Origin of the sequence: Kitasatospora sp. NPDC056531 (genome assembly GCF_042794375.1) — a bacterium.
In the GTDB taxonomy this organism is placed as follows: domain Bacteria; phylum Actinomycetota; class Actinomycetes; order Streptomycetales; family Streptomycetaceae; genus Kitasatospora.
Window position 1 is genome coordinate 1 of record NZ_JBHTTU010000044.1, and the last position, 57,671, is coordinate 57,671.

Below are 57,671 nucleotides of genomic sequence, written 5' to 3' on the forward strand. Positions count from 1 at the left end.
GCCGGCCTGGCCGTAGGTGGAGAAGGCGCCCGCGTCGTTGTCCCCGACCATCACGATCAGGCCCGGGCCGACGATCGCGAGCAGCGTCTTGAGTCTCGCCGACAGACCCTGGCGCGGTGCGTCGTCATCGAGCCGGATGGTGCCGAGCGCGCCCTTGATGTCGCCGACGTGGGCGTCGTCCAGTACCGCTGAACGCGGCGGCGGGACCTTGGAGTTGAGCGTGGCGTTGGTGGTCATGACGTTCCTCCCGTGAACCCCTGGCAGGTGTGGGGCGGTTGGGGGCGCGCAGCAGCGATTCCCCCTGCGTGCGGGCACGGCGTACCGACGCACGGCGGTGCGCGCCCGTACGGGCACGGCGAAGCCGCGTGCGTGGAACCGGTGGTGCCGGTGCGTGCTACTGGCGCACCATCAGGTGAGCGCGCAGGGAAGGTCGTTACCGTGTGCCGGAGGTGTGCGAGGGCAAGCGGGGGCAGGGGCTACTGTGGCCCGGACTACTGCAATCCATGTCTCTCGCCTCCTCCCGGTCGACGCACCCCGTGGTGCGTGTCATCGACGCGGCAAGGAGTTCGCCGGCGCGCGAAGCGACCGCCGGTTCACCCCAACTCGTCAGAGCTTTGGCACTCCACGGCGTGTCCAACCCCTTCGGGCCGGAAGCCACTTCGGATCAACCCTTAGGTCGGGAGGATCTGTCCTAACCCTGGGCGTCTCTCGACGTCGTCGGATCAGTGGCCTGTGTCCGTGAAGAAGCCTCACCGAACGAGGTGCCTTCTTCAAACCTCCAGAAGCATAGAACGCGTGGAGCCCGATACTTGCGCACTTGGTAGAATCTTTACCTTTGCTGAGGTGTGCCGGCGGTGTGCCACCCGCCCGGGTGGCGCGGGTTTGACCGCCCGGCCGCCACGGAACGACTTCCCGCCGTACCCGCAGCGGCACCAGGCAGTGCCCACAACCCGAGGGGTGGCATGGCGACCACAGGCTCCCAGGGGGCTCCCCGGCAGGTGAGGGCGCTGGCGCTCGCCCGGAAGCCGAAACTGTGGCTCTTCCCGAGCGTCCTGTGCGGCCTGCTGGCCGTGATGCTCTCCCTGCTCTACATGGGCGGCATCGTCAACCCGAACGGGAACCTGCACCGGCTGCCGATCGCCCTGGTGAACGCCGATCAGGGCGCGCCGCCGCCCGGCCAGCCGGTGAACTTCGGCACCCAGCTGACCCGGGCGGTGGTGGCCGGCACGCCCGGCGACACCGTCGACTGGCGGCAGACGGACCAGGTCGGGGCCCGCGACCTGCTCGCCTCCGGCAAGGTCTACGGCGCGCTGCTCGTCCCCGAGGACTTCACCGCGGCCATCACCAAGCTGGCCACCGGCGGGGCCACCGAGCGGCCCACCCTGACCGTCCTCACCAACCCCGGCCTGGGCAGCCTCGGTGCCTCGATGGCCGCGCAGATCGCCCAGAGCGCCGCCCATCAGGCCTCGCTCGCGGCCGGCAAGCAGCTGCTGGCCGCCGTACCGCGCTCCAACGACAAGGGGCCGGACACCGGCGCCACCGCCCGGCTGCTGCTCGCCGACCCGTTCGCCATCACCACCCGGACCGGCCCGATCGGCAGCCACAGCGGACTCGGCCTGAGTGCCTTCTACTACACCCTGCTGGCCGTCCTGAGCGGCTTCATCGGCGGCAACATCATCCACAACGGCGTCGACGGCGCGCTCGGCTACAGCGACAGCGAGATCGGCCCCTGGCACACCCGCCGCCCGACCGTCCCGATCAGCCGCACCCAGACCCTGCTGCTCAAGATGCTGATGACCGCCGGGATCATGCTGCTCACCACCTCGCTGGTGATGCTCTGCGCGGTCGGTGTCCTCGGCATGGACGCCCCGCACCGGGCGATGCTCTGGCTGTTCGCCTACTGCGCGAGCCTGGCCGTGGGCCTCGGGGTGCAGGCGATCAACGCCGCGTTCGGCGGGATCGGGCAGCTGGTGTCCATGTTCGTCTTCATCGCGCTGGCCCTGCCCTCCTCCGGCGCGACCGTCCCGCTCCAGGCGGTGCCCGACTTCTACCGCTTCCTCGGCGTCTTCGAGCCGATGCGCCAGCTGAGCGACGGCATCCGGGCGATCCTCTTCTTCGACGCCCGGGCCGACGCCGGGCTGGCCCGCGGCTGGACCATGATCGCCGTCGGCGTGCTGCTCGCCCTGGCCTTCGGCTTCGCGATGACCCGCTACTACGACCGAAAGGGCCTGCACCGCTGGACGCCCCAGCCCTCCGATTAGGCCTTCATCACGTTAGGCCTTCGTCACGGTCACCTTCAGGTGCTTCATGATCGGCTGGTCGCTCTGGGCGCTGTAGTCGCCGATCGCGCACAGCACGTTCAGCTCCGGCATGTACCCGGCCGCGCAGCCGCGCGGGATGTCGTACGGGACCGCCAGGTAGCCGTGCACCGAGCGGGTGCTGCCGTCCCTCGCCGTACTGGTGATGTCCACCGGGTCGAACCCGGCGATGCCCCGCTCGCGCATGTCGTCCTTGTTCATGAAGACGAGGGTGCGCAGGTTCTTCACGCCCCGGTAGCGGTCGTTGTCCGATTGAAGCGCTCTCCCGTGTGAACGCGGGAGATTCGGCCCGTGTCCACGCGGGAGATTCCTCCCTACCTCGGGGCGGGTGGCTTGACGCGACGTGCGCGCCTGACGACTGCCCTTCCGGCAGCCGGGATCGCCACGGTGTGGCCGATCCGGTACAGGTGCAGGATGTTCCTGGCGGCGTTGAGGTCGGCGTTGCCGCTCCAGCCGCAGCCGGGGCTCTTGCACACGAACAAGGCCTGTGTCGCCCGGCTGCCGCCGGTGGTGAAACCGCAGGCGTGGCAACGCCGGGAGGTTCCGGGAGCGGGGACCTTGGCGAGGCTGCCGCCGCGCTGGGCGAGCTTGTAGGCCAGCATCGTGACCGTGCGGCCCCAGGCCTCAGCGTGGATCGACCGGTTCAGGCCGCACTTCTGTGCGACGTTCCTGCCCGGCTGCTCGATGGTTCCCCTGGCGGTCTTGACCATGTTCGTGATCTGCAACTGCTCCACCACGACCGTGCCGTACTGCTTGGCGATGGCGGTGGTGGTCTGGTGCTGCCAGTCCTGGTGGCGTCGCTTGGCTTTCGCGCGCAACCGTGCGGTCTGGTCGTAGGTGCGGTGCAGGCGACGCGAGGTGCGTTCGCCGGGTCCGCGGTGGGCCTCGCGGCGGGCGGCCCGCTGCTGGAGGCGCAGGAGCTTGGCCTGTTCCTTGCTGGTCAGCCATTCGTCGTGGTGCTGGTGGTTGCCGTCGACAGGGCGAGGGGGATGTTCACCCCGGCGTCGATACCGACTTCCGGCCCCTGGTGCGGGGCCGGTGCGGTTTCCGTGGTCTGGACGCGGAAGGCGATGTGCCAGCCCAAAGCGTCCTTGACCAGGCGTGCCCCGGTGATCCGGTTGTCGGTATCGGCGCGCTTGCCGACGGGAAGGTCTTTGGTCCAGCGGAACCGGACCCGGCCGATCTTCGGCAGCTGGACCATGCCCCAGCGGCGGTGGACCCGCACGACGTTCAGGTCACGGCCCTGCGGGATGTCGACCGACATGGCCGACCGGAAGCGGGCCTTGAAGTTCGGGGCGTCGGCCCGACCCTCCCAGCAGTTCCGCCACGCCTGGACGTACGTCTTCAGCACCGCCTGGGCGGCCTGCGCCGGAAGGACGGCAAGGAAGTCGATCTCCTTGCGGGCCTGCCGGATCGCCGCGTCCGCGCCCGCAAGGGTGCGCTTGTCCTTGGGCATCATCTGCCACCAGGCGTGCAGCAGGTTCCACATCAGCCGCGCCGCGTGGGCCTGCTCATCGGCCTTGGACACCCCGGAAGGACACAGCGCAAGCCGGGAACGATGCCCCAAATTCCGCCTCACCATGGCCTTCTGACCCATAGTCACCACGATAGCACGTTGGTTCGTGTCACCACGATGGAACCAAAACGAGCAGTCGGGCAGGTTGTTGGTGCCCAGCTCGCGGGTCAGCAGCTGGTAGAGGAAGGTCGCCTCGTTGCCGAGCCGGCCGGAGGTGTAGAAGGTGGCCCGGTTGGGATCGTCCAGCCCGCGCAGAGTACGGCCGACCAGCTCGAAGGCGTCCTTCCAGCTGATCGGGACGTAGTGGTCGATGTCCGGGTCGTAGACCATCGGCTCGGTGAGCCGGCCCTGGTCCTCCAGCGCGAAGTCGCTCCACCCGGACAGCTCGGTCACCGAGTGGGTGGCGAAGAACTCCCGGCCGACCCGCTTGCAGGTCATCTCCCAGGTGACGTACTTGATGCCGTTCTCGCAGATGTCCAGGTGCAGGCCCTTGGTGTCGTCCGGCCAGGCGCACCCGGGGCAGTCGAAGCCGGTCCGCTCGTGGTTCATCCGCATCACCGCCCGCGGCCCGTCCACGTACGCGCCCTCGCGCGTCAGGAAGCGGGTGACGCTCTTGGCGGCGCCCCAGCCGGCGGCCGGGTGGTGGTACGGCGCGAACTGCGGCGGGCCGGCGGGGGAGGGGCCCACGGCCTCCTGCTCCGGTCGGGGAGCGGTCACGGCGTCGTCGGAGGTGGTCACGGTGGCCGGGCCCCGCCCGTCGAGCGGTCACACCCCCGGCAGGCTGCCGAGGACGGCCGCCACGTCGGTGCGCCGGGCCACCTCCAGCAGCGCCCGGGCCATCACCGAACCCGGCTCCCGGGCGGCGATCACCAACCCGATCGGCGCGCTGTGCACCGGCTCCACCAGCGGGACGGCCTGCATCCCGGGCGGCACGCCGAACACGTGCAGCCAGGCGTACGGCACCACGCTGGCCCAGTGGCCGGTGCGCACGTGCGCGAACAGCGAGGCCACCGAGTCGGTCTCCACCCGGGGCGTCGGCTCCAGCCCGAGGCCCGCGAACACCTCGTCCAGCACCCGGCGGCCCTGCATGCCCGGGTGCAGCAGGCACAGCGGCAGCCGGGAGGCCTCCGCCCAGGTGGCACGCGGATGCCGGGCCAACCCGTCCGCCAGGCTGGTCAGCAGGACGTACCGTTCCTCGTACAGGGGCAGGGCGCGCAGGTCCGCCGAGCCCGGCTCGGGCAGGTAGGTGATGCCCGCGTCGATCTCGAAGTTCCGTACCTGGCGCAGCAGTTCCTCGGAGCGCAGGTCGGTGGACAGCTCCACGGCGGCCAGCGGGTGGGCGGCGCAGAGCGGCCCGGTGAGCAGCGAGACGGCGCCCGAGGCGGTCGGCACGGCGCCGATCCGCAGCCGTCCGCTCAGCCCGGTGCGCAGCGCGTCCACCTCGTCCCGCAGGGCGTCCCGGTCGGCCAGGATGCGCTGCGCCCACAGCACGATCCGCTCGCCCTCGGGGGTGAGGCCCTCGTAGGCCCGGCCGCGCCGCACCAGCAGCACCTTCAGCTCGTCCTCCAGCTTGCGGACGGCCTCGGACAGGGCCGGCTGGGAGACGTGGCAGGCCTGGGCGGCGCGGGCGAAGTGGCGCTCGCGGGCGAGGGCGACCAGGTACTCGAGCTGGCGGAAGAGCATCTACTCGGCCCCCGGGGCGGGGTCGGTGCGGGCGGCGCCGCTGTGCGCGCGGTCGACGCGGGCAGGGGCGGCGCGGTCGGTGTCGAGGTGGTCGGTGTCGATGCGGTCGTTGCCGAGGAGGTCGGTGTCGATGCGGTCCGGGCGGGTGTAGACGTTCATCGACTCGCCGCGCAGGAAGCCGACCAGGGTCAGCCCGCTCTCCTCGGCCAGGTCCACCGCCAGCGAGGAGGGCGCGGAGACGGCGGCGAGCATCGGGACGCCCGCCATCACGGCCTTCTGCACCAGCTCGAAGGAGGCCCGGCCGCTGACCATCAGCACCGTGCCGCGCGCCGGGAGCAGGCCCTCGCGCAGTGCGTGGCCGACCACCTTGTCCACCGCGTTGTGCCGGCCCACGTCCTCGCGCAGGCAGAGCAGCCGCCCGTCGGCGTCGAACAGGCCGGCCGCGTGCAGGCCGCCGGTGCTGTCGAAGACCTTCTGGGCGGCCCGCAGCCGCTCGGGCAGTGCCGACAGCAGCGCGGGGGTCACGCGCAGCTCGTCCTCGGCGACGCTCCACGGCGCGGTGGTGCGCACCGCGTCCAGGCTGGCCTTGCCGCACAGGCCGCAGGAGGAGGTGGTGTAGAAGTTGCGCTCCAGCGAGGCGTCCGGGGCGGGCACGCCGTGGGCGAGCACGACGTCCACCACGTTGTAGGTGTTGCCGCCGTCGGCGGTGGCCCCTGCGCAGTAGCGGATCCCGGCCAGATGGTCGGCGGCGTGCAGCACGCCCTCGCTGACCAGGAAACCGGCAGCCAGGTCGAAGTCGCTGCCGGGGGTGCGCATGGTCACCGTCAGCGGGCGCCCGCCGACCCGGATCTCCATCGGCTCCTCGGCGGCCAGGGTGTCGGGGCGGTGCGAGGGCACGCCCTGGCGCAGCCGCAGCACCCTGCGCGGTACGGTCACTCGGCCCATCGTCGTCGGCTCCTCGGTGGTGTCAGTCCGGACTGTACGAATGAATCCTCGCTCTTTCCGCGGCCCCCGGGCGCCGGGTGGCGGTGGTGCGGTCCGGGCAGGTGGCGGCGGCTGTGCGCGGCGGTCACCGCCAGGCAGAGCAGGCCCACGGCCGCCATGCCCGCCAGCAGCGCCGGGTAGGAGGCGTGGCCGGAGGTCCCGGCGAGCAGCAGCGGGGTGAGGAAGCCGCTGGAGGTGGTGCTCTGGTAGAGCGAGGCGGAGGTCGGGCCGCTGTGGCGTGCGGTCCTTCCCGGGGCGAGCCGTTCCACCTCGTGCAGCCCCGCGCCGAGCGTCAGCCCGTACCCGGTGCCCAGCACCAGGGCCGCGGCCACCACCAGGCCCACCGAGTCGCGGGCGGCGGCGAGTGCGCCGAGCAGCAGCCCGGCGATCACGGTGGCCATCGCGGTCAGGGTGGCCCGGGCGCTGTGCGCGTCGTCCAGCCGGGCGGCGAAGGGCTGGGCGACCACGCCCGTGGTCAGGGTCAGCGCCGCGACCAGGCCGCTGAACAGCGGCGCGTAGCCGGGCACCCGGTCGGCGACCAGCGGCGGCAGCACCACGTACGCCACCGTGGCGGCGCCGAGGACGGCGGGGCTCGCGGGGAGCACGACGTAGCGGAACCGGGGGTGGCGGACGGCAGCCGTGCGGAGCTGGGGCGTACAGCGGCTGGGGGTGGTCTCCGTCTCCGTCGTCTCGGGGAGGCGACGGGTGGCCCGCAGCACCAGCAGACAGCCCAGCGCGTGCGCCAGGCCCGGCAGCGCCGTCGGACCGGGCAGCCACTCGGCGATCACCCCGGAGACCAGCGCGCCCGCCGCGAAGCCGGTGCCGGTGGCGTACATCGCGCGGCGGGCCCCGTCCCCGGGCGTGACCTCGGGCCCGGAGAGCTCCCGCAGCCAGGTCGTCCCGGCCAGGAACACCAGTCCGGCCGCGAAACCGGTGCCCAGCCGGGCCGCGTACACCGACGGCTCGTCCCCCAGCGCCAGCAGGACGCTGGCGGCGGCGGACAGGCCCAGCGCGCCGCGCACCGTCCGCCGCCGCCCGTATCGGTCGGCGGCGGGACCGCCCAGCAGCAGGCCGGGCACCAGGCCGACCAGGTACACCGAGAACATCGCCGCCAACGACATTGCCGACCAGTCGGTGCGCGCCCGGTACACGGTGGCGAGGGCGGTGAACTGGTTCGCACCCCAGGCGGCGACGGCCACGGCGGCCGCGGCTGGGATCCAGCGGGCGGTGCGCACGTGCGGGTTCTCCTCGGACGGTTCGCTCAGACGGGGGCGTCGGCGGCGGAAGGCCGCCCGTCCAGTGTGTTGTCCGGCATCGCCGCAGGTCAAAGAGGCAGTTCCGCTGTCCTGATAGGCGGGACTTATCGAGAACTGTGATCGCTACCCGCCGTCCCCCACCGCCAGCACGACCGCGCTTGCCGCGCCGCCCGGCGTCTCGTAGCTCACCGTCTCCCCGGCGTGGTGGCCCAACAGCGCCTTCCCGAGCGGGCTGTCGTACGTCACCAAGGTCAACTCCCGCTCCTCGGCCAGCTCGGAGATCTCGACGGTCTCCTCCTCGCCGTCCGCGAACCGCACCTTGACGGTCGAGCCCACCCCGATCACATCCGTCGACGGCGCCCCGGCCAGCTCGGCCTCCCGCAACCGGCCCTCCAGCTCGGCGATCCGCCGGTCCAGCCGCGTCACGTCGGAGGCACGCTGCAATTCGTCCGCCGCATCCGCAGGATCACCCACCGGATCGTCCCCCCGCAGCGTCGCGGCCACCTCCCCCCGCTCCACCCGCAGCTGCGCCAGCTCCTCCTGCACCGCACGCAGGCCCTCGGCACTGATCGGTTCCGGCCCACCGCTCATGGCAAGCTCCCGGGTCTCTCACGGAACACTCGAACACCGGCCGCTTCCCATTACCCCACCCCGCCGCACCCCCGGCAAATTCTCCGCGAAGTCGCCCCGATTTCACCGAACTGGTTCGGGTGGACACGGCCGTCCGGCACAATGACGCCCATGACCAGCGCCGACGACCCGAGTTCGAGGCTGCGGGTCGGCGTCCAGGGCCGAGCCGACGAGCGATACCAGCCGTTCGCGCATCTCACCACCGACAACTGTGAGCTCTACCGGCAGGTGATGGGGGTCTTCGTCCGGGCCAAGCAGGAGTTCACCGTTCACCTGCGCCCGGAGGACGTCCACCTCGGCCTGGTACCGGAGGAGCGGCCCTCCCTGGAGTCGGTCGCTACCGCGCTGGAACGGCTTGCCAAGTGGGGGAACCTCCGTGCCGATCCGGACACGGGCCGGGTCACGGCGCTGGAGGACTTCTACCGGTCCCGGTACATCTACCAGCTCACGCGTGCCGGAGAGGCCGCCGAGGAGGCGTTGGGCGCCTACGACGCGGCGCTCGGCCGGCGCGGCGAACTGCAGGCGGTCGCACTCGCCGACATCGCCGTTCACCTGCGGGCGCTGCTGGCCCTGGCGGATCGTAACGAACCGGACGCGGCGGCGTCGCACCTCACGCTGCTCGCCTTGGTGGACCGCTTCTCAGGGCTTGCCGAGAACGCCCGAGCATTCATGAACTCGCTCCAGCGGACGGTCGATCTGCACGAGGCCGATGTCGAGCTCTTCCTGGCCTACAAGCAGCGGTTGATCGACTACCTGGAGCGGTTCATCGAGGACCTGGTGACTCGCGGTGCCGAGATCGCGACGCTGCTGGAGGACCTCGGGACTCCGCAGCGGGGGCAGGTCGCCACACTGCTGCGCCTCGCCGTCGAACGGGAGGCCGCGGACGCCGCGCCCGACGTGGCGGCCGAGGCCCTGGCCGCGGCGGAGCGGCGCTGGAGCGGGCGCTGGGACGGGCTGCGGGCCTGGTTCCTCAGTGTGCCCGGTCGAAGCTCCCAGGCCAAGCTGCTGCGTTCGGCTGCCCGTCAGGCGATTCCCCAACTGCTCAATGTGGTCCAAGCGTTGAACGAGCGTCGGGCAGGCCGTTCGGACCGTTCGGCGGATTTCCGCGAACTCGCCCGATGGTTCGCGGAGGCGCCCGACGACGACAACCGGCACCGGCTGTGGCGCTCGGCGTTCGGACTCCATTCAGCCAGGCACCTCACGATCGATCATGATGCTCTCGCCGAGCGTGAGGCCGATCCGGTGTCCGCTTCCGCGTCCTGGCGTGATGCTCCGGGCGTGCGGATCAGTCCGCAGCTGCGCCGTACCGGCTCGTACGAGCGCCGTGGCCGCCGCGCGGCGGTGCAGGATCGCGGCGAAGCCAAGGCGTACCTGGCTGAGTTGGCCCGCAAGCAGGCCGAGCAGACGGAGGCGGTCCGGGCCCGGCTGGCTACCCGCGGAGAGGTGCGGCTCAGCGACCTGGACGTGCTCGACCGGGAGGCGTTCCGGCTGTTCCTGCTGTTGCTCGGGGACGCGCTGTCGGCCTGGCGCCCGGGTGTGGAGTCCGTCTCGACCACCACCAACGACGGGACGATGGAGATCAGGCTGACCAGGGTGCGCGGCGGCGGGATTGCCGAGATCAGCACCCTCGACGGTGTGTTGTGGGGCCCGGAGCACCTGGTCGAGATCGTCGACCTGGCAAGCCGCCGCGAGCCGGTAGGGGCCGACCATGAGTGACGACCGTCTGGGGGACGCCCTCGCCGCGCAGCGTGCGGCAGAGGTGCGGCGCGCCGCGCGGGCGCTGTTGCGCCGCCCGCTGCTGCGCGCAGGTGGTTCCCACGCCGATGACTTCCGGCTGGTACGGCAACACGCGACAGAACTGCGCACCTGGTTCGAGCGGAACACCGGTTGGGGGCTCCTGGTGGACTCCGAGGTGGCCCGGCTCCGCCGCATTCCGGGGCGAGCCGACGATTCGACTCACCCGGCCAGGGACCAGCGCACCGGCCTGCCGTTCTCGCGGCGCCGCTACGTCCTGGTGTGCTTGTGCCTGGCGGTGCTGGAGCGGGCCGAGCAGCAGGTCGCGCTGGGGCGGTTGGCCGAGCATGTCGTGCTGGCGGCTGCCGATCCGGCGCTGGACGCCGCCGGCGTCCAGTTCACCCTGGCCGACCGGGAACAGCGCACCGACCTGGTGGCCGTGGTCCGGCTGCTCCTGGAATGGGGTGTGCTGACCAAGGTCGCGGGTGACGAGGAGGCCTTCCTGAAGTCGGCCGGCGACGCCCTGTACGACGTGGACCGCCGAGTGCTCGCCGTCCTGCTCGTCGCCCGGCGTGGACCGAGCACCGTGCGGGCGTACGGCTTCGAGGAGCGGCTCGCCGAACTCAACGCCGAGGCGCTGCCGGACAGCGACGAGCTGCGGAACCGGGCGCTGAGACACAGTCTGACCCGCCGGTTGCTGGACGACCCGGTGGTGTACCTGGAAGGGCTGACCGAGAACGAGAGCGCGTACCTCACCTCGCAGCGTGGCGCGCTGACCCGGCGCATCAGCGAACTCACCGGTCTGGTCCCGGAGGTGAGAGCGGAAGGCCTGGCGATGGTCGACCCCGATGACGACCTGACGGACCTGCGGATGCCGGAGTCGGGCACCGACGGCCACGTGGCGTTGCTGGTGGCCGAGTACCTCGCCGACCGGGGCGGTACGGTCCCGCTGACCGACCTGCACCAGCGGGTGGCGGGCTGGGCCGTGGAGCACGCAGGCTTCTGGCGGCGCAGCGCGACCGCCCCCGGCGCCGAGGCCGAGTTGGCCGAACAGGCCGTGGAACGGCTGGTCGCGCTCGGGCTGCTGGAACGCGTGGCGGGCCCGGACGGTGCCGCTCTGGTGCGGCCCAGACCCGCCCTGGACCGCTACCGGGTCGGCGAGGCCGTTCTGCTGGAACCCGGCCAGAGCGCTCCCCGGAAGAACGCGAAGACGACGGCAGGCCGTACGAAGGGCACGAGGAACCGATGAACACCACCGCCGAGTCGCGGCTGCCGCTGCCTGGTCGCCCTCGCTGGCAGCCGCTTCGGGTCGGGTTGGTCGACCTGTTCTACTACGACCAGGAGGAATTCCACTTCCGCGACGGTCGGCTGCTCCTGCGCGGCAACAACGGCACCGGCAAGTCCAAGGTGCTCGCCCTGACCCTGCCCTTCCTGCTGGACGGCGATCTCTCCTCGCACAGGGTGGAGCCGGACGCCGACCCGAAGAAGCGGATGGAGTGGAACCTGCTGCTGGGCGGCGAGCATCCGCACTCCGAGCGGCTCGGCTACACCTGGATCGAGTTCGGTCGCCTGGACCAGGACGGTACCGCGCACTACACCACGCTCGGCTGCGGTCTGAAGGCGGTCAGCGGTCGGGGTATCGCCCGGCACTGGTACTTCCTGACCGACCAGCGAATCGGCCCGGAGTTGCGGTTGGTGGACTCCACCGGCGCCGCTGTCGGCCGGGACCGGCTGGCCGAGGCCCTGGACGGCCGGGGCCTGCTGTACGACTCGGCGCGGGCGTACCGGCGCGCGGTGGACGAGGCCCTGTTCGGCCTGGGCGAGCAGCGGTACGCGGCCCTGGTCGATCTGCTGATCCAGCTGCGCCAGCCCCAGTTGTCCAAGCGGCCCAGCGAGAAGGCCCTCTCCCAGGCCCTGACCGAATCGCTGCCGCCGATGGACCAGGCCGTGGTCGCCGATGTCGCGGAGGCGTTCCGCTCACTGGACGAGGAGAAGGAACAACTCGCCGTCATGGCAGCCGCCGAGCGTGCCGCGGGAGCCTTCCTCCAGCACTACCGCCGCTACGCCCGGGTCGCCGCCCGGCGGAAGGCCCGTGCCCCCCGCGCCCAGCACTCCCGGTACGAGGCGCTTCGCGCCGAACTCAACACCGCTGAGCAGGACTTCGAGGTCGCCGGCACCGCGCTCGCGGAAGCAGAGACGCGACTGGAGGAGCTAAATCGGCAGCGAACCGGACTTCGGGCCAGGGACGAAGCCCTGCGGGCCGGCCCGGAGATGCGCAGTGCCCGCGAGCTGGAGCAGGCCGCCGCCTTGGCCGAGCGTACGGCGAAGGACGCCGACCGTGCCGAGGTGGACCGACTCCGGGCCGAGGGCGAACTGACACGGTTCGCAGCCAAGCTGGGGGCGGCGCGATCACGTGCAGATGCCGCGGAGCGCTCCCAGGACAGCGCGTTGGAGCGCTCGGATGCCTCCGCGTGCGCGGCCGGCCTGGGTCGGGAGCACGCCGACCGGGTTGCCCTTCCGTTGGCGGCGGGTGAGGTGCCCGAAGCCGTGCAGCGCGGTGCTGCCCAACTCACCGACCGCCGTCAGCGCTCGATCGCCCTGGTCGAGGAGCACCTCGCGACCGCGCAGGACGCGGTCCGGGAGCTGGACCGGGCCCGTCGCCGGCTGGAGGACGCGGACGGCGACCTGGCCCATCGGGCCGAGCTGAGGGCCGAGGCCGAGGAGGGCACCGTGCAGGCGGGACGGGACTACGTCACTGCCGTCCGCTCGCACTTCGATGCATGCGCTCTGCTTCGCCCCGCCGGCATCGAAGGCGTACTCGATGAACTCGGCCAGTGGAGTGGGACATTGGCCGGTGCCGACCCGTCCCGGGTGGCGGCGCAGGAGGTGGCGTCCACGGTCGGGGGTGATCTGGCCCGCCGTCGGGCCGTGCTGGAGACCGAGCAACGGGACGCGAACGAGCAACGTGACCGGCTGCAAACCGAGCTGGCTGAGCTGCGGGCAGGTGGCCGGCGTGGGCCGCGGGTGCCGTACACCCGCTCACCCGAAGCCAGGGATGGCCGCCCCGGCGCACCGCTGTGGCATCTGGTCGATTTCACGGACGGTCTGACGCAGCAGCAGGCAGCGGGCCTGGAAGCCGCCCTGGAGGTGTCGGGCCTGCTGGACGCCTGGGTCGCCCCGGACGGGACGGTGGCAGCCGCTGGCTCCTGGGACACCCTGGCAACTGCTGGTGCACGGGTGGACGGCGCGTCGCTGGCTGCGGTGCTGCGTCCCGCGGTGGACCGCGCAGACCCGGCCGCAGCCGTGCTGTCCGACGAGCTGGTCTCCCGGCTGCTCGCCGGCATCGGACTGCTGCACCAGGACGAGGACGTGCCCGGCAGCGGCAGCTGGATCGGTCTGGACGGGCGCTACCGTCTCGGCTCGCTGACCGGGGCCTGGTCCAAGCCCGCTGCCGAGTATCTCGGTGAGGGCGCCCGAGAGCAGGCCAGGCGCGCCCGGATGGCCGTTATCGAGACGGAACTTGCGCAGCTTGCACAGCAGTTGGCGGATGTGTCGGCCCGATCGGAGCAGCTGGAGGAGGAGGTTCGCATCTTGGCGGCCGAGCACGCCGCCCTTCCGGACGACGCCGCCCTGCGCGGTGCACACGCCATCGCGGTGGCGGCACACCGCGAGCATGCCCGGGCCGTCGAACGCCGCGGAGAGGCCGAGCGGGAGGCCGCCGGGGCAGCGGCCGTCGCCGAGCACTCCGCCGCCGAACTGCACGGCCTGGCCGAGGAACTCGGCCTGCCGGCCACAGGTGCCGGCCTGCGGGAGGCCCGGGACGATCTCGGTTCCTACCGTGAGGCCCTGGCTGCTCTGTGGCCCGCCGTGCGGGAGACCCGCGCCGCCTGCACCGCACTGGCGGCCGAGGAGGCCGATCACGGCCGTGCCGCTGAACACGCCGCCGAGTTGGCCGAGCGTGCGCGCGACGCGGCGCGCGAGGCCGTCACGGCAGGCGAGCGCCACAAGACGCTCGCCGCCACCGTCGGCGCTGCCGTTGCCGAACTGCAATGCCAACTTGCCGAAGTGAAGGCCGCGTTGCGGGGCTGTGAGGAGTTTGAGCGGGCCACCCGCCGGGCACAGAACGACGCGACCGGTCGCCGGGCCGCTGCGGATGCCCTGCGTGACCGGGTCCGTACCGAGATCGAGGACACCACCCGTACCCGTGCCGAGGCGATCGACGCGCTGCGTCGGTTCGCCGCCACCGGCTTGCTCGCCGTCGCCCTGCCCGACCTGGCCGCAGAACACGCCGCCGACTCCTGGGCTCCCGAGCCCGCCGTCCGCCTCGCCCGGGCCGTCGAGCGCGAGCTGGAGTCCGTCGACGACGCCGACCCGGCGTGGGGACGAGTCCAGCGCCGGATCACCGAAGAGCTCAAGGACCTCTCCGACGCCCTCGCCCGCCACGGCCACACGGCGGCGGCCCGGATGCTGGAGGAAGGGCTGGTCGTCGACATCGTCTTCCAGGGGCGTGAGCGCTCGGTCCCCGAGCTGGCCGCCGCCTTGACCACCGAGGTCGCCGACCGGCAGCAGCTGCTCTCCGCCCGGGAGCAGGAGATCCTGGAGAACCACCTGATCACCGAGGTTGCCGGGACCCTCCAGGAGCTGGTCAGTGCCGCCGAGCAACAGGTCCTGCGCATGAACGGGGAACTCACGGACCGCCCGACCAGCACCGGCATGCTGCTACGGCTCGTCTGGCGGCTCGCCCGAAACGCGCCCGGCGGACTGGCAGCCGCCCGCGAACGCCTCCTGCGTCAGTCCTCCGACGCCTGGACGGCCACTGACCGGGCCGCACTCGGCGAGTTCCTCCAGGCACAGATCGAGCGCGCTCGCACCGACAACCCGTCCGGGACCTGGCTGGAGCATCTCACCGCGGCCCTGGACTACCGGTCCTGGCACGAGTTCGGCATCGAACGCCACCAGCACGGCAAGTGGCAGTCCGCGACCGGCCCGGCCTCCGGCGGCGAACGGGTGCTCTCCGTCTCGCTCCCGCTGTTCGCCGCGGCCTCCTCGCACTACGCCTCGGCCGGGAACCCGCACGCGCCACGTCTGGTCACTTTGGACGAGGCGTTCGCCGGCGTGGACGACGACTCCCGGGCCAAGTCGCTCGGTCTGCTCGCCGCCTTCGACCTGGACGTGGTGATGACCTCTGAACGCGAATGGGGCTGCTACCCGCAGGTGCCGGGCCTGGCCATCGCCCAGCTCTCCCGGGTCGACGAGATCGCCGCCGTCCTGGTCACCCGCTGGGAGTGGGACGGCCACCGGCGTGCGCGGGTGGCCGACGGTGAGGTGCCGGGTCCGCGGCAGGGGAGCGTGTTCTCCTGATCATGGACGTTCCCCGGCTTCAACGCCTGATCGGCTCGCCCGAACTCACCTGGCTGCTCGACCGAGCCCGCCGGCGGATGGAGGCGGGGCAGCCACTTGAGGGCACGGTCACCCTCAATGGTGCCGCCGACGCCGAACGAGCCGCCGTGGCCCGGCTCTTGGGTCGCGCCCCTCGGCCAGGTCGGTCGCTGTCCGTGTCGCTGGAGGCAATCGACCAGGTGCTGCGCGCCAGTGGCGCCAGCCCGGACGGCCTGGCGGCGGCGATCGTCGCGCTCACTGGACCGGTCGTCCCCCGGCAGGAGGCGGCCGACCGGTTGGCCCGGGCCTGGGACAGCGCCTTCGCCCCGCTGGCCTCCATGGTGGCCGACCGGCCCGAACTCGCCGACTGGTACGCCTCACTCAACACCACCGGTCTCGTCCGGCGACTGGCCCGCAGCCCCGAGGAGGCGACGCCACTGCTCGCCGGCCTCGCTCGCCTGCTGCCGCACCTGCCCGTTTCACCACCGCGCTCGCTCAGCACCTTCGCCGCCGAACACGCCGGTGGCGCCCATGCCCTGGACCACGGGCCACTGGCGACCCTCACCCTGGACGCCGTCCGGGCCCTGACCGGCATCCCGCCCGGCGACGGGGCCCAGGCGCGGCGTGATACCTGGGCGGCAGCGGGGCTCCTGCTCGACGAGCTCTCCTCGCAGGTTCTCGTCCTCAACCTCCCCGGCGATCCCGCCACCGCCACGGGCCGGGCTCTCGATGCCCTCGGGGCGGTCGGACAGCCGGCTGTTCTGACCCTCCGGCAACTCGTCCGCGACACCCCCCGCGTACTCCGGGGCGGCACGGCGTACGTGTGCGAGAACCCCGCGGTCGTCCTGGCTGCCGCCGATCGCCTCGGCCCCGACTGCGCCCCGCTGGTCTGCCTCCAGGGCCAGCCCAGCACGGCCGCTCTGCGCCTTCTGAAGCTCTACGCTGACGCCGGCTGGAACCTTCGCTACCACGGTGACTTCGACTGGGGCGGCATCCGGATCGCCAGCCGCCTGCTCGCCCACGTCCCGTGGACGCCGTGGCGATACACGACCGCCGACTACCGCGCGGCCCAGGACGCGCACGGCGACACCGCGCCCCTTACCGGCACCCCGACCGAGGCAGCCTGGGACCCCGAGCTGAGTGCGGCACTGCGCACGGCCGGCCGGCGCATCGAGGAGGAACTCGTCCTGGACGACCTCCTCGCCGACTTGGCGCGGTGACCAGTCACGGGGTGAGGACCCGGGCCGATCGGGGTTGTGCTGCCTGCGCCGGGATGGCCGGTCCGAGGAAGGCACTCGGTGTGCCGTGCCAGGAGACACGCAGGGCTTCCCGCGCGCGCGTGCATGCCACGAAGAGCAGGCTCAGCTCGCCGTTGTGAAGGTGGTGAGCAGTACGCACCCGTCCGGGGCGTCCGCCGGCAGCCGGCGCGCCAGGTGGTACGCCCGGTGCAGGGCCACCACGGTCTTTCCGGTCCCGGGGCCGCCCGTCACCCGGGCCGGGCCGTTGTACGAGTCCCGGTAGGCCACCCGGTACTGGGCCGGGTGGAGGAAGATCCGCCAGGTGTCGAACGGCCGGTCCAGGATCTCCAGCAGCTCCTCCGGTCCGGACACCAGGGCGACCCGGCCGCGCGCGTGGGCCATCGCCGAGACCAGCCCGTCCTCGGATTGACCGGTGCTCGTGGGAGCCGCCGTCCGTGCGTACGCCTGGACGATCTCGCGGTCGACGTCCTCCGGTTCCATCCCGCTCGCGAGGCCGAGCAGAACGTCGAACTGCTGCTCCGGCAGGACGCGGTGAAGAGCCTCCAGGTGAGCCTCGTCGGGCAGCAGCCGGATGATCGGCAGGATCTCCTCGTCGATGCCCAGGCTGCGCAGCACCTTGTCGGAGCGATTGGCAAAGAGCCGCCGGGGTTCGTCGGCGGCAACGGCCTTCAGGGACGCGGTGGCGCGTTCCAGCGCGACGTCGTTGCGGATCTCGATGCCCTGGGTGGCGGCGTTGACCGAGCCCCGATGCTTGCACGCCCAGTCATTGGCCTTGTCGTGCGGGAGGACCTTCAGCAGGAGGTAGCTGTCGCCCTCGTCCTCCTTGAGGAGCACCCCGCGCCAGAAGTCGGTGATCCGGATGGTCCGGATGCGCGGATCCCGCTGATTGGTGAGCTTCTCCAGGTGTGCGCCGGTGTGCGTAGCCACGGTGAATTTCTCGAAGGCCTCGAAGACCCGCCGTTGCACCGACTTCTCCAGCGCCGCGAACTCCAGCAGAAAGTCCCGGTGCATACCCAGCGTCGCCACCCAGGCCCCCTTGCGCCTCTGTCCGGTCGGGTAGTGCGCTCACTGTACTGGCCTCGGTGATCACTCGGGGCGCGTACGGACAACTGCCGTACACTCCCCGAGGCGGGAGGAGACGCATGGAGCGCATCGGCTGCGGCACCGTGCTCGGGGGGCGCTACGGGCTGGAACGCCCCCTGGGCCGTGGGTCCATGGGCCACGTGTGGCAGGGCCGGGACCGGCATCTGGGCCGGGCGGTTGCCGTGAAGATCGTCGCTGCCGAGCTGTTGGCCGATCCGGCGGGACGGGCGGGTGCGCTGCGCCGTTTCGAACGGGAGGCGAAGGCGGCGGCGGCACTTGACCACGCCAACATCGCGACGGTTCACGACGCCGCCATCACGGACGAGGTCTGCTGGCTGGTCATGCAGCTCGTCGAAGGGGCGACGCTCGGCCAACTGCTGGACGAACAGGAGCGGCTGGAGGTCGAGTCCGCCGTCGCGGTGGCGGCGCAGATGTGCTCGGGCCTGGCCGCAGCGCACGCCGCGGGCCTGGTGCACCGGGACCTCAAGGCCGAGAACGTCATGATCGGCCGGGACGGCGTGGTCAAGATCCTCGACTTCGGGCTGGTCAAGGTGGTCGCGGACAACGGGCCCCGCCTCACCTCGACCGGCGAGCGGCTGGGCAACCTCCAGTGCGCCTCACCGGAGTTGCTCACCGGCGTCCCGGCGTTGGACGCCCGCAGCGACCTCTACAGCGTGGGCTGCCTGCTGCACCAGATGCTCGCCGGCAGCTCGCCTGGTGAGCGTTGATTTCCTGCAGTTCGGCTGATGGGTAGCAGGAGAAGCTTCTACTCGCTCATGTTCGCCGGCGTTCAGCTGAAAGATGCTGGGTGCCTTCGCGTAGCGGTACCGGTCTAGCCTTCAAGTGGCAGGCGCTCGGACAGGCGCTGGGGGTAGGGTTTTGCCTTGTCATCAGCGCGGCCCGCCGGGCTTCCCTTCCGGGACATGCCCCCACCCGCACGAGTCACTTCGTGCTGCCTGGGAGCATGTCTTGCTGTTCCGCGACTCCGCGTCTGCGGTCGCCGCCGAGAGTCTGGCTGGATCACTGTTCGTGCGCCTCATCGATCAGTTCGTCCACCAGCACGGCCACAAGCCCAGCCCGTCCGAGGTGCGTTCCTGGGAGCGGAGCATCCCCGCCCTGACCAACGCGCTGCTGGACGCTGGGCTCGGCATGGTGGAGGTACTCCTCGAGTACTCGCTTCCACTCAACAGTAAGCGAGCTGATGTCATACTCGCCGGCGTTCACCCGAGCACCGGCGAGCCGTCCTACGTGGTGGTCGAGCTCAAACAGTGGAGCAGTGCGGTCCCGGAGGACGGTGAGCCCCTGCTCTGCCGCGTAGATGCGTACACCCGACCGGTGCTGAATCCCATCGAGCAGGTCCGCGGCTACTGCGACTACCTCCTCTCCTTCAATGGTGCGCTCGCTGCCCATCCGGAGCGGATCGCCGGAGTGGTTTTCCTCCACAACGCGACAGAGTTCGGCGTCCAGGGCCTCTATGAGGTGCAGCAGGACGAGCGCGGCCGGCTCTTCACCGGTGACCGCCGTGGAGAGTTCGTCCAGTACCTCCGCACGAAGCTGAAGCCAGCCTCCGGCGCGGAGGTGGCGGACCAGCTGCTCGCGGGCAAGGTGGGTCCGTCCAAGCAGCTGATGGCGGTTGCTGCCGAGGAGGTCCGCGAACGCGAGCAGTTCGTCCTGCTGGACGAGCAGCGCGTTGCCTTCGAGCTTGTGCTGCGCGCAGTCCGCCGGGCGCAGCAGGCTGACCACAAGGAGGTGGTCGTCATTACGGGTGGCCCGGGTACCGGGAAGAGCGTCATTGCGCTGTCGCTCCTGGGCGATCTATACCGGCGCGGTGTCACAGCTCTCCATGCGACCGGATCCAGCTCGTTCACCACCACCATGCGTCGGATGGCCGGGGCGCGGAAGCGTGAGGTGCAGGAGCTGTTCAAGTACTTCAACAGCTTCATGTCCGCCGAGCGCAACGGGCTGGATGTGCTGATCTGCGACGAGGCGCACCGGATTCGGGAGACGTCGGCAAACCGCTACACCCGGGCTGCGCAGCGGACGGGGAAGCCTCAGATCGAGGAGCTGATCGACGCGGCCCGAGTGCCGGTGTTCCTGCTGGACGAGCACCAGGTCGTTCGGCCGGGCGAGATGGGCACGGTGGCCCAGATCCGGGCCGCCGCCGCGCTCAAGGGCCTGGACTGCCAACTGGTCGAATTGGACAGCCAGTTCCGCTGTGGAGGCAGCGACGCCTACCTGCACTGGGTGGTGCGGCTCCTGGGGCTGGAGGCTGGCGGTCCCGTGGGTTGGGAGTCTGACGGCAAGGTCGCTCTGAAGGTGGTCGACAGTCCTGAGGAGTTGGAGGCGTTCCTCGACGCGCGGCGCGCCGAGGGATACGGCGCCCGCATGTCGGCCGGGTACTGCTGGAAGTGGACGACGAAGGTGGCCCCAGGGGATCCTCTTCCGCTGGATGTGCGGATCGGGGACTGGGCACGGCCGTGGAACGTGTACGGCGACCGCTCGATCGCCGGCGCGCCTCCGGCCGCGCTGTGGGCCACCGACCCGGCCGGCTTCGGCCAGGTCGGCTGCGTGTACACCGCTCAGGGCTTCGAGTACGACTGGAGTGGCGTCATCCTTGGGCCGGACCTCGTCTGGCGAACCGACCGCTGGATCACTGACCGAACGGCGTCCAAGGACCCGGTCTTCCGCAAGTCCACCACCGACGCCGACATCGACCGCCTGATCCGCAACACCTACAAGGTTCTGCTGACACGCGGGATGATCGGCACGGTCCTCTACTCGACCGACCCGGAAACCCGCACCAAACTGCGCGAGCTGGTCTCCGAGCGCCAGCTGGGTAAGCCCGCCCTAGAACGGGAACTGCGTTCCTGAGGAGTATCGACCAAGCGACCATCGCTGCCTACGGGTGGTACGACCTGCTCGATCCCACTGGGGCTACCCGGCCGACGGATCCGACGCACGAGACGTTTCCGCTGGATCACGGGTTCCACGAGACGGACCAGGGGACTCGGTACACCATCGGACTGCTCGCGCGGACGGAGATCATCGACCGGCTTCGTCGGCTCAACCACCAGACGTATGCCGACGAGGTGTTCCTCGGGTTGCACAAGAAGCCGAACCGGCGGCCCGACCTTCCGGCGCCCTCTGCGGAGGCGCGGCGCAGGAAGGCCGAGCGGCTGAACGTCTCCAGCTCGGCCGGTTTCGGTGATGACGGGCTCTTCCCGCCGGAGGGTGCCCTCTTCTAGACGAATGCGGCGGCCCTTCGCTCTGTGGAGCGAAGGGCCGCCGATGTCAGTTGGCGTAGTGGTCGAACTCGCCTGCCTTGACGCCTTGGAGGAACCTGGCGAATTTGGCGGGCGTGGTGCGGACTATGACCTCGCTGTCGTCGGACTCGCGCAGCTCGACCTGTCCGGCGACTGTGCGCACCTCGACGCACTCGTCGCTAGAGCTGGAGTAGCTGGACTTCTGCCACACGGAACTATGCACGCTTGCTTTCCATTTCCTTCATGACGGACCCGATGAAGTCTCGGGACTCCTCCTCCGAGAGGGCACGGGACTCGAATCGGGCGAGCAGGGATCGGAACCTCGCCACGTGGGCTGGGGCATCGAAGATCCGGCAGCCGAGGCTCGTGTCTACCTGTGCTGCATCGAGTTCTGGGATCGGCCCCTCGGCGTACGTGAAGGTCCCGCTTGAGCTCGGCATGGCGCTGACGTCGAACGGAACCACTCGGATCGAAACGCTCGATTGCTCGGAGTCCTCGATGAGAGCGCCGAGCTGTTCGGCAAGGACGGTCGGGCCGCTGAACTGCATGCGCAGCGCTGCTTCATGGATGAATGCTGCGTAAGGCGTTGTGCCCGATCGGACAACGCGCTGCCGCTGCATCCGGAAGGCTGTTCTGAGGTCGATCTCGTGACGAGGCAAGGGCGGGAAGGTCTGGGCGAAGACGGCGGAGGAGTAGGAGCCGGTCTGGAGCAGACCGGGAATGAAAGCCATCGAGTAGGTAGTGAGCCTTCGAGCCTGGCCCTCGAACTCCGCGACGTCAACGAAGTCCTCGGACAGGGTTCCGCGATACTCCTCCCACCACCCAGGCTTCTCGCGCTCCGTGATGATGTCCGAGAGGGCGGCGACCAAGGGCTCGTTGACACACATGCACGTTGCGGCGATCGTGCGCAGGCGCTCCACGCTGATGCCGATCTTCCCTGCCTCCATCTGCGTCACCTGCGCAGGGCTCATGCCGACGAGGCGGCCGAGCTCGCTGCCACCGAAGCCGACCTGCTCCCGCATCCTTCTCAGCTCTGCGCCGAGGCGCCGCTGACGGAGTGTTGGGTTCGCGCGTGGAGCCATGACTTCCTTCCAAGGCGGAGGTGACCCCAGTCTGCCGCGCGGCTTGCCGGTCGGTCCATCTGGGGCGGCTGTTACCACGATAGAGGGAAGATCTGGGATTGGGGTAAAACTTGATCTGGGGCTGGGCTATGGTCGTCATTAGCTCGATCCGACGGATCGTCAGTAACGCCTGTCTTTCCGGGCAGTAGGCGCCTGCTGCCCGCGCACCGCAGAGCAGTCACGTCCTGGCCTGGCTCACGGCGACGTATCCGCCGGTTCTCCTTCTTCTCCCCACCACTGCTTCATGGAGGCTTCCATGTGCACCCGTAACACGCCCTCGCTCGCCCTCTCCAAGCAGGCCCTGCGGGACGTCCTGACCCGCGCCGGCTGGGACCCGGAGGTCATCTTCAACGCCGAACTCGCCCTCGTGGAGCTGATCGTCAACGCCTGGCGGCACGGCGAGACCCCCGCCCCCGTCGTCTACTTCTCCCTCACCCCCACCCTCCGCGTCTGCGTCTCGGACGAGAGCGACGCCCTCCCCGCGCCGCGAACCCCCGGCGAGCTCACCGAGTCCGGCCGGGGCCTCCAGCTTGTGGAGGGGCTCACCCGCCGCTGGGGCGTCGACCCCCAGGAGAGGGGCAAAATCGTCTGGTTCGAGCTGGACTTCCCCGCGTGAACCCCCGCCACGCCCCCATCGCGCCGACCGACCCCGGGATGCACGACTACACCGCACCCCAAATCACCGCCCTCCTCAGCGAGTTGCACCGCCGAGGCCTCCCGTACGGGCTCCTCTGGGGCTCCGCCGCCCCCGGCGAGAGGACCCTCGACGGCCGCATCCTCGCCGACTTCGGCAATGCGCCCGTCAGCACTCTCCTCAACCTCCTCCACCTCCTCCGCGATCTCGAAGGGGGCGAACGAGGATGAGACCGGGTGCCGCCACCTTCCTGATCGGTGCCGCCTTCGCCGTCCTCCTGGCGCTCGCGTTCGCCACCGTGGCCCTGGGCGTCATCACGGCCCTCCGGATGCCCAAGCCCGACGACGAGCGCACCGACCCTGAACGCCAGGACCAGTCCCCGTCCCGAGGCATACCCGCCTGACCCCCGCCATGCGCCGAGCCGAGTTCCCCAACTCGGCTCGGCGGCAAGGTAATCAGGCTCAGGTTCGCTGCGCGAGCTCCAGCGCCGCCGTGTGGACGAACCACTCCAGCACCGCGCAGATCTCCTCCGGGTGGTCGGCGAACACCTGGAGCGGGAAGGACGGGCGAAGGTCCAGCTTCGCCTCCGCCAGCTCGATCCCGTCGATCTCGTTCAACCGCCGCAGCAGCTCCCGTCGCACCTCGGTGTCGTCGAACGGGCTCCGGTCCTTCAGGTACTGGAAGACCACCTCCGCCGTTCCCGCCACCGGGTAGAGCGCGAGCGGCCACAGCAGGTGCGGCTGCGAAGGAGTCCCGGTGTCGAGCATCGGGAAGCAGCTGGTCTCGTCAGCCTGGCCGTAGTCGAAGACGCCGCCCTGCCGTTCCCAGAAGTGCAGCGCGGACAGCACTCCCGTCGCCACTGCCGAGGTCTGGTTCTCGGACAGCTGAGTACGGAAGCGCTCGGCAGCCGCGGCGTTCTCGGTGTCGGGCAGCGGGTCGTGCAGGCTGTCCGACGGCAGGTCGCGCCCGAGCAGGGCGGCCAGTTCGGGGGCGGTCAGCCGGCACGACCGGTGGGCGCGGTCGGCGTTGTCGAAGGGGAGGCCCTCCTGCTCCAGCAGCTCCTGCGGAGTCTCCGTCCGGCCGTCGAGCCAGCGGAAGCCGGGGGAGACCCGGCCGTCCGAGTTCAGTACCCGGTACGCCCCGATCACCCCGGGCTTGGTGGCCAGGTGGTTGCCCACCCCGATCGCGTGGAGACCGATCAGCTCCCCGACATCGCCGTACGAGGTCCAGGTGCCGCTGGGCATCGCGACCAGGGCCGCCCGCAGCTCCGCCCAGCCCGACCACTCGTCCCCGACCGTCTTCACCGACCCGATGGGAGCCGGCCACAGCCCGATCGCCCGCTCGGCGAGCCGGTCTGCCCGGGCGAGGATCTCCGCCTTGCCCCAGCGTTCCTCGGCGGCGATCTCCTGGTTCATCCGCAGCGCACTCGCGTCGAGGATCTGCTGCTTCCGCTGGAAGGGGTGGTTGGAGAGCTTCGAGTTGTCGCCCGACAGCGTCAGGTTGCCGAGGGTGTGCACCAGCAGGTCGTGCAGCTCCTTCGGGCTCTGGCCGTCCTCCGTCTCCTCCGCGAGCAGATCGAACCAGGCCTGCGCCGGGCGCTGGGGCAGCACGTGCTCCACCGACAGCGACGCCTTCTCGAAGTCCACCGGCTCACTTGCCGCGTGGCTCTCCTCCAGCCGCCGCAGCACCTGGAAGCGCTGGGTGGAACGCCCGCTCCAGTAGAACGGCTTGGTGCGGATCGCCTCGCGCAGATCCTCGTCGGAGGGCCACTTGCGCCGGCGGCCGGAGAGCAGTCGGCGTACTGCCTCCGCCACCGGGCGGTCGGCCTCCAGTTCCCTGGGCGCGTCCATGAAGATCCGGTTGAGGTTGTTCGTCGGGACCTGGCAGATCATCCGGCGGACCAGGTACGACTCGACGTAGCCCAGCGCCTCTGCGGCCTCCTCCGCCGTGGCCTCTTCGGCGTCGACGAGGTCGAGCAGGTGGAGCGCGAGCGGATAGTAGGTCTGGCTGCCCCACGCCCCCAGACGCTCCAGGATGATGCGCAGTGCGGCTGAACCCTCCCGCTCCGGCTTGAGGATGCGCAGAAGGCGCTCGCCGCGCTCCGCGAGCAGTCTGATCTCCTGCTCCAATGCCTCCTCGTCGTTCTTGCACGCATCGAGCCGCTTCTGCTGCTGGCGGTAGATGTCGCTCTGCTTGGCCTTGCCGTGCCCGCGCACCACCAGGTCGAGCCAGACCAGGAGTTCGAGGTTCTCCGGCCCGAGATCCTGCTGCATCGGCAGCCACAGTTCCCGGTAGACGCGCTCCCCGTGTTCCGGCAGCAGGCTGAAGACGTAGTTGCGCAGCAGGTCGCTCTGGCTGAGGCCGACGCCGGTGTTGTTGATGGATTCGAAGATCCGGTAGACGTTGTCGCCTTCCTCGGCGGAGATCTCGACGATCGAAAGCAGGTCCTTGAGGACGGTCTCGACCGCGCCAACCCCTTCCGCTCCGCGCTCCTCCCGCATGTCTTCCAAGACGCCGAGGAAGAAGCGGTATGCGCAGCCGATGTTGTCCGCGCCTCCGGCCTTGGGCGACGATTCCACGCAGGCGGTGTACGCATCCCGGTCAGCCTGGGTGGGCAACAGGCGGTAGCGGTCGAGGCCTGTCTTGTTGAACTCGTTGATCAGGATCTGCCGGTGGACCCGGTCGGCGTCGTCCTCGGCCCCGGTGCCCTTGTAGTGGTCGCGCAGTGCAGTGAAGGCGAGCATCAGGGTGGTGAGCCGCTGTTGCCCGTCGACCACCAGCCAGCGCTGGACGCCGCCGGCCTGGATGTGGCCCTGCGCGAGGACGACCGAACCGAGGAAGTGCCGGGCCGGTGAACTGCCGGCCAGGTGAAGCTCGACCAGCTCGGACACGTCCTCCCAGAGGCGCTGCAGATCCTTCTGCTTCCAGCTGTAGGTGCGCTGGTAGAGCGGCACTTGGAACTGCTTCTGGCCCTGGACCAAATTGAGGAACGTGATCTCCTGCGCGCGCATGTCTCCCCTTCACCCGGTCGTGCAAGGACGAGCGTGTCCGGCACTGGCCGACAGCGTAGGGGTGCGGTAGGACAACCGCAGGATCTGGGTGTTGTTGACGCGCGGTCGGCAGCGTCTGTACTTTGTGTAGTCAACCGTTCACGCAACATTCTGGAGGCGTGATGAGTCAACCCTGGGATGCGGATCCGGATGCCATACTGACCCGGCGTTTGGGCAAGTCGCCGGCCGAACTGGGCACCACGGACAGCCGGGACGGCTGTCCCGACATCTGGGAACTCGACAACGGCGACATCGCGGTCATCGGCCGGGATCTGACCGAGGTCTACCGGGCGGCTGGACTCCCTCAAGGCATGGCGATCAATGAGCGGGAGCATCTCGTGGTCATCCCCAGGATCACGCTCCTCTCCGCGAAGGAGGACCTGCCGGATGCGTGACCTCCTCGGTGGTGTGCCGGGTGACCGGCTCCCCCAGGCCGAGTACAAAGCCGACTTCCGCCGGCGGGACTTCGCGGTCGACGGCTACGACTCGTGGAAGCTGGAACGCCGGCAGGAGTTCCAGGAGCCGCAGAACGCCAGTTGGCGCGCCTACTTCGGAGGGAACCGGGCGGAGGCGCTGGAAGTGATCGAGGCCGGGCGCGATGATCTGCTCCAGCTCTCCCGTCTTGCCGCCGACCACGATTGCCGGCTGTTGCGCGTGCGCGTCGTCGAGTTCCCGCTCACTCCCTATCTGGAGTGGGAGCTGCAATCGCTGCGGGTGCGCGCCGAGTGCGGGGAATTGATCCGTGTGGTCGGCCCCGAGTTGATTGCCCCGCACGAACTGGACGGACCGCTTCCGGAACTCGTCACCTTGGGGTCGGACACCGTCTACGACATCACGTACGACGCCGCCGGCCTTGCTGACGGCGCGACCCGCTACCTGGACCGCGCGACCAGGGACCGGGTCGCGGAGTTCATCTCCCGCCTGTACGACCAGGGCGAGGGCATCGAGAGCTTCATGGCCCGGCAGCCAGTGGAGCGTTGAGGAGTGGAGCGAGAGGTCCCCGAGGCGTCCCCCGGCAGCACCAGTTCATCGCTGTCGGGGTCGTCCGCCGGCAACGTCGTTCAGGCCCGGGACATCCAGGGACCGGTTCACTTCCACACCTCGCCATCGGCCAACCGGCACGGCGAACCCGTTCCCCGGCAACTGCCCACGGACGTCCGCGGTTTCGTCAACCGGACCGTGGAGCAGGAAGCCATGGACCGCCTCCTGGCTGAGCACCCGCCGGCCGCACAGGTTCTGGTGCTCACCGGCACAGCTGGAGTGGGCAAGACCTCGCTGGCCCTGCACTGGGCGCACGCTGTCCGGGAGCACTTCCCGGACGGGCAGCTGTACGTGAACCTGCGCGGCTACGACCCACAGGAACCCATCGCTCCCGCACAGGTGCTGGAGCGTTTCCTGCGCGCTCTGGATGTCCCCGCTGCGGCGATCCCCACCGACCCCGAGGCTATGGCATCGACCTATCGGTCTCTGGTGGCCGGCCGTCGGATGCTGATCATGCTCGACAACGCCTCACGCGCTGCTCAGGTCCGTCCCCTGCTGCCCGGTGTGCCCGGGTGTCTGGTGGTGGTGACGAGCCGCCATCGCCTGTCGGGCCTCGGCGTTCGGGAGGGCGCGCGGCATCTGACCCTGGAGGTGTTGGCGGAGCAGGACGCCGTCGAGCTTCTGCGAGCGGTGACGTCGGACTATCGCACTGCGGACGATCCAGTCGAACTTGCCCAGCTGGCACGACTCTGCGCGCGCCTGCCACTGGCCTTGCGCATTGCGGCCGAACGCGCGGCAGGTCGGCCGCGGATGCTGCTGAACGACCTGATACAGGACCTCCGCGACGAATCCAGCCTGTGGGACGCACTGTCCAGTGAGGACGAGGAGGAGTCGGAGGCGGTTCGCTCGGTCTTCGCATGGTCGTACCGGGCGCTGCCAGCCGACGCGGCACGGCTGTTCCGCATGCTCGGCCTTCATCCGACCGGGGAGTTCAGCACTTCGGCTGCCGCAGCACTTGTGGCGAGCAGTGCCCGGCAGACGCGTCGTTTGCTGGATGGGCTCGTGGCGTCCCACATGGTCGAGCAGACCGCCCCGGACCGCTACCGGTTCCACGACCTGTTGCGCGCCTACGCCACCGACCAGGCGCGGCACGAGCAGGAGCCGGAGGAGAGCGAGCAGGCGGTCCGGCGGGTGCTGACCTGGTATCTGCACACGGCTGATGCGGCTCAGGCGCGAATCGCTCCCCACGAGCCCCGGGTCCGGTTGACGCCACTCGACCCCGAGGTGGAGCCGACGGTCTTCGGTGACGAAGCCGCCGCGGTGCAATGGTTCGAGACGGAACGCGAGAACCTCGCGGCTGCCGTCCGGACCGGCTTTGCCCTCGGGTTGGACGAGTACGTCTGGCAACTCGCCATCGTCCTCCGCGCTTTCTACATGCAGCGCAATACCTTCCAGGACTGGTTCGCGACCTCGCGCCTGGGCCTGGAGGCCGCGCGGCGCGGCGACGACCGGCACGCGCAGGCGGAGCTGCACGAGAGTCTGGGCATGGCGTACACCCAGTCCAGCCGCCTCGATCAGGCCTCCGAACAGTACGAGGCGGCGCTGACCATCCGCCGTGAGCTGGACGATCCGGCAGGCGAAGCCCTGACCCTCAACGGACTCGGCCTTCTCCAGCTGCGCAGACATCAACTTCCCGGTGCCCAGGAGGCTTTCGAGCGATCCCGTGCGCTGTTCCAGGCCCTCGACGACACCTACTGGGAGCCGCGGACGGCGGTCAACCTAGCCGAGGTCCAGGCGGCGCTTGGCTGCCTCGCGGACGCGGAGCGGATGGCTCGCGCCGGCCTGGAGTCGTTCCGCGAGGCGGCCGATCGTCGGGCTGAGGGCAACGGGCTGCGAATCCTCAGCATGATCCAGCTCGAAGACGGCCGGCTGGACGAGGCCTTGGAGAGCGCTCAGCGCGCCGTCGACCTCGCGGTGGACCTCAACAGCACCGTTGCGGAAGCGTACTGGCTGACCCAACTCGGACATGCCCAACGTGCGGTGGGCCGACCCACCGACGCCCTCGCCTCCTACCAGCGCGCCGCCGTCCTGCAACGGAGCCTCGGCGACCGCAGCCGCGAAGCACTCGCCTGGGACGGCGCCGGTCTGGCGTACCTCGAACTCGGCCGGGCCCAGGAGGCGAGCGAGTTCCATCGCCGTGCCGTGGCCGTACACCGTGACCTGGGCGACCGGTGGCAGTGGGCGGTGGCCCTCTGCCACCTCGCTGAGGCGGCAGAGGCCATGGGTGAGACATCGGATGTGGCGCGGCAGCACAGGCGCGAGGCGTTGACCCTGCTCGGCGACTTCACCGATCCGGGTGCGCGGCGCCTGCGCGACCGGTTGACGAGCGCCTTGGGGGACGGCGCCTGAGTCAGCCCGCAGAAAGCCAGACGTCCCGCGCTGGAACGGGGACCGACTCCACGATCCACAGCGGGCCGTCCGCGCACTCCATGCGCGCACCGTCACCAGGCGCGGTACGGGACTTGAGGACGGCCACCCAGCGGCCGTCGACCACGGCAAGGGGGCCGGGTACGGCGAACAGCCCGAACCGGAAGGTGCGGACGAGATTGTGGATGTCCCGGCGGCTTGCCGACCAGTCGATGACCGCGTGCTGCGGCCCCATCATGCTCTCGTAGCCCGCCCCTTCCCGCCCCTGCTCAGTTCCTGCGTGACCGGTGGCCGCCAACCCCAGGGCTTCCGACAGCAGTTCGCGGGAAAGCGCCTGGATCTCCGCGAACACGCTGTCGCCGTCCAAGTCGTCCGGAAGCGCGACTCCTCCGCGCTGGACGAGGATCCGTCCGGTGTCGAAGGACTGGTCCATCCAGTGGATCGTCACGCCGGTCTCGGGATCGCCGTGCCGGACGGCCCAGTGGATCGGCATCGGGCCGCGATGGCGCGGCAGCAGGGAGGGGTGGACGTTCAGCACGCCGAGGCGCGGAACGCTCAGGACCTCCGCCGGCAGTTTCCACGGGAACCCGTTGCAGACCACCAGGTCCGGCCGGTAGCCGGACAGTGCGCGGGCCAGACCGGCGGTGCTGCGCGGAAGCAGTAGGTCGACGCCCGACGGCAGTTGCGAGAGAGCGTCGCTGACCACTGCCCCTGTCGCGGATGCGGCGCACACGTAGGCGACGGTCTCATGGTCTGCCTCGGCGCACGGGGCTTGGACGTTGGCGAACCCCATCGCGCTTGAGGACATGAGAACGACCCGCAAACGATTCCGCACCGTGCCTCCTACCGGAAAAACTGTGAACTAAGTCAATCGGTGAATATATGGTTCTTGGAGGAAGTCTCGGCGCCGCGCAGTAGGCTCGCCGTACTCGGTCATCCTCCCGAAGGGGCAGCTCACTTCATGTCCGCCCAGCCCTCTCCGGCGCCCGTCCCGCATCCGCTGGACGACGTGCCGCAGACCTTCCTCTCCGGCGACTCCTACGACGCCCGCTAGGCCCTCGAAAACTACATCAGGCGCGACCTGCTCGGGCCCTGGGACGGCAACACGGAGGAGCTGCCGCAGCGCTCGGCCGGCCCGCGCGACCGCTACCTCGTCGGGATGCTCGGCCCCCGCCCCGCCGACGAGACCTCGGCCCGGACAGCCCGGAACGCCGCACAGCTCGCCGACGTCGAACCCGGGAGCGACGCGGACCGCGGTGACACCGAGCCGGCCGACCTGCTGACCCCGCAGGCGGCCGGGCGGATCTGGGCCTCGTCCATGGGGCTGTCGTTCACCGTCCCGGCCGCGATCGGCACGCTCACGGTCACGGCGAAGTGGGGGCGCTACTCCCTGACCGAGGCCCTCACCGACGACGAGCGAACCCGCCGGGTGTGGGCACGTGAACCGGTGGAGAAGCCCGAGGACATCGACGTGACCGGCATCGGCGACCGCCGCGTCGTCCTGGAGGGCGACTCGGCGGACGGGCCGTGCGTGCGCCTGGACGTCAAGGTGCGGCAGCGGACCGGCGGGGCGGGCGGCGAGGACCTGCGGGTGGTCGAGGTGGCCCTCGTCAACCAGCTGGAGGATTCCGTCGACCGAAAGGACGCCAACTGGCTGTTCCAGACCGAGCTCGACGTCACCGCCTTCGCCGACGCCGAGGCAGCGGTCTTCCTCCCCGTCGACGACCCACTCGCCCCGGGCGCGGCCGGCGCGCACGAGGACGACGAGGAGAACCGGCTCCGGCTGCTCTACCGCGACAGCCTGCGCCACGCGGTGGGTCGCAACGTCGCGGTCCACGCCGAGGTCCGGGCGGGCGAGCGCCGCGCCCACCGGCTGACCACCACCTGGCTGCCCGCGTACGACGTCGCCGCTACCACGGCCCCCAGGATCGAGGAGCAGCCGCTGCTCACCGGCCTGGAGCTCGGCATGGACGAGCTCGCCGAACTCGCGGTGCCCGCCCGGCGCAAGGAACTCCGGGCAGCGCTCGCCCCGCTCGCGGACGGCTATGACACTTGGCTCCAGGAGCAGCGCGAGCGCGTTCCGTCGCTGCCCGAGGACCTGCGTGCAACGGCGGAGTTCGCCGTGAAGCAGGCCGAGGGGATCTGTCACCGGATCACGCTCGGCATCGACGCGCTCGACACGGACGACATCGCACTGGAGGCCTTCCGCTTCGCCAACCGGGCGATGGCGCTCCAGCGCCGGAACACCGCCATCGCTGCCGCCCGCGCCGGACACGAGGACGACCAGGCCTCGTACCGGCCGGCGTACGACAAGGTGCACGCGAAGGGCAAGGAGGGTGCGAGCTGGCGTCCCTTCCAGCTGGCCTTCGTCCTGCTCAACCTCGCCTCGCTCTCCCGCTCCGGCCACCCGGACCGCGGCGCCGACGCCAACGCCGTCGTCGACCTGCTGTTCTTCCCGACCGGTGGTGGCAAGACCGAGGCGTACCTGGGCCTCGCCGCCTACACCTTCGCGCTGCGCCGGCTCCAGGGCGTGATCGGTACCGGCCCCGACGCACGCAGCGGCGAGGCCGGGGTCGGCGTGCTGATGCGGTACACCCTGCGGCTGCTGACGGCCCAGCAGTTCCAGCGAGCCGCAGCCTTGGTCGCCGCCGCCGAGGTGCTGCGCCGGGAGGCCTACGCGGGCGGTGACCTGCGCTGGGGCGAGACCCCGTTCCGGATCGGCCTGTGGGTGGGGACCTCCGTTTCGCCGAACTGGTTCACCGAGGCCCGGGAGCAGATCGCCGGGGCGAAGGAGAGCGCCGACGACAAGTACGCCCGGGTGATCCAGGTGCTCAGCTGCCCCTGGTGCGGGTCGGGCCTGACGGCCCACCGCAACATGGAGTACGACGAGCGCCGGCGGCGCGTCCTGCTCTACTGCCCGCGCGGGGAGGGCGAGGACCACTGCCCGTTCTCCCGGAAGGGCGCCAAGGACGAGGGCATCCCTGTCCTCACGGTGGATGAGGAGATCTACCGGCTGGCGCCCGCCATGCTCATCGCGACCGTCGACAAGTTCGCCCAGCTGCCGTGGAACGGCTACGCCGGCCTGCTGTTCGGGCGGGTCACCGAGCTCTGCCCACTCCACGGGTACCGCCACGACGACCTCGACGAGCAGACCAAGTGTCGGCCCCGCCACCGGGGCGAGCAGCCCGCCAAGGCGGTCACGCGCCTGCGCCCGCCGGACCTGATCATCCAGGACGAGCTGCACCTGATCTCGGGCGCGCTCGGCACCACCGTGGGCCTCTTCGAGGCGGCCGTCGACCAGCTGTGCAGCTGGGCCTTCACGGATGAGAAGGGCGTCCGGCGTGAGGTCGGACCGAAGATCGTGGCGTCCACTGCGACCACCAAGCGCGCCGCCGACCAGGTGCGGGGCGTCTTCGGCCGCAAGATCGCGGTGTTCCCGCCACAGGTGCTGGATGTCGGCGACACCTTCTTCTCCCGGCAGGTCGAGGTCAGCCGGACCGACCCGGGCCGTCGCTACCTCGGCGTCTGCGCCCACGGCACCAGGCTCAAGGCCGCCGAGATCCGGGTCGCGGAGATCCTGCTGCTCGGGGCGCAGCAGGTCTTCGACGACTACGGGGACCAGGGCGACCCGTACATGACCCTGGTCGGGTACTTCAACGCCACCCGTGAGCTGGCCGGCATGCGCCGCTACCTCGACGACGACATCACCACCCGGGTGCGAGCCAACGGCAGTCGCAAGGGGCACGAGCAGATCGCCAACCGCATCGTCGGCCGGACCGGCATGCTGACCATCCAGGAGCTCACCTCCCGGATCTCCTCCTCCGAGATCAGCGCGACCCTCAAGCGCCTTGAGGGCGGCTTCGACCCGGAGCGGGACACCAGCGAGCGCCGCAGGGCGCTGATCGTCGAGGCGATCGCCGCGAGGAAGGAGAAACGTCCGGAACGCGTTCCTTACACGCCCAAGCAGGCGGTCGACGTGGTGCTCGCCACCTCGATGCTCCAGGTCGGCGTGGACGTCTCCCGGTTCGGGCTGATGCTGGTGATCGGCCAGCCCAAGAACACCGCCGAGTACATCCAGGCCTCCTCCCGCGTCGGCCGTGACCCGGCCCGCCCCGGGCTCGTGGTCACCCTCTACAACTGGTCACGGCCGCGGGACTTGGCCCACTTCGAGGACTTCAAGCACTACCACGCCACCTTCTACCGCCAGGTGGAGGCCCTGTCCGTCACCCCGTTCACCCGCCGGGCGCTCGACCGGGGCACCGCGCCGACGTACATCGCCGCGCTGCGCCAGGCCGCGTACGAGCACTCGCGCAACACGGACGCCCACACGGTGGACCTCGACGGCGAGATCGCGGCGGAGGTGGAACGGCGCCTGCTGGACCGGGCGGAGGCGGTCGGCGGGCCGCGTGCCCGGGGCTACCTCGCCGAGCGCATCGACGTGCTCAAGGACGCCTGGGCCGGTAAGCGCGAGGGCAGCGCGACGCTCGGCTACCGCAACGAGAAGAAGAAGGACACCCTGGTGGCGCCGCTACTGCGCCGCGCGGACGGTGCCCGGTGGGACTCCCTCACGGTCCCGATGTCGATGCGCGAGACCGAGAACGAGATCAACCTGCTGCTGCCCGGCGGCGGGAGGCTGATGGACCTGTCCACCAACGGCGGGCCGGAGTGGGCCTTCGGGCCCGGTGACGACGGTTCGGACACCACGGTCGACGCCGACGAGTACGGAGACACCGCCGCTGCGGCGACGAGGAAGGGACAGCGATGAGCAACGGCTACTTCCGCCGGGTCGGGGCGGTGCGTCCCAGCCACCTCATGTTCACGGCCGGGGTGGGCGCCCTCATCGACCTGCCCAACTTCTCGGTGCTGGTCCAGGGGCTGGAACCGTGGAGCCACACCGGCCTGACCGACTACGTCATCGACGAGCCGCGCCTGCGCGCGGCCGTCAACCGCTCGCTGCAGCTCTACGGCCGGGAGCAGGTCACGGAGCTGCGGTCGGCGCCGTGGGACGAGGCGGCCGACAACGCCAAGGACTGGGCCAGCCAGGGGGTCGGCGTGCCCGTCACACCGTTCCCGCAGTGGCTGCGGTGCACGGCCTGCAACCTGCTCGCGCCGGTCGACTCGGAGGCCTTCAGGTTCGTCAACAGCAACCCGAGGACCCCGCACGAGGCGAAGTTCGTCCACGACTGCACGCAGGGCCGCAGGAAGCCGCTCGCCGTCGCCGCCCGCTTCACCCTGGTGTGCACCGCGGGGCACCTCGACGAGTTCCCCTACACGCCGTTCGTGCACGGCGGCGGAGCCTGCCCGACGGCGCCGCGGCCGCTGCTGCGGATGAAGGACCACGGCGGTAACCAGGCCGCCAACGTGACCATCGAGTGCGTGGGCTGTGGGGCCAAGCGCAACATCCGGGACGCGATGGGCGAGCGGGGGCGCCGCAACCTGCCCGCCTGCCGTGGACGTCACCCGCATCTCGGCGCGTTCTTCGAGTACAACGGCTGCGACCGCGAGGCGACCCTGATGGTCGCGGGCGCGTCCAACCAGTGGTTCCCGATGACGTTGAGCGCCCTCGCGCTCCCGCCGGGCGAGAACGACAAGCTCGCGGAGCTGGTCGAAGAACGGTGGGAGGAGGTCCAGCGCATCACCTCGCGTGACAACTACGACCTCCTTTCGTCCGTTCCCTCCCTCAGCTGGCTCAGGGATCTCGACCCGGATGCGCTGATCACGGAGGTCAAGTCCCGGGCCGCCGCGCTGAACGGTGAGGCACCGACCGGGGACGTGCGGCCCGCCGACCTCCTCGGCCCTGAGTGGGCCGTCCTCTCCGCTGAACGCCTCCCCACCGCCACGGAGGACTTCGCACTGGAGGCGGTGCCCGTCCCGGACACGCTGAAGGGGTTGTTCTCCGACGTCCGGCAGGTTGAGCGGCTGCGTGAGGCCCGGGCCCTCATCGGATTCACCCGGCTCGACGCACCCGATCCGGAGTCCCCGTCCTCCGAGATCGCCACCCCCGTGCGGCTCTCCCGGTCAGGTCTCGGCTGGGTTCCGGCCAGTGAGGTCCGCGGGGAGGGGATCTTCCTGCGGGTCCGGGACGACCTGATGGCCGACTGGGTGAGCCGGATGGAGAAGTCGCCGCAGATGGTCGCCCACCGGGAGGCCTTCGCCCGGTTCCGTACCAACCGCAGGAGCGACCGGCTCACCGGGCCGTTCGATCCGATGCACGGCTGGCCCGGGGAGCGCTACCTCGCCCTGCACACGCTGTCCCACCTGCTGATCCGCACCATCGCCCTGGAGTGCGGCTACAACTCGGCGAGCCTCGCCGAACGGATCTACGCCGGGGACGAGACCGACCCGAGGACCGGCATCCTGATCTACACGGCGGTACCCGACTCCGAGGGAACCCTGGGCGGACTCGTCTCGCTGGCCGAGGACCCGCACTTCGAACGGATCATCAGGACGGCACTGCGCAACGCCGCGCACTGCTCCTCCGACCCGCTGTGCGCCGAGCGCCTGCCGCACGCGCCGGCCGACTACCTGCACGGCGCGGCCTGCCACATCTGCCTGTTCGTCTCGGAGACCACCTGCGAGCGCGGCAACCGGTTCCTGGACCGCCGCTTCCTGGTGCCGCTCGGGGACGAGCCGGACGTGGTCCTCACGCCGGCCGAGCTGCTTTCGTGAGCAACCCGCGCTTCGAGGCCGCGGCCGCTTCGGCGGTCGCGGTCCTCGGCCCGCAGCGGGCCCGGACGTTGGCCGCGCTCATAGAACAGGGCCGGGGGCCGGAGTACGCGGCGGCCGAGTTCCCGTCGCCCCGCACCTCCGGGGAGATCAGGGAGGTGTACCGGACGATCCGGGCGGAGGACATACCCGGTGCCCTCGCGGCGGCCTACCTGCGCGGCCTCAGCGCCGCCTGGAGCGACCGGCGCGACCAGGCGGAGGTCAGGACCGTCTGGAGCGGCCCGAGCACGCCGGGAGTGCCGGTGCGGTCGACCGCCAGGGTTCTGACCGAGGTGGTGCGGAAGGCACGGACGGAGCTGCTGGCGATGACCTACTCGGCTCGCCCGTACCGCCCGTTGCTCCAGGCCCTCGCCGACGCGACGGCACGCGGGGTGGAGGTGCACGTCGTGGTCGAAACCCGGGAAGGGGCGGGAGGTCTGCTCGATGGACCGGAGCCGGCGGCCGCCTTCCGCTCCATGAGCGGACTGCGGCTCTGGCACTGGCCGGTCGACCGGCGCGAGCACCGGAGCGCCCGTCAGCACGCCAAGTTGGCCGTGGCGGACCGCCGGGTCCTGTTTCTGGGGAGCGCCAATCTCACGGAGTCCGGGGTGCGTCGCAACCTGGAGGCGGGCGTGGTCGTCCGGGGTGGGACGGCGCCCGAGCGGGCGGCCGAGCACATCAGGGCGTTGATGCGCCAGGGGACGCTGCAGCCGCTTCCGTTCCCGGAGTCATCCCGAACGAGGTGAGGCCCCGCCGCCGGCGGGGCCTCACTTTTCCCCCTAGCTGAGAACTGCATCCGTGGCGAACAGCGAGAGCTGCTCGGGGTCGCTGTCCGGTTCCGGGGCCTGGGCCAGGCCGGCAGCCTCGGCGGCATCCGGGTCGGTGTCGGCGGTCGGGTCGGTCGTCGTGTTCTCGTCGGCGAGGGTGGGGAGGACGTACTCCTGGGCGAGCCCGGCGAGGTGGAGCGGGAGCGGGAGACTCAGGGCGTCCGCGTGGTCCGGGGCCTGGCGCAGCTGGTGGACGGCCATGGCCAGCGCCTCCGGGTCGTCGCCGTCGGCCTGGTGGCAGCCGAGGACGGCGAGTTCGACCAGGCCCGGGTTCCATGCGGCCTTGTCGGTGTCGACGGTCAGCTCACCCTTGCGCGGGCCCGCCTGGAGCGGACGCGGGGCGAGCTTGTCCGCCTCCACCGCGGACTGCCGGAACTGCAGGGCCTTGGGCGTGGTCGACCAGAACACCCGGGCGGTGCCCTCGGCCACGGTCGGGTCGGTCCACAGGTCGGCCGGCAGGCCGTTCACGCCGTTGACCGGGTCGCGGTGCACGCCCCACCACTGGGCGGTCTCGCGCCCCCTGGCCGTGCGGACCCGGACGAGACGCAGGTCCGGATCGAGCCGCCGGACGGACAGCCCCGTGCGGATCCGGTCCTGTTCGGTCTGGCCGTCCTGCAGCCAGGTCCAGTGCGAGCGGCAGTTCTGGGCGTGGGCGAGCAGCAGGGTCGGCGTGCCGCGCAGCGAGCGGACCACCTTCTGCAGCCACTCCTCGGTTTCCTGCCGCTGTCGCTTCATGTCCTGCCACCACGACGGGCGTTCGGTCGGCTGCTCCTCACCGCCGCGCGGCGCCGGCACGGCGGCGGGCACCTCGGAGAGGGCGGTCAGCCGGAGCAGCAGCGCCGGGTACGGGATCCACCGGCCGGCGCCGTTGTCCGCCTTCCGATCCCAGCCCTCCACCCGCGCCAGGCCGGCGCCCGGGTGCGTCGGGACGACCCGGACGGCGACCGGCTCGTGGCCGGCCCAGCGGGTGCGGCTGCGGGCGTTCTTGCGGACCATCCACACCGCCGCGAACTGCAGGTCGTCGGGCAGCTGCTCACCCAGGTTGTGCTCGGGGTGGACCCGCGCACCGAGCTGCCGGAGCCCGTCGTCCCAGGCCTTGCGGGCGCGGAAGTCCGCGTTCTTCTCGCTGTTGTAGCCCTTCACCTTCTTGGGCACCGCCATGAACTGGGTCAGCACGCCGACGTCGGCGCACCCCAGGCGGAGCGCGAACTTGGGGTCGTGATCGGGCGTGGTGAAGTCCTCCCGGCGGTCGATCTCGACCAGGGCCAGGGACGGGACGGCGTCGGTGCGGTCGGCGCCGAGGAAGGCACGGGCCTCGCCCCGGCGGGCGCTGAGCGCTGCGGTGACGGCGGCGCGGGTGGGCCGCCCCTCGCCGAGCGACAGGTCGCCGGCGAGCGGTCCGGTCAGCTTGAGGCAGTGCAGCCGGACGGTCAGTTCGGAGGAGTCCCACTCCAGGACGGCGGGGCTGCCTGGGGCGGCGGATTCGTAGTCCTCGGCGGTCAGCCGCGTCCCGTCGTCCTTGAGACCGAGGTGGTCGACCAGGGCGGCGATGGCGGTGTCCCGCATCTCGGCGGTCTGCCACAGCAGCCGCGCCTCCAGCCGGGGCTGCCGGTCCGGCGCCCCGTTCACGCCGTCGGGGGCGGCGAAGGCATCGAGGGCATCGAGGGCGAAGGCCGCGCCGGTCCGTCGGGCCGCGGCCACGCGGACCTCCTCGGCGGCCTTCTCGACCTCCTTGGAGGGCTTGGCCGGGACGTTCACCGGCCTGCTGGTGGAGGCACGCCGCGAGTACTCCAGGGCCGGCGCGGGCCGGAGCTGCTCGGGCAACGCCTGCTCGGCCCAGCGGACGATCTGCGAGCGCTGGTTCGACATCAGCCCGGCGCCGACCTCGTGGCTGCCCATCGCGGTGCTGTACACCACACCGGCACGCATGTCTGCCAGCCAGTCCTCGGGTGCGCCCAGGACGGCGTCCGCGTCGGGGAACGGTTCGGTCAGTGACATGTCGGCCAGCATTCCGGCGGGTCCGCCGCCGACCCAGTCGATGCCCTTGGCCGCGCGGTTCCACTCCAGCCGCGCCACGGCGAAGCGCTCGCTCGCGGGCGCCCCGGGCAGCCATGGCACCCGGGGACGCAGCAGGACGGAGGTGCGGCGCCCGAAGGGCAGTCGCAGCCGCCCCGTGGTCGGGCTGGTGCGAGTCGCCCAGCGGCGGATGTGGGTGTGCACGTGCAGGCGGGGCAGCGGCTGGAACGGGACGGTGTGCAGGGTGACGTTGAGGACCACCGAGAACCACCAGGTCCGGTCGCCCTTCCCGTCCCAGGGCAGCGGCTGGGAGACCAGCTCGGCGCCCTGGTCGCGGGGGCCGCGCGGCACGGCGCGGAAGTGCAGCTTTCCGGCGCCGGAGTCGTACGGTTCCAGCGCGAGGATCCGGCGGGCCAGGTGGTCGGTCGTCAGCTGGAACTGGCGGGCCTCGGGCGCCGCGGTGCCGCCCTTGGTGGGCGGGCAGCGCAGCAGCTCCGCCTCGACCGGCTGCCACTGCGGCGGGTCCGCGGACAGCATCGCCTCGACCTCGCGGCGCTGGTCGCGGTGCTCACGCTCGGGGCGCAGGTCGCGCAGCCAGGCGGAGAGCAGGGCGCGCAGTGCCGGGCCCGGCAGCGGGTCGGCCACCTCGGCCGGGGTGTAGAGCCAGAAGTCCGGGGCCTCGTTCTTGTGGAAGGAGGGGCGGGGCCGGACGATCACGTCCGGGGCGAGGGCCTGGAGCACCTGGTCCAGCCTCCAGGTGGGGACCGTCCGGTAGGGCTCCGCCTGGGGCGACCGACCGGCGTTGCAGAGGTCGAGCAGCGCCTCGCGCCACTGCTCGGGGAACGGCAGGGCGCGGTAGTGGGCGGTGAGCGAGGATTCGGACGAGACCGGCGTCCAGGCGGCGGTGCGGATGGTCTGGTACTTCCTGGCCATGGTGGCCTCCGTTCGGGGTCGCGAATGTTCAGCTGCGGTGATGGGTGAGGTCGGTCAGGGCCTCGAACAACGGCTGGTAGAGCAGGCGGGCGAGGGCCGGATCGCCGGGATCGGTGAAGCGGGTCGGATCGGCGCCCTGGTCGAAGTAGGGGGCGAGGACGGACCGGAGTCGGTTCAGCAGGCCCTCGTCGGAGGGCAGCTGGGACGCCTGGACGCTCGGTGCGAGCGCCCGGGCCACTTTGGGGGCGAACCGGGCGTCGACGAACACCACCCGGGCCGGGACACCGCCGCGCACCAGTCGGCCGATGACCTGCCAGATCGTCACCAGCTGGTCCCAGACGAAGGCCTGCTTCTCGGCCTCGGACAGGCGCGAGTAGATGTACCGGCGGGCGAGCAGCCGGCGCCACTCACGTCGGGCCACATGGCGGAAGGCGAGCCCGGCCGAGTCCAGCGTTCCGGCCTTGCGCACCAGATCGGTGAAGGTGCCCTGGTCGAGACCCGGGTGGTCGCGGACGAAGCGGGTGGCCCAGTCGTTGATCGCGAAGATCGCCAGCGCCAGGTCATCGGGACGTGGGTGCGGCCGGGCCAGGAACAGCGCGGTGCCGAAGGCGGCGTTCCGCTGCGCGTTCAGGATGTTGTGCCCGCGCTCCACGGCCATCAAGGGCGCGACGAGGATCTCCGCACGGGGGTCCTCGGCGAAGGTCGCGAGATCGCCGCGGCGCAGGGCGGTGGCGTGTCCGGAGAGCGCGGGGACTGGGCCGCCGCCCCGGACGGCCTGCTCAAGGTCCGCGTCGTCCGCGGCGAGGACCCGTACCCGGCCGTGCCAGCGTTCGATGCCGTGCAGGACGTCGGCGACGGCGTTGGCCTCCTTGTAGCTGCCGGCCAGCAGGATCGCGCGCCGTCTCTCGTCGTCACCGACCAGGGTGAGTTCCTCCTCCAGCGGGCTCGGCGACTGGCCGCGACCCGGGCTGCCGAGCCTGGATGCCATCGCCCGGGCCACGGTGAGCCGGTCCTTCGGGTCGGTGCCGGACAGGCTGATCGGCTTCCCGCTGTCGTCGTAGAGGAAGCGCGTGCGGAAGACGCTGCGACGCACCGCCTCCAGCGACCGTTCCGACGGCTTGAGGACCGCACCGACCGGTGTGAGCACGTGGGCCCGGGTGGACGTACCCGCCCAGCTGGTGCCGGACATCAGCACCACGTGCGGACCGGGGCGGCCGGTCGCCGGGTCGGATCCCAACTCGTGGAGTGAGAGCAGGAGTTCCCGGCCCACTCCGGCGCAGCGGAAGAACCGCAGGGTGCCGCTGTGGCGCCCGGACTCGTCCCGCTCCCGCTCGTCGGGCAGGTACTGGAACCCGAGGACGTTGCCCATCGGTGCCTCCGGGACCAGCGGGGCGTAGTCCAGCGGGGGGCGGCGGGAGAAGTCGTTCCCGGTGGAGTCCAGGTGGAGGGCGGCCTCCACCTGCGGCCACAGGAAGGTCAGCCGTTCCAGCCGCTGGTTCAGCGCTGACAACAGCAGCATGAACTCGACCCGGCGGGCCGTGGTGTCGAGCCACTTGGGGTCGTTCGTCGGCGCGGCCGTGTCGGCGAGGAGCTCACCCAGGACGGTGAGGACTCGGCGCCGGGTGCCCGATGCCGAGAGGGTGGCCAGCAGGTCCTGGGCGAGACCGACCAGGTCGTCGGTCGGGTCGCCGTACGGCCCGTGTCCGCCGAGGGGATCGTCGCGGAACCTGTCGAAGACGGCGGTCAGGATCGCGCGCCGATCCTGCATGGCCGTGTTGTCGGGCTCCGGTTCGGGATCGTCGTTCTCGTACGCCTCGAAGAGCTCGGTTTCGTCGGCGACCCCGTCCGGGGCGCCCGGCGTGACGTTCGGTTCGAACCAGTCGGCCAGCAGCTTCTCCTGGAGGGTCCAGGGACTGAAGTACTCGGTGTCCGCCCACTCCCGCAGGTCCGCGTCGTCGATCAGCCGCTTGTAGAGCCGGTCCGTCGCCGCCGTGACCACGGCCAGGGACGCGGACCAGCGTTCGATCTCCTGGTCGGTCAGCGGCAGCCGGCCCTGCCGGGACAGCTCCTCGATCTTGTGCGTGTGCAGCTGGTCCAGCCAGGACTCGGGCCCGGGCACGACCAGCGTCGCGGACGGCGCGAAGATCTCGTCGAACTTCATCTGCACCGAGTCGGCCTCGTCCACGATGACGATGTCGCTGCGCAGACAGGCGAGTTCGAGGTGGCGAAGCCGCTCCTCGTTCAGGTGGTGCGGCACCGACGACTGGACGAGGCTGGCCGGGTTCGCGATCCAGATCAGGGAGTCCACCAGTTCGCGCGCGGTGCGGTGACGGGGGCACGCGCTCCAGACCGGGCAGCCGTGCTGCTGTCCGGCGGGTCGGGTGCCGGTGGGCGGCGGCGCGGTGTCGGTGCCTCCCGGACGATAGCGCTCGGGGAGGACGATCGGCTCGGTGCCGTCCGTGCCGTCCTGGCCGGCCGTCTCGGTCCGCTCCGGGAACAGCGAGGTGCACGGTGCGTCGGCGTAGCGCAGCGGTTCGGCGGCCTCGGTGCCCCGGAGGGCATCGACGACGCAGACCGTGCTCAGGTCGTCGAAGCCGGGGTCGTCGTGGTCGAGCAGGTTCTCCAGGCCACGGGCGGCCATCCGGCGGTGCAGCCGCTGGACGTGGGTCTCCCGGGTGGTCGGGCCGAGTACCGGGGTGGCGGGCAGTCCGAGGTCCCGCAGGAGGGCGCTCAGCCGCAGCTGTTCGGCGACATCGCCGACCACCAGTGTGGTGCGCATGCCGCGTCGGGCCGCCCAGACCGCGACCAGTGTCATGAGGGTGCTCTTGCCGGCCCCGACCATGCCGACCAGGTGCAGCATTCCGTCCAGGTGCAGCTCGTCGGAATCGGCGAACGACCGGCCGTCAGCGCTGCGCGGGGCCAGCCGGAGCTCGGCGAGCCGCTCCTCCCAATGCCCGCGCTTCGCGGTGTCCGAGGCCTCCTCGGTCCGGTCCATCCAGCGGGCCGTGTCGAGGAGGTCGTCGCGGGTCAGCCGGATCGGTGCCCCGCCTCCGGAACGGGGTGCCGTGAGGTCGTGCCCCGGGGTGGGGTCGGGCCGCAGCTCCGGGGGGAAGGTGACGGAGGCCGGCCGCCGGCGTTCGACGAAGGTGCTGCGACCGGAGGGGGCGAGGCGGAGCTGTCGGCGGTCAAAGTCCGGCAGGGTCGCCAACGCCGTGTCGTAGACGGCGAATCGGTCGGACGCGACGGCCAGGCCGAGCGGCCGGGCCGGCCCGGCCTCTTCCGGGACGTGGTACGCGCGCAGCCGCTCCGGCAGCGCGAGATAGGTCTCCAGTGCCTGCTGCCAGGCACGTCGGCGGCGGAGGGTCCACCCGCGGTGGCGGAGGGCGGTGAGCATCAGCTCGTGGTCCGGTGTGACGGCGAGGCCGGCGGCGCGGGCGAACGGGTACCCGGCGAGCAGGGTGTACGCGCCGGCGGCCGGCTCGTCCGGTGCGATGCGTTCCAATGCCCGGAGGGCGAGCTCCACCTGGCAGAGCAGGGCGGGCTTGACGTCACCCAGTTCGGCCGGGATCTCGCGCCACAGCCGCTTGAGTTCGCGGCTGACCGGCCGGTGCCAGCTGTCGCGGTCACGCACGGATACCTCCATCGGGGGCGCCGCGCAGCCGGGCGGCCGCACGGGCGATCAGGTCGGCGTCGGTGAGCAGGGGCAGGCCCCGGGCCGAGGCGGGGCGGTGCCGACGGTAGGTGTCCAGGTAGCCGGGCCGGTCGTCGACCCGGTAACGCGGAACGACCCAGAACGCCTCGTCGTAGGGGGGTTCCGGTGCGACGGGCCGGGCCGCCCGGCCCAGGAACGCGGGGTGTGCCCAGTCCTTGACGTCGACAGCCCAGACCCGCCCGTCGGGGAAGGTGACGTGCAGGTCGTAGGCGTCGAAGCCGGGCCACATCCGCACCCGGAGCCCGAGCGCGATCAGGGCCTGCTCCAGGTCGGCCTCCGCCCGTCCGGGCCCGGTGACGAACTGCCGCAACGGCCGTTCCAGCTGGAAGAGTTCACCGACTTCCTCGGCGGGCCACAGGTCTCCGACCGGAGCAGGTCCCTGTCGGCGGCAGTGATCGCGTTCACACCACCACGAGCCGTCCTGCACCGGGAGCAGCAGGGTTAGGCAGCGGGCGCAGCCGGCGTAGGCCCCGGCCCGAAGGTGACTCGCCGGGACCGGAAGGTAGATCCGGCGGATCAGTTCGCGCACCGGATCGAGCACATGGTCGTTGGTGACGTCGAAGAACTCGACCGAGGTCAGGACCGGCCGGTTCACCAGCAGCCGCCGGAACTCCGTGTAGGCGTCTTCCTCGCCGCACTCGCGGCAGAGCCGCAGTGCGGTCCTGATGATCTCGCGGTCGCGCTGGTTCGTCGCGCTGTCGGCGGCGCGGTCGGCCCACTCGTGGCAGAGCTCGGTGGGGCGGCCGGAGTCCGGATCGAGGAGGTGGTCCATGCGACCGACGGCGTCGGCCGGCAGGTCGAGCGGCCAGTCGGAGACCGGTCGGTACCGGCACCAGGTCAGGAGCTCCGGCAGACTGGCGGGTGGCTCGGCTCCCTGCAGCAGGCAGGTGAGAACGGTTCGGTTCAGGGCCCGCTGGGCTTCGGCGGGGTAGGGCAGGGAGAAGCCGTCCAGGCCGGTGATCGCTTCGAGCCCGATGAGGGCGGTGGCCAGGGTCCGCAGCAGCGGAAGGCCGTCGTGCGCGGACCACGCGGCGGCGTGCGGCGGCAGGTCGGGGGCGGGATGCACGGGTCAGCTCCCAGCGGTGTGATCGAGGCCGGGACCGCACCAGCGCAGGGCCTCGCAGCCGGTGCACCCGCGGCCCGGAGTGGCTGCGAAGGTCTCGTCCGAGGCCCAGGGGCGGGCCAGGGCGGCGACCACCCGCCTCGCCTCGTCGAGTGTCTCGGGGTCGTCCGGATACAGCTCCTCGCAGGCGGAGCCGTCCTGGTAGAGCAGTTCCAGCTCGATCCGAGCCCGACGCGGGTCGCCACCGAGCACCCCTGCGGACATCAACAGGACGGCCAGGGCGAGTTGAGGGAATGACTCCAGCAGCGGACGTCCCTCCCAGGGGCGGGACGCCGCGGTCTTGGTCTCGCGCCAGACCCAGCCGCCGGCGTCGGCGTACAGGAGGTCGGGGTCGGCGATGATGACGGCGTCGAGCTCCGGGTCGTACGCCGTCACGCGCGGTTGGACCCGCACCACCGCGTCCGGTGGCAGGCCGTCGAGCGGGCAGACGGCAGCGTGCTCGGCGATCATCCGGACGGCCGGCTTGGTCTCCTCCGCCGTGAGGCCCGGCAGGGCGTCCGGAAGCGGCGTGGAGCGGCAGCCGTGCTTGGCGCCGTGCTGTTCGTTGAGCCAGGCGTCCACCGCTCGGCCGCGCCGGATCGCCGCGCTCTCCGGTTCCGCCGACTTCAGGTGCAGCACGCGCGTCAGGTGGTACTTGGCCGGGCAGGCGGCGTGGGAGCGCAGGTCGGAGACGGAGACGCTGCGTCGGCGGCGCTGCCTGCGTGGCCGGTCGGTGCCCAGCAGGAACGGGACCCGGGGGGGCTGGGAGCAGCTCGTCAGGCCCTCGCAGTCGACGCAGGTCGAGCCCGGAATCACCTGGTCCGCGGCGACGGCGCGGGCCAGGACCGGCTTGGCGTGTCGGGCGAACCGCTCAGCCGCCTCCTCGGCGTCCCAGTCGGCGAGGAGCGTACGGGAGCCGTCCCCGCAGCCGACCGCCACCACCCGGACCCGCTCCGGGAGAGCGGTGCGGGCCCCGGTCGGGTGGTAGGGCTCGCCGAACTCCGCCCTCGCCGGAACGCCGGTCGCGGCCACCGCGGCCGCCTCGGCGATCTCCGCATCGGTCCGGGGTTTTACTGAGTTCACGGACAGCAGCCAGATCTCCCTGACCCGGCCGTCCGGAGAGGCGTACCGGCGGCCCCAGGCCGTGCGCTCATAACGGACGGCCCCCCGCGCGTCCGGCGCGACGAGGTCGGTGATGGTCACCCAGGCGTCCTTCACCGGGAGGGTCTGCGGCCCGGGCGCGTACTCGGCGGTGTGCTCCGCCCGCGCCGCGAGGAAGTGGCGTACGGCTTCGGTTGCCCAGGCGAGGTGGGACGGGTGGCAGTCGCGCCGCTGACGGAGTTTGTGGAGCGCCGTGTCAACTTTGGTTCCGTCAAACTCGATCGCGTCGAGTGCGGCCATCACCGGGGCCGGGGCGAAGTCCTTGACAGGCCTTCGGCGGGAGCGCGGGGGGAACTGCTGCACGAACGGTCGGGCGTGGAGTGCCGCGCCGCGCAGGCAGCCGCGGGGGTCCTCCTGGAGCAGGGGGAGCGAGGTGCGGACGAGGCGGGGATCGCCGGTGGTGCCGGCGGGAGCTTGCCAAACGGTCACGGGAGGAGCCCCCTCGGTGGGTTCGGAGCTGTTCGGCCGAGACACCAGGAGAGCGCATAGTTGTGAACTTAGTCAAGCAACGGAGTTTCGTCAGTTCGAGCGCGGTATGGTGAGAGACGCATGATGCCAGGGCGGACAGGGGTGAGGATGAAAAAGGGCGAAGTCGTCCGCGGCCGGTACCGGATCGTCGAGGCGCTCGGTCGGGGCGGCATGGCGTGCGTCTGGAAGGCGATCGACACCGAGACCGGCGAGCTGGTGGCCGTCAAGGAGATCCGGCCGGACCAGTACAACCAGGGTCGCCTCAGTCCGGCCGAGCGGGTGCGCCAGGAGACCGAGCTGCTCAAGCGCTTCGAGCGGGAAGGGCAGTTCCTCGCCGACTTGAACCACCCCGGCATCGTGCGCCTGCTGGACCGCGGGCTCCACCGCGGCGCTCCCTTCCTGGTCATGGAATTCGTCGACGGCGTGCCGCTCGACCGGTTCCTCGGGCAGTTCCGGCCCCTGCCGTTCGGTGCCGCGATCGCCATCGCCGTCGAGATCGCCGAGGCCCTCGTGCACGCCCACGGAGGACGGGTCATCCACCGGGATCTGAAGCCCGACAACATCGTGCTGACGGCGGACGGTTCGGTGAAGCTGATCGACTTCGGGGTGGCCTTCCCGGACCGTCCCGACGCGACCCGGTACACCGCCTACGGCGCCACTCCGGGGACCGTCGGATACATGGCTCCCGAGCAGCTCCGGGGCGAGCAGAAGGTCACGAGTGCCGTTGATCACTATTCGTTCGGGTGTGTGCTGTTCGAGCTTCTGACCGGACGCCAGCCGTTCGTCGACCAGCCCGACCGCAACCGCTCCACCCAGCACCAGCACGATCTTCCGCCGTGCGTCAGCGAGTTCAGGCCCGATGTCCCCAGCGACGTCGACGACCTCGTCTGGTGCCTGTTGGGCAAGGACCCGGCGCAGCGGCCGGGCGGTTTCGACCGGGCGCTGGACATCCTGCGCGCTCATCTGCCGGCTGCCGGATCGCCCGCGCCCAGTCGTGAACTCGTGCCCGACCCCACCGCCCGCTACCGGCTGCCCGGCACGGTGGCCGCCGCGCCGGCCCCCGCCCGCGTGGAGCGGCGCCCGGTTCCCCGGCGCGCGGCCGGGCGGGGCGCGAGGCCGGGGGTGGATCGTGCCCGGTTCGACGAACTCCTCGCCCTGGCCGGGGCCGAGTCGGCAGGGTACGACGCCGGTCCCGCACTGGAGGCGCTGGAACAGGCGCTGGGAGACGCGCGCAAGGCCTGGGGGCTCGGTCATCACCCGGTGGCGCGGGCACAGTTGCTCTGCGCGGACGCTGCCAGGGGCCGTGAAGCCTGGGCGGCCGCGGGCCCGTCGTACCGGTCCGTCGCGCAGGCCCTGGAGTACAAGGCGGCACCCGACCTTCGGATCCTCGCCCTGGAGGCGCGGGTCGGGTGGGCCGAGTGCCTGATGGAGACCGGCGATCCGCAGGGTGGCTTCGACGTCTGGGCCGATCTGGTCCACGAGGTCGCGGGCCTGGTGGAGGGGCCGCCCGGAGTCGTGGCCCGTTGTCGTGAAGTGGCCGTGAAATTGGAGAAGTTCGGACGGGGAGAGGAAGTCCGGTCATTCCTGGAGCTGCTGCTCCAGGAATGACCTCAGGTTCGGGGAAGTCGGCCGGACGCCAGCAACTCGCCGAGAGCCTGGCTGATGTCACCGGATACCGTGCGAAGCTCCCTCACCGCCTGGTCGAAGGCGGTGAGTTGCCGGTAGACCTCACCGTAGGCGCGCTGTTCCTCCAACGGGAGCCGGGGTACCTGGAGCCGGCGGACATCCACCCGGGACGACGTCGAGGCGTGGGTCCCGGCCTGCCGAGCGTTCGCGGGCGAGCGCAGACAGCCGGCCAGGAACCACGAGTCGAGGACCGTGGGATCCACTCGGATCAGATGGAGTTGCGGGCCGAGGACTGTGGGAGCCTCGGCGTCGACCCAGGCATCGAAGGCCCGGAGCGCGCCCACCACGACCACGTCCTGGGAGGAGGTCACCGTGAGGATGCCCTCTCGTTCACCGGTCTCGGTCTCCACCGCGGGCAGCCAGTGGCGCGCTTCGTCCGGGTATCCGAGATCCGGGACCGTCAGGACGCGGACCGCGTCGGAGGGGCGGTCACCACGGCGTAGCCGTGGTTCCGGAAGGGCCTGCCCGCTGTGCAGTTCCAGCGCCCCGGCCAGTTCCAGATCGCCGACCGTGGTGTGCGTGACGGCGCCGTCATCCTGCGCGGGGGACAGTTTGGACAGTGCCCGGCCGACGTCCCGGGCCTCGCCGAGCCTGAGGTCGAACCGGGTCCAGGACTGCCGCAGGTTGATGGCGGCCGCGGAATCCGGAGCCGGGACATGCCGAGCGGGGGTCAGGTCGACCTGCTCGTCCAGGAGGTCGATCACCGGCACGGAGACGCAGGCCGCGGCTTCGTCGTCTCGGAGTGCGTTCAGAACGGTGGCTCGCAGGGCGGGCCAGTCGATAGAGGTCTTCCCGGGTGACGGCGCGCCTGCTCGTCCGACGGTGTCCACCAGCCGCACGACGGAGCCTGCCGGGTCCTCGGAGGGGCGGGACAGGACCCAGAGGTGCAGGCCCACACCGTGCGGGGGAGCCGCACCAGGCGGAAGCGCGATCACCGCACGCAGCGCGCCGGTGCGCAAAAGCGCACTGCGAATTCGTCGACCTGCCCGCCGGGCCGCGACAGCGGGGGGCAGCACCATGACAGCGGTCCCCTCCGCCGCGAGGGCGGCGACGGCGTGCTGGACCCAGGCGAGCTCCGGCTCGGTGCGAGGAGGCTGTCCGAACAGCCACCGGGCGTCCGTTGCGAGTTCGGCATGCCCCCAGTCGCGCTCGTTCGAGGGCGGGTTGCACAGCACCACATCGGTCTGAACGGCTCGCAGGGCATCGGCCCGCAGTGTGTCCGCGACGACGACTCGGCCGCTGGCCCCCGCCATCAGCAGGCGGGCCGCTGCCACTGAAGCGAGGACCGGGTCGACGTCCTGCCCGAGCAGCGTCGGCTCATCAGGCCCGTTCCACCGTCGACCTGCGGCCAGCAGGAGGGATCCGGTGCCGCACGCCGGATCGAGGACGGTTCGTGCCGGGGCGTCGCCGAGCCACTGCGCGAGGTCGACCATGAGCTCGGCCAAGGGCTCCGGCGTGGTGTTGATCTGGCGCACGTGCGTGCCGAGCCAGCGCTGGAGCAGGAAGTCGAAGGTCTCCGAAGCACCCTCCTGCTCGGCCAGCCGAACGGCCTCCTCGGCCAGCGCGACCTGCTCCGGACTCAGCTGCGGAAGGGCCGGCAGGGCGTCCGGGGCGCCAGTGCGGCTCAGCTCCGCGCCGACGGCGGACAGCACTGCTCCCATGGCGCTCCGGTCGCCCAGTGCTTCGACCTTGGGCCAGAGGCGTTCGAGCCGGCCGACGGGGGACTTGCTCTTCTTCCTCTGGCTCTTCCTCCCGTCGAGCCACTTCTCCACCTCGGACAGGGAGAACAGGGGGTTCGCGTCGCTGCCGCTCACCGGGCTCGGAAAGCTATCGTGCCGGCGGCGCCAGTTGCTGACCGCAGCGCGTCCGACCCCCGCGATGCGGGCGATCTCTGCGAGGGTCACCGAGACGACCGGTTCGGCAGGTTGCTGCATCAGGTTCTCCGAGGACGCGGGTGGTGGGATCGAGCGAGTCCTACGTGCTGTCCCAACGTATCGCGCGCCGATGTCGCCAGTCAGTGTGTTGCTTGACTCAGTTTACAGCTCGACCGTGCTCGGGATCGACTAGATCATTCGGGCGGCAAGGGCACCGTTCGAAGACCCTGGAGGTGGCGGTGATCACGCCCGATAAGGGTGGCGGAGGGCGGGCGCGCGGGTGAACGCGCAGGTCGGCGGCTTGGGGGTGGTGAGGGTGGAGCGGCGGAAAGTGGGACCGGCCGTGGGGGCGGGAGCGGGCGAAGCTACCATGTGGGCAACACCCTCAGCTCGAAAGATGGACTTGTGACTGTCAACGACGACGTGTTCACGGACTGGAAGAACCGCGAGGAGATCGCGGAGTCGATGATCCCGATCATCGGGCGGCTGCACCGGGAGAAGGACGTCACCGTCCTGCTCCACAGCCGGTCCCTGGTGAACAAGTCGGTGGTCAGCATCCTCAAGACGCACCGCTTCGCCCGGCAGATCGCGGGCGAGGAGCTCTCGGTCACCGAGACCATGCCGTTCCTGCAGGCGCTGACCACCCTGGACCTCGGCCCCTCGCAGATCGACCTCGGGATGCTCGCCTCGACCTACCGGGCGGACCACCGCGGCCTGTCGGTGGAGGAGTTCACCGCCCAGGCCGTCGCCGGTGCCACCGGTGAGAACAAGCTGGAGCGCCGGTCCGCGCAGGACGTCGTGCTGTACGGGTTCGGCCGCATCGGCCGCCTGGTCGCCCGTCTGCTGATCGAGAAGGCCTCCGGCAACGGCCTGCGCCTGAAGGCGATCGTCGTGCGCAACGGCGGCGGCGACGACCTGGTCAAGCGCGCCTCGCTGCTGCGCCGGGACTCGATCCACGGCCAGTTCCAGGGCACGATCACCGTCGACGAGGCGAACAACAAGATCGTCGTCAACGGCAACGAGATCACGGTGATCTACTCCGACGACCCGACCAAGGTCGACTACACGGAGTACGGGATCAAGGACGCGATCCTGATCGACAACACCGGCAAGTGGCGTGACCGCGAGGGCCTGTCCAAGCACCTGCGCCCCGGCATCGCCAAGGTCGTGCTGACCGCCCCGGGCAAGGGCGACGTGCCGAACATCGTGCACGGCGTCAACCACGACATGATCAAGCCGGACGAGCAGATCATCTCCTGCGCCTCCTGCACCACCAACGCCATCGTCCCGCCGCTGAAGGCGATGGAGGACGAGTACGGCGTGGTGCGCGGCCACGTGGAGACCGTCCACTCGTTCACCAACGACCAGAACCTGCTGGACAACTACCACAAGGCCGACCGCCGTGGCCGCTCGGCGCCGCTGAACATGGTGATCACCGAGACCGGTGCCGCCTCGGCCGTCGCCAAGGCCCTGCCGGACCTCAAGGCGAAGATCACCGGCAGCTCGATCCGCGTGCCGGTGCCGGACGTGTCCATCGCGATCCTGAACCTGCAGCTGAAGCGCGAGACCAACCGCGAGGAGGTCCTCGACTACCTGCGGGACATCTCGCTGACCTCGCCGCTGAAGCGCCAGATCGACTTCATCGACTCGCCCGACGCGGTCTCCAGCGACTTCATCGGCTCGCGCCACGCCTCGATCGTGGACGCCGGCGCGACCAAGGTCGACGGCGACAACGCGATCCTGTACCTGTGGTACGACAACGAGTTCGGCTACTCGTGCCAGGTCGTGCGGGTCGTGCAGTACATCTCGGGTGTCGAGTACCCGACCTTCCCGGCTCCGGCGGTCTGATCCACCGGTTGAACGGTTTCGACGGGGCGGTGACCGGTTGGTCGCCGCCCCGTCGGCGTTCGCGGGCCGGTACCTTGCTGGGGTGTCGGGCGACGGGAAAGGCGGGGCCATGGCGGATGGGTGGCCGACGGTCGAGTTGGACCCGGTACGGCGGCTGCGGGTGATGGCGGCGGCCGGGGCCGGGCGTCCGCTGTACGCCGAACGGCACCTCGCGGCGGGCTTCGACCAGGTGTGGCGGGTCGCGAGCGACCTGTCCGGTGAACTGCCCGGTCTGATCAGCGGGTTGCGCTCCTTCGAGGTCGGGCCCGCAAAAGCGGGGGAACGGCTGGAGGGGCTCGCGGTGAGCGTCGTCGGTCACCGCGAGCGGTTCGAGATCGTGCTGCGCAGCGGCTGGTGCCTGATGCAGAGCCCGGTGCTGCTGGGCGGGATGGCGGCCGTGCCGGACGGGGACGGGACGCGCTTCGCCCTGCTCGGCAGTTTGCGGGTGCCGGGTGCCGGGCCGGTGCAGCGGCTCCTCGGCGGGCTCACCGAGCGGCGCGGCGAGGTGCTGCTGGACCGGCTGGAGCGGCGGATCGTCGAGCGGTCACGGACGGAATAGCCTGCGCACGGCGTCGGCCACCTCCTCGGGCGCCTCGTGCGGCAGGAAGTGGCCGCAGCCGGGCAGCACCTCGGCGCGCAGGTCGTCGGCCGGAGCGCCGGCTGGGGAGAGCAGGGACGGGCGGATCACCGGGTCCTGCTCGCCGCCGAGCAGCAGGGTGGGGACGGTCAGCCGACGCTTGTTGAACCGGCCGGACGCCAGGCGCGGGATGTCCCGGACGGCGAAGCCCCAGTGCAGGAGCTCGGCGGCGCGGGCCGCTTCGGGGGTGCTGCCCGCCTCGACGTACTCGGCCAACTCCTCGGCAGGCCAGGGGTGTTCGTCGGCGGTGGCACGTCGCAGGAGATGGGCGAGCAGCCCGGGGCGGTGGCGGACGACCCGGCGGCCGATGCCCGGGTACTCCAGCAGGGCGGTGTACCAGAAGCGCCAGGCGGTGCCGAGCAGGGCGCGTTGGCGCGGCCAGGGGTGGGTCATGTTGAGCGCCAGGAAGCCGGTGAACCGCTCCGGCGCGCGCAGGGCCAGTTCGAAGCCCGTCCAGGCGCCCCAGTCGTGGCCGACCAGGCCTACCCGGTCCAGGCCGAGCCGGTCGAGGGCGGCGAGTACGAGGCGGGCGCGGTCGTCGGTGGTGTAGCCGTGGCGGGGCGCCTCGGACCGGCCGAAGCCGGGCAGGTCCAGGCAGAGCAGCCGGAACTCGCGGCTGAGCAGCGGGACCACACGGTGCCAGGCGTACCAGTGCTGGGGGAAGCCGTGCAGGAGCAGCAGCGGGGTGCCGCCTTCGTCGCCGGTCTCGGCGAGGTGGAGGCGGACGCCGTCGGCGTCGAGGTGGCGGTGGCGTGTGCCGGGAAGGGCGGGCAGTGGGCGGGGGTCGGTCATCAGGGGGCTCCTTCCTGAAGGGTGCTGTCAGGAGAGGAGAGGGTGGGGGAGGGCGTTGCAATCCCTGGGGGTGGGGGCCTCTTTGGATCAGCGGTGTCGGGATCAGCGGTGTTCGGTGCCCCAGGCGGCGCGGAAGCCGTGGCGGGCGCGGAAGAGTCGTGAACGGACCGTCCCGAGTGGGAGGTCGAGGATCTCGGAGACGGACTTCTCGTCCAAGCCCTCGATGTGTCGGAGCGTCAGGACGGCGCGGTGGTCGGGTGGTAGGCGCTCCAGGACGTCCTGGATGTCGGCGGCCAACTCGGGGTCGTGGTCCTCGGGTTGGTCGACGGGGGCCGTCGTCGGCGGGGACCGGCGGGTGGCGAGGCGGACGGCCTCGCGGGCCGCGATCGTTCGGGCCCAGCCGAACAGGGCTTCGGGTGCCTTGAGTTGGCGCAAACCGCGGACGATCGCGATCATCGCCTCCTGGGCGGCGTCGGGGGCGTCCTGGAGGGCGATCGGGGCGCAGACCCGGCCGACGTACGGCATCAGCAGGGAGAGGAGCTCGTCGAGGGCGAGGGTGTCGCCCTGCTGTGCCGCCCGGACGAGAGTGGTGAGTTCCTCGTGGTCGTGTTGCGTCATCCCGCCCCCCGTTGGCGTTGTCGGACCAGCCTGGACGGTACCGGATGGGGGTGTTGGGGTGGTGGGGGGCTTTCGGGAGGGTGGGTGGCCGGGGGCGGCTCCGGGGGTGGCCGCTCCGGGGGGCCGGATGATTTTCCGACTGCCCATTCTGTTGGGTGGGGCGTTGGGTGGGGTGGCAGTCTGAAAATCACCTGTCACGCCCCTCTCCGGGCCACCCCCTGCGCGCGCGAGGTGGGGTGGGTCGGGGTGGGTGAGGCGGTTCGTGTGCGTGGGGCCCTGGGTGGGTGGGATGGGGGGTGGTCGCTATCTTGAGGGGTCACGGACAGCCGTAAGGGAGTGGGCATGGGGATGGGTGGTCGGCGGGTGGCCGTCGGGGTGGCGGTCGGAGTGCTGATGGGCGGGCTGGCCGGGTGTTCGTCCGGCGGGTCGGATGGCGCCAAGGGGGCCTCGGGAGTGAGGAGTTCGGCGGGGCCGGTGGTCACAGGTGCGGCGTCGGTCTCCGCCCAGGCGCCGTCCGCGTCCGGGACTGCTACGGGGGCCGCGACATCGGCGGCCGGTGCTGCCACGACGGGGGGCGCTGCCGGAGCGGGGACCGGGGCGCCGGTGCCGCCGCCCGTCGCGGCGACGCCCGGGGCGGACCTGGAGGGGGTGCTGCTGGACGACAAGGCGGTCGGGCAGGTGCTGCCGGACGGCAAGGCGATGGCCGGGTGGGACGAGGAGAAGCGCAAGGTCGACACCGCCGACCACGCCACCACCTGTACGGCGTCCACGCCCTGTGCGGGCAAGCCGCTCAGTGGGTCGGTGCGGTTCTCCTCGGGGGATCTGGTCACCCGCTTCCTGGTGGACACCCTGCCCAGCCGGGACGCGGCGAAGGACCGGTTGAAGGAGACCTACACCTCCTATCCCGTCGGGCCGTTCCACAAGGTCGACACCCCGGTGCTGGGCAGTGAGAGCCAGGCCTTCGTCGGGCCGCTGTCCGCGGGTGACGGCGTCAGCATCGTGGTCCGCTCGGGCACCGTGGTGGCGAGCGTGACCACGGAGGGCGGTCCGGTGGACGTGGCCGCTGCCCGGAGGTTCGCGGTGATGCTGGTCAAGCGGATCGAGCAGGCGCAGTCGGGGAAGACACCGGACGCCGGGCTCGGCGTGGCCTGAGCCGATCTGATCGGCCGTGCGGTCGGGGCATCGGCAGGGCCTCGTCGTGCCGTCAGGAAACCGGTGGGTGGCCCTGGGCTGGGGAAACGGATGTCGGAGACCCGTGATATGTACTCATCTGGGGTGGCCACTGTACGGCCATGCGAAAGATGCCGATGAAGTTCGAGGGGGCCACACATGCCGCTGTTCCGACGCCGCTCGGGCGGGGAGGGCGCGCAGGACCGGGCCGGTCGGCGCGGGTTCGGGTTCGGTAGACGGGCCGCGGAGGCGCCCGCGGCCGCCCGGGCGGCCGAGCCGCGGCTCGACCCGACGTTCGGTGACGAGTCCGTCCGTCTGGTGCTCGGGCAGGCCGCCGCCGGGGACTGGACGGCGCTGCGCCCCGCGCTGGCCGCCGCGGCCGGGGCGGAGACGGGCGCGGCCGACCTGACCTGGCTGGCCGGCGCGATCGCCGACGTGTCCGGGGTCGAGCAGTGGACGGCCCGCGCGATGGCCGACGCGCCGGACGACGCGCTGCCGCTGCTGCTGTCCGGCGCCCGGCACGTCAGCTGGGCCTGGGAGGCGCGGACCGGCGCCCGGGCCAAGCACGTCACCGAGGAGCAGTGGAAGCTGTTCCACGAGCGGCTGGACCTCGCCGAGGAGCAGCTGCTGGAGGCCGCCGAGCGGGAGCCGTCCTGGCTCGCCCCCTGGTACTTCCTGCAGATCAGCGCCCGTGGTGCCTCGCTCGCCCCGGAGGTCGCCACCTGCCGCTTCGAGGCCGCCGTCCGTCGCCTGCCCGGGCACCCCGGCTCTCACCGTCAGCGGCTCCAGCAGCTGAGCGCCAAGTGGGGCGGCTCGCACGACGAGATGCACGAGTTCGCCCGTTCCGCGATGCTGGGCGCCCCGGAGGGCAGCCAGCTCGGTGAGCTGGTCGCGCTCGCCCACCTGGAACGCTGGCTGGACCTCCCGGACGGCGAGGACCACGCGTACCTGTCCAGCCCCACCGTGCTGGCCGACCTGCAGGAGGCCGCGTTCCGGTCCGTGCTGCACCCGGACTTCGTCCCGGTCCGCGGCTGGCAGGCGAGCTTCAACACCTTCGCGATGGCCTTCTCGCTCGCCGACCAGCGCAAGACCGCGCGGCTGCTGTTCGACGCGCTGGACGGCTTCGTCACCGAGTCGCCCTGGCACTACCTGTCCGGCGACCCGGTCAAGGTCTACCGCGCCCACCGCGACCGCTGCGCCGCGTACTGAGGCCGGGCCGCGCACCGCTGACGCCACGCCGCGTCCCCCGAACCCTTCACCCTCCTCGCGATCGAAAGAGCCTCCGGTGTCCCCATCCGACAACCCGACGAGTGCGCACACCTTCCAGGTGGACCTGCGCGGCCTGGTGGACCTGCTCTCCCACCACCTCTACTCCAGCCCGCGGGTCTACCTGCGCGAGCTGCTGCAGAACGCGGTGGACGCGATCTCCGCCCGCCGCGCGCTCGACCCCGAGGCGCCGGCGGCGATCACCGTCCGCGCCGACGACGAGCTGTCCGTCACCGACACCGGCATCGGCCTGACCGAGAAGGACGTCCACACCTTCCTCGCCACCATCGGCCGCAGCTCCAAGCGCGACGCCGACGGCCGCCTGGACGGCGCCGGGCTGGCCAAGGCCCGCGGCGACTTCATCGGCCAGTTCGGCATCGGCCTGCTCGCCTGCTTCGTGGTCGCCGACGAGATCACCGTGGTCACCCGCTCCGCCGCCGCCCCCGACGCCCCGGTGATCGAGTGGCGCGGCAGCTCCGACGGCAGCTACACCATCCGTACCCTGCCCGCAGAGGCCAAGCCCGAGCCGGGCACCACCGTCACCCTCGTGCCGCGCGCCGACGCCGCCGAGTGGACCCGCTCCGGCCGGGTGCTCTCCCTCGCCCGGGACTTCGGCAGCCTGCTGCGCCACGACGTCACCGTCATCGACGCGAACGGCACCGAGCACCGGGTCAACCGCACCCCGCCATGGGCCGAGCGGCACGGCTCCCCGCTGGCCCGGCGCGACGCGCTCGCCGAGTACTGCCGCGCCACCTTCGACTTCACCCCGCTCGACACCATCGAGCTGGACCTCCCGCTGGTCGGCCTGCGCGGCGTCGCGTACGTGCTGCCCGACGCCGCCCCGCCCTCGCGCCGCAACGGCCACCGGGTGCACCTCAAGGGCATGCTGCTCTCCGACCAGGCCGACGAACTGCTGCCGGAGTGGGCCTTCTTCGTCCGCTGCGTGGTGGACACCGACGGGCTGCGCCCGACCGCCTCGCGCGAGGGCCTGTACGCCGACGAGACGCTGGCCGCCGTCCGCGAGGCGCTCGGTGCCCGGATCCGCGACTGGCTCACCGGCCTGTCCGCCAGCGACCCTGCGCTGTTGCACCGCTTCCTCTCCGTGCACCACCTGGCGGTCAAGGAACTCGCCCGCTACGACGACGAGTTGCTGCGGATGATGCTGCCCTGGCTGCCGTTCGAGACCACCGACGGCAACGTCACCCTGGACGAGTTCGCCCGCAGCCACCCGGTGGTGCTGGTGACCCGGACGGTCGAGGAGTTCCGCCAGGTCGCCCCGATCGCCGGCGCGGCCGGGCTCGGCGTGGTCAACGGCGGCTACACCTACGACCGCGACCTGGTGCACCGGCTGCCCGAGATCCGCCCCGGCGTCTCGGTCGCCGACCTCGACCCGGGCACCGTCACCGCGCACCTGGACACCGTCGACCCGGCCGCCGAACTGGCCGCGGGCGTCTTCCTGGCGATCGCCCGCGAGGTGGTCGGCCGCTTCGACTGCGACG

38 protein-coding genes, 4 pseudogenes and 1 riboswitch (1 of these 43 running past the window's edge) are annotated in these 57,671 nt (G+C 71.3%); of the genes and pseudogenes, 22 read left to right on the top strand and 20 right to left on the bottom strand.

Annotated elements, in window-relative coordinates:
* Positions 1 to 237 (bottom strand): annotated as a pseudogene (locus ACFQ87_RS29335) (manganese transporter); the annotation flags it as partial.
* Between the two features lie 353 nt (positions 238 to 590).
* Positions 591 to 768, bottom strand: a riboswitch (M-box (ykoK) riboswitch).
* A gap of 194 nt (positions 769 to 962) precedes the next feature.
* On the opposite strand from ACFQ87_RS29335, the gene ACFQ87_RS29340 reads away from it, so the two are divergent.
* The gene (locus tag ACFQ87_RS29340) at positions 963 to 2,261 is read left to right on the top strand and encodes a DUF3533 domain-containing protein (RefSeq protein ID WP_380613857.1); all 1,299 of its coding nucleotides are present in this window, start codon (positions 963 to 965) and stop codon (positions 2,259 to 2,261) included.
* Positions 2,262 to 2,273: 12 nt separating this feature from the next.
* On the opposite strand, the pseudogene ACFQ87_RS29345 reads toward ACFQ87_RS29340, so the two are convergent.
* The 7 genes and pseudogenes from ACFQ87_RS29345 to ACFQ87_RS29375 all read right to left on the bottom strand — a co-directional run.
* Positions 2,274 to 2,573: pseudogene (locus ACFQ87_RS29345) on the bottom strand (formate dehydrogenase); the annotation flags it as partial.
* Between the two features lie 59 nt (positions 2,574 to 2,632).
* Positions 2,633 to 3,915, bottom strand: a pseudogene (locus ACFQ87_RS29350) (RNA-guided endonuclease InsQ/TnpB family protein).
* Positions 3,910 to 4,389 (bottom strand): annotated as a pseudogene (locus tag ACFQ87_RS29355) (formate dehydrogenase); the annotation flags it as partial. The pseudogenes ACFQ87_RS29350 and ACFQ87_RS29355, both read right to left, overlap by 6 nt.
* 210 nt (positions 4,390 to 4,599) lie before the next feature.
* On the bottom strand, positions 4,600 to 5,517 hold the full coding sequence (locus ACFQ87_RS29360) for a LysR family transcriptional regulator (RefSeq protein WP_380613858.1): 918 nt from the start codon (positions 5,515 to 5,517) through the stop codon (positions 4,600 to 4,602).
* On the bottom strand, positions 5,518 to 6,462 hold the full coding sequence (fdhD, locus tag ACFQ87_RS29365; RefSeq protein ID WP_380613860.1) for a formate dehydrogenase accessory sulfurtransferase FdhD: 945 nt from the start codon (positions 6,460 to 6,462) through the stop codon (positions 5,518 to 5,520). It abuts the gene before it with no gap.
* Entirely contained in the window at positions 6,450 to 7,736 is a 1,287-nt protein-coding gene (locus ACFQ87_RS29370; protein ID WP_380613861.1) for an MFS transporter, read from the bottom strand. The genes fdhD and ACFQ87_RS29370 overlap by 13 nt, the downstream gene beginning before the upstream one ends.
* 144 nt (positions 7,737 to 7,880) lie before the next feature.
* On the bottom strand, positions 7,881 to 8,348 hold the full coding sequence (locus ACFQ87_RS29375) for a GreA/GreB family elongation factor (protein WP_380613862.1): 468 nt from the start codon (positions 8,346 to 8,348) through the stop codon (positions 7,881 to 7,883).
* 150 nt (positions 8,349 to 8,498) lie between these two features.
* Between ACFQ87_RS29375 and ACFQ87_RS29380 the strand changes: the two genes are divergently transcribed.
* The 4 genes from ACFQ87_RS29380 to ACFQ87_RS29395 are packed head-to-tail and all read left to right on the top strand — an operon-like array spanning position 8,499 to position 16,720.
* Complete coding sequence (locus ACFQ87_RS29380; protein WP_380613863.1) at positions 8,499 to 10,103, top strand: TIGR02677 family protein; 1,605 nt, start codon at positions 8,499 to 8,501, stop codon at positions 10,101 to 10,103.
* Positions 10,096 to 11,370: a TIGR02678 family protein gene (locus ACFQ87_RS29385; RefSeq protein ID WP_380613864.1), complete on the top strand. Its 1,275-nt coding sequence runs from the start codon at positions 10,096 to 10,098 to the stop codon at positions 11,368 to 11,370. Before ACFQ87_RS29380 ends, ACFQ87_RS29385 begins: the two co-directional genes overlap by 8 nt.
* Positions 11,367 to 15,482, top strand: a complete 4,116-nt coding sequence (locus ACFQ87_RS29390; protein WP_380613865.1) for a TIGR02680 family protein — start codon at positions 11,367 to 11,369, stop codon at positions 15,480 to 15,482. The genes ACFQ87_RS29385 and ACFQ87_RS29390 overlap by 4 nt, the downstream gene beginning before the upstream one ends.
* Before the next feature lie 2 nt (positions 15,483 to 15,484).
* On the top strand, positions 15,485 to 16,720 hold the full coding sequence (locus ACFQ87_RS29395; protein ID WP_380613866.1) for a TIGR02679 family protein: 1,236 nt from the start codon (positions 15,485 to 15,487) through the stop codon (positions 16,718 to 16,720).
* Positions 16,721 to 16,861: 141 nt separating this feature from the next.
* Here the strand turns inward: ACFQ87_RS29395 and ACFQ87_RS29400 are convergent, their stop codons facing one another.
* Positions 16,862 to 17,785 (bottom strand): hypothetical protein, encoded by a 924-nt coding sequence (locus ACFQ87_RS29400; RefSeq protein WP_380613867.1) that lies wholly within the window; start codon positions 17,783 to 17,785, stop codon positions 16,862 to 16,864.
* A gap of 116 nt (positions 17,786 to 17,901) precedes the next feature.
* Here ACFQ87_RS29400 and ACFQ87_RS29405 point away from each other — a divergent pair, with 116 nt between their 5' ends.
* Positions 17,902 to 18,570, top strand: a complete 669-nt coding sequence (locus ACFQ87_RS29405; protein WP_380613868.1) for a serine/threonine-protein kinase — start codon at positions 17,902 to 17,904, stop codon at positions 18,568 to 18,570.
* A gap of 241 nt (positions 18,571 to 18,811) precedes the next feature.
* The gene (locus tag ACFQ87_RS29410) at positions 18,812 to 20,713 is read left to right on the top strand and encodes a DNA/RNA helicase domain-containing protein (RefSeq protein ID WP_380613869.1); all 1,902 of its coding nucleotides are present in this window, start codon (positions 18,812 to 18,814) and stop codon (positions 20,711 to 20,713) included.
* Positions 20,714 to 21,133: 420 nt separating this feature from the next.
* On the opposite strand, the gene ACFQ87_RS29415 is transcribed toward ACFQ87_RS29410, so the two are convergent.
* On the bottom strand, positions 21,134 to 21,328 hold the full coding sequence (locus ACFQ87_RS29415; protein WP_380613870.1) for a DUF397 domain-containing protein: 195 nt from the start codon (positions 21,326 to 21,328) through the stop codon (positions 21,134 to 21,136).
* Complete coding sequence (locus ACFQ87_RS29420) at positions 21,321 to 22,187, bottom strand: helix-turn-helix domain-containing protein (protein WP_380613871.1); 867 nt, start codon at positions 22,185 to 22,187, stop codon at positions 21,321 to 21,323. The genes ACFQ87_RS29415 and ACFQ87_RS29420 overlap by 8 nt, the downstream gene beginning before the upstream one ends.
* Before the next feature lie 295 nt (positions 22,188 to 22,482).
* Between ACFQ87_RS29420 and ACFQ87_RS29425 the strand changes: the two genes are divergently transcribed.
* From ACFQ87_RS29425 to ACFQ87_RS29435, 3 genes are read left to right on the top strand one after another with little or no spacing between them, the layout of a single operon-like run.
* Complete coding sequence (locus ACFQ87_RS29425; RefSeq protein ID WP_380613872.1) at positions 22,483 to 22,842, top strand: ATP-binding protein; 360 nt, start codon at positions 22,483 to 22,485, stop codon at positions 22,840 to 22,842.
* Positions 22,839 to 23,090 carry a hypothetical protein gene (locus ACFQ87_RS29430; protein ID WP_380613873.1) on the top strand — a complete coding sequence of 84 codons (252 nt, stop codon included), beginning with the start codon at positions 22,839 to 22,841 and terminating at the stop codon, positions 23,088 to 23,090. Before ACFQ87_RS29425 ends, ACFQ87_RS29430 begins: the two co-directional genes overlap by 4 nt.
* The gene (locus tag ACFQ87_RS29435; protein ID WP_380613874.1) at positions 23,087 to 23,263 is read left to right on the top strand and encodes a hypothetical protein; all 177 of its coding nucleotides are present in this window, start codon (positions 23,087 to 23,089) and stop codon (positions 23,261 to 23,263) included. The genes ACFQ87_RS29430 and ACFQ87_RS29435 overlap by 4 nt, the downstream gene beginning before the upstream one ends.
* A gap of 58 nt (positions 23,264 to 23,321) precedes the next feature.
* Here ACFQ87_RS29435 and ACFQ87_RS29440 read toward each other — a convergent pair whose 3' ends face one another.
* Positions 23,322 to 25,871, bottom strand: a complete 2,550-nt coding sequence (locus ACFQ87_RS29440) for a DUF262 domain-containing protein (protein ID WP_380613875.1) — start codon at positions 25,869 to 25,871, stop codon at positions 23,322 to 23,324.
* Between the two features lie 161 nt (positions 25,872 to 26,032).
* Between ACFQ87_RS29440 and ACFQ87_RS29445 the strand changes: the two genes are divergently transcribed.
* Genes ACFQ87_RS29445 through ACFQ87_RS29455 form a run of 3 tightly spaced genes read left to right on the top strand, consistent with a single transcriptional unit; the run spans position 26,033 to position 29,300 of the window.
* A complete protein-coding gene (locus ACFQ87_RS29445; protein ID WP_380613876.1) occupies positions 26,033 to 26,305 on the top strand; it encodes a hypothetical protein in 273 nt (90 codons plus the stop codon).
* Positions 26,298 to 26,891: a DUF6879 family protein gene (locus ACFQ87_RS29450; protein WP_380613877.1), complete on the top strand. Its 594-nt coding sequence runs from the start codon at positions 26,298 to 26,300 to the stop codon at positions 26,889 to 26,891. Before ACFQ87_RS29445 ends, ACFQ87_RS29450 begins: the two co-directional genes overlap by 8 nt.
* Before the next feature lie 3 nt (positions 26,892 to 26,894).
* Positions 26,895 to 29,300: an ATP-binding protein gene (locus ACFQ87_RS29455; RefSeq protein WP_380613878.1), complete on the top strand. Its 2,406-nt coding sequence runs from the start codon at positions 26,895 to 26,897 to the stop codon at positions 29,298 to 29,300.
* 1 nt (position 29,301) lies between these two features.
* Here ACFQ87_RS29455 and ACFQ87_RS29460 read toward each other — a convergent pair whose 3' ends face one another.
* On the bottom strand, positions 29,302 to 30,051 hold the full coding sequence (locus ACFQ87_RS29460; protein WP_380613879.1) for a methionyl-tRNA formyltransferase: 750 nt from the start codon (positions 30,049 to 30,051) through the stop codon (positions 29,302 to 29,304).
* 336 nt (positions 30,052 to 30,387) lie between these two features.
* On the opposite strand from ACFQ87_RS29460, the gene drmA reads away from it, so the two are divergent.
* The 3 genes from drmA to drmC are packed head-to-tail and all read left to right on the top strand — an operon-like array spanning position 30,388 to position 36,769.
* On the top strand, positions 30,388 to 34,083 hold the full coding sequence (drmA, locus tag ACFQ87_RS29465; protein WP_380613902.1) for a DISARM system helicase DrmA: 3,696 nt from the start codon (positions 30,388 to 30,390) through the stop codon (positions 34,081 to 34,083).
* On the top strand, positions 34,080 to 35,987 hold the full coding sequence (gene drmB, locus ACFQ87_RS29470) for a DrmB family protein (protein ID WP_380613880.1): 1,908 nt from the start codon (positions 34,080 to 34,082) through the stop codon (positions 35,985 to 35,987). Before drmA ends, drmB begins: the two co-directional genes overlap by 4 nt.
* On the top strand, positions 35,984 to 36,769 hold the full coding sequence (gene drmC, locus ACFQ87_RS29475) for a DISARM system phospholipase D-like protein DrmC (protein ID WP_380613881.1): 786 nt from the start codon (positions 35,984 to 35,986) through the stop codon (positions 36,767 to 36,769). Before drmB ends, drmC begins: the two co-directional genes overlap by 4 nt.
* Positions 36,770 to 36,802: 33 nt before the next feature.
* Here the strand turns inward: drmC and ACFQ87_RS29480 are convergent, their stop codons facing one another.
* From ACFQ87_RS29480 to ACFQ87_RS29495, 4 genes are read right to left on the bottom strand one after another with little or no spacing between them, the layout of a single operon-like run.
* Positions 36,803 to 39,799, bottom strand: coding sequence for a pPIWI_RE module domain-containing protein (locus tag ACFQ87_RS29480; RefSeq protein WP_380613882.1), 2,997 nt, complete (start codon positions 39,797 to 39,799; stop codon positions 36,803 to 36,805).
* Positions 39,800 to 39,827: 28 nt separating this feature from the next.
* Positions 39,828 to 43,430: a hypothetical protein gene (locus tag ACFQ87_RS29485; RefSeq protein ID WP_380613883.1), complete on the bottom strand. Its 3,603-nt coding sequence runs from the start codon at positions 43,428 to 43,430 to the stop codon at positions 39,828 to 39,830.
* Positions 43,423 to 44,577, bottom strand: a complete 1,155-nt coding sequence (locus ACFQ87_RS29490; protein WP_380613884.1) for a hypothetical protein — start codon at positions 44,575 to 44,577, stop codon at positions 43,423 to 43,425. Before ACFQ87_RS29490 ends, ACFQ87_RS29485 begins: the two co-directional genes overlap by 8 nt.
* 3 nt (positions 44,578 to 44,580) lie before the next feature.
* Positions 44,581 to 46,203 carry a PD-(D/E)XK nuclease family protein gene (locus ACFQ87_RS29495; protein ID WP_380613885.1) on the bottom strand — a complete coding sequence of 541 codons (1,623 nt, stop codon included), beginning with the start codon at positions 46,201 to 46,203 and terminating at the stop codon, positions 44,581 to 44,583.
* 147 nt (positions 46,204 to 46,350) lie between these two features.
* Between ACFQ87_RS29495 and ACFQ87_RS29500 the strand changes: the two genes are divergently transcribed.
* A complete protein-coding gene (locus tag ACFQ87_RS29500) occupies positions 46,351 to 47,850 on the top strand; it encodes a serine/threonine protein kinase (protein WP_380613886.1) in 1,500 nt (499 codons plus the stop codon).
* A gap of 2 nt (positions 47,851 to 47,852) precedes the next feature.
* Here the strand turns inward: ACFQ87_RS29500 and ACFQ87_RS29505 are convergent, their stop codons facing one another.
* Positions 47,853 to 49,862 carry an N-6 DNA methylase gene (locus tag ACFQ87_RS29505; protein WP_380613887.1) on the bottom strand — a complete coding sequence of 670 codons (2,010 nt, stop codon included), beginning with the start codon at positions 49,860 to 49,862 and terminating at the stop codon, positions 47,853 to 47,855.
* Positions 49,863 to 50,207: 345 nt separating this feature from the next.
* Here ACFQ87_RS29505 and ACFQ87_RS29510 point away from each other — a divergent pair, with 345 nt between their 5' ends.
* Together ACFQ87_RS29510 and ACFQ87_RS29515 are read left to right on the top strand one after the other, a co-directional pair.
* Positions 50,208 to 51,650: a glyceraldehyde-3-phosphate dehydrogenase gene (locus ACFQ87_RS29510; RefSeq protein ID WP_380613888.1), complete on the top strand. Its 1,443-nt coding sequence runs from the start codon at positions 50,208 to 50,210 to the stop codon at positions 51,648 to 51,650.
* Between the two features lie 109 nt (positions 51,651 to 51,759).
* On the top strand, positions 51,760 to 52,248 hold the full coding sequence (locus ACFQ87_RS29515) for a hypothetical protein (protein ID WP_380613889.1): 489 nt from the start codon (positions 51,760 to 51,762) through the stop codon (positions 52,246 to 52,248).
* Here the strand turns inward: ACFQ87_RS29515 and ACFQ87_RS29520 are convergent.
* Both ACFQ87_RS29520 and ACFQ87_RS29525 read right to left on the bottom strand, forming a co-directional pair.
* Positions 52,234 to 53,118, bottom strand: a complete 885-nt coding sequence (locus ACFQ87_RS29520; protein WP_380613890.1) for an alpha/beta fold hydrolase — start codon at positions 53,116 to 53,118, stop codon at positions 52,234 to 52,236. The genes ACFQ87_RS29515 and ACFQ87_RS29520 overlap by 15 nt on opposite strands.
* Positions 53,119 to 53,220: 102 nt before the next feature.
* On the bottom strand, positions 53,221 to 53,736 hold the full coding sequence (locus tag ACFQ87_RS29525) for a sigma-70 family RNA polymerase sigma factor (protein ID WP_380613891.1): 516 nt from the start codon (positions 53,734 to 53,736) through the stop codon (positions 53,221 to 53,223).
* A 603-nt stretch (positions 53,737 to 54,339) separates the two neighbouring features.
* Between ACFQ87_RS29525 and ACFQ87_RS29530 the strand changes: the two genes are divergently transcribed.
* The 3 genes from ACFQ87_RS29530 to ACFQ87_RS29540 all read left to right on the top strand — a co-directional run.
* Positions 54,340 to 54,888: a hypothetical protein gene (locus ACFQ87_RS29530; RefSeq protein WP_380613892.1), complete on the top strand. Its 549-nt coding sequence runs from the start codon at positions 54,340 to 54,342 to the stop codon at positions 54,886 to 54,888.
* 177 nt (positions 54,889 to 55,065) lie between these two features.
* The gene (locus ACFQ87_RS29535; protein WP_380613893.1) at positions 55,066 to 56,115 is read left to right on the top strand and encodes a hypothetical protein; all 1,050 of its coding nucleotides are present in this window, start codon (positions 55,066 to 55,068) and stop codon (positions 56,113 to 56,115) included.
* A gap of 76 nt (positions 56,116 to 56,191) precedes the next feature.
* Positions 56,192 to 57,671, top strand: the 5' portion of a protein-coding gene (locus ACFQ87_RS29540; protein ID WP_380613894.1) for an HSP90 family protein. It continues 392 nt past the right edge of the window; 1,480 of the gene's 1,872 nt are visible here — the first part of the coding sequence; its start codon is at positions 56,192 to 56,194; the stop codon falls past the right edge of the window.

Bases quoted from the DNA above. Each gene is read 5' to 3' on its own strand.
- ACFQ87_RS29375 (WP_380613862.1), bottom strand. From the start codon at position 8,348: ATGAGCGGTGGGCCGGAACCGATCAGTGCCGAGGGCCTGCGTGCGGTG.
- ACFQ87_RS29515 (WP_380613889.1), top strand. From the start codon at position 51,760: ATGGCGGATGGGTGGCCGACGGTCGAGTTGGACCCGGTACGGCGGCTG.
- ACFQ87_RS29445 (WP_380613876.1), top strand. From the start codon at position 26,033: ATGAGTCAACCCTGGGATGCGGATCCGGATGCCATACTGACCCGGCGT.
- ACFQ87_RS29425 (WP_380613872.1), top strand. From the start codon at position 22,483: ATGTGCACCCGTAACACGCCCTCGCTCGCCCTCTCCAAGCAGGCCCTG.
- ACFQ87_RS29405 (WP_380613868.1), top strand. From the start codon at position 17,902: ATGGAGCGCATCGGCTGCGGCACCGTGCTCGGGGGGCGCTACGGGCTG.
- fdhD (WP_380613860.1), bottom strand. From the start codon at position 6,462: ATGGGCCGAGTGACCGTACCGCGCAGGGTGCTGCGGCTGCGCCAGGGC.
- ACFQ87_RS29525 (WP_380613891.1), bottom strand. From the start codon at position 53,736: ATGACGCAACACGACCACGAGGAACTCACCACTCTCGTCCGGGCGGCA.
- ACFQ87_RS29450 (WP_380613877.1), top strand. From the start codon at position 26,298: ATGCGTGACCTCCTCGGTGGTGTGCCGGGTGACCGGCTCCCCCAGGCC.
- ACFQ87_RS29440 (WP_380613875.1), bottom strand. From the start codon at position 25,871: ATGCGCGCGCAGGAGATCACGTTCCTCAATTTGGTCCAGGGCCAGAAG.
- ACFQ87_RS29520 (WP_380613890.1), bottom strand. From the start codon at position 53,118: ATGACCGACCCCCGCCCACTGCCCGCCCTTCCCGGCACACGCCACCGC.
- ACFQ87_RS29500 (WP_380613886.1), top strand. From the start codon at position 46,351: ATGAAAAAGGGCGAAGTCGTCCGCGGCCGGTACCGGATCGTCGAGGCG.
- ACFQ87_RS29385 (WP_380613864.1), top strand. From the start codon at position 10,096: ATGAGTGACGACCGTCTGGGGGACGCCCTCGCCGCGCAGCGTGCGGCA.
- ACFQ87_RS29380 (WP_380613863.1), top strand. From the start codon at position 8,499: ATGACCAGCGCCGACGACCCGAGTTCGAGGCTGCGGGTCGGCGTCCAG.
- drmB (WP_380613880.1), top strand. From the start codon at position 34,080: ATGAGCAACGGCTACTTCCGCCGGGTCGGGGCGGTGCGTCCCAGCCAC.
- ACFQ87_RS29480 (WP_380613882.1), bottom strand. From the start codon at position 39,799: ATGGCCAGGAAGTACCAGACCATCCGCACCGCCGCCTGGACGCCGGTC.
- ACFQ87_RS29395 (WP_380613866.1), top strand. From the start codon at position 15,485: ATGGACGTTCCCCGGCTTCAACGCCTGATCGGCTCGCCCGAACTCACC.
- ACFQ87_RS29435 (WP_380613874.1), top strand. From the start codon at position 23,087: ATGAGACCGGGTGCCGCCACCTTCCTGATCGGTGCCGCCTTCGCCGTC.
- ACFQ87_RS29340 (WP_380613857.1), top strand. From the start codon at position 963: ATGGCGACCACAGGCTCCCAGGGGGCTCCCCGGCAGGTGAGGGCGCTG.
- ACFQ87_RS29505 (WP_380613887.1), bottom strand. From the start codon at position 49,862: ATGCAGCAACCTGCCGAACCGGTCGTCTCGGTGACCCTCGCAGAGATC.
- ACFQ87_RS29420 (WP_380613871.1), bottom strand. From the start codon at position 22,187: ATGGCTCCACGCGCGAACCCAACACTCCGTCAGCGGCGCCTCGGCGCA.
- ACFQ87_RS29535 (WP_380613893.1), top strand. From the start codon at position 55,066: ATGCCGCTGTTCCGACGCCGCTCGGGCGGGGAGGGCGCGCAGGACCGG.
- ACFQ87_RS29390 (WP_380613865.1), top strand. From the start codon at position 11,367: ATGAACACCACCGCCGAGTCGCGGCTGCCGCTGCCTGGTCGCCCTCGC.
- ACFQ87_RS29360 (WP_380613858.1), bottom strand. From the start codon at position 5,517: ATGCTCTTCCGCCAGCTCGAGTACCTGGTCGCCCTCGCCCGCGAGCGC.